The 57,671-nt window shown below is 52.7% G+C and carries 57 protein-coding genes, 1 other RNA gene and 1 other annotated feature (1 of these 59 running past the window's edge); of the genes, 34 read left to right on the top strand and 24 right to left on the bottom strand.

The window, feature by feature from the left end:
* Positions 1-982 carry the 3' portion of a GlxA family transcriptional regulator gene (locus WFN75_RS20345; protein ID WP_336996745.1) on the top strand. The gene continues 41 nt to the left of window position 1, outside the view, so 982 of the gene's 1,023 nt are visible here — the last part of the coding sequence; its start codon lies off the left edge, out of view; the stop codon is at positions 980-982.
* A gap of 23 nt (positions 983-1,005) precedes the next feature.
* On the opposite strand, the gene WFN75_RS20340 is transcribed toward WFN75_RS20345, so the two are convergent.
* Both WFN75_RS20340 and yddG read right to left on the bottom strand, forming a co-directional pair.
* On the bottom strand, positions 1,006-2,388 hold the full coding sequence (locus WFN75_RS20340) for an MFS transporter (protein WP_336996726.1): 1,383 nt from the start codon (positions 2,386-2,388) through the stop codon (positions 1,006-1,008).
* 335 nt (positions 2,389-2,723) lie between these two features.
* Entirely contained in the window at positions 2,724-3,635 is a 912-nt protein-coding gene (yddG, locus tag WFN75_RS20335; RefSeq protein ID WP_046886085.1) for an aromatic amino acid DMT transporter YddG, read from the bottom strand.
* A 392-nt stretch (positions 3,636-4,027) separates the two neighbouring features.
* Between yddG and WFN75_RS20330 the strand changes: the two genes are divergently transcribed.
* From WFN75_RS20330 to WFN75_RS20310, 5 genes are all read left to right on the top strand, one after another.
* The gene (locus WFN75_RS20330; RefSeq protein ID WP_336996725.1) at positions 4,028-4,930 is read left to right on the top strand and encodes a dihydrodipicolinate synthase family protein; all 903 of its coding nucleotides are present in this window, start codon (positions 4,028-4,030) and stop codon (positions 4,928-4,930) included.
* 9 nt (positions 4,931-4,939) lie between these two features.
* Positions 4,940-6,442, top strand: coding sequence for an aldehyde dehydrogenase (locus WFN75_RS20325; protein ID WP_336996724.1), 1,503 nt, complete (start codon positions 4,940-4,942; stop codon positions 6,440-6,442).
* A 71-nt stretch (positions 6,443-6,513) separates the two neighbouring features.
* Positions 6,514-6,819: a hypothetical protein gene (locus WFN75_RS20320; protein WP_336996723.1), complete on the top strand. Its 306-nt coding sequence runs from the start codon at positions 6,514-6,516 to the stop codon at positions 6,817-6,819.
* A 122-nt stretch (positions 6,820-6,941) separates the two neighbouring features.
* Entirely contained in the window at positions 6,942-7,640 is a 699-nt protein-coding gene (locus WFN75_RS20315) for a GntR family transcriptional regulator (protein ID WP_046886082.1), read from the top strand.
* Between the two features lie 271 nt (positions 7,641-7,911).
* The gene (locus WFN75_RS20310) at positions 7,912-9,231 is read left to right on the top strand and encodes an NAD(P)/FAD-dependent oxidoreductase (RefSeq protein ID WP_233800838.1); all 1,320 of its coding nucleotides are present in this window, start codon (positions 7,912-7,914) and stop codon (positions 9,229-9,231) included.
* Positions 9,232-9,397: 166 nt separating this feature from the next.
* Here WFN75_RS20310 and WFN75_RS20305 read toward each other — a convergent pair whose 3' ends face one another.
* Entirely contained in the window at positions 9,398-10,330 is a 933-nt protein-coding gene (locus tag WFN75_RS20305; protein ID WP_336996722.1) for a LysR family transcriptional regulator, read from the bottom strand.
* Positions 10,331-10,413: 83 nt separating this feature from the next.
* On the opposite strand from WFN75_RS20305, the gene WFN75_RS20300 reads away from it, so the two are divergent.
* Both WFN75_RS20300 and WFN75_RS20295 read left to right on the top strand, forming a co-directional pair.
* Positions 10,414-10,902: a GNAT family N-acetyltransferase gene (locus WFN75_RS20300; protein ID WP_040074363.1), complete on the top strand. Its 489-nt coding sequence runs from the start codon at positions 10,414-10,416 to the stop codon at positions 10,900-10,902.
* A 119-nt stretch (positions 10,903-11,021) separates the two neighbouring features.
* On the top strand, positions 11,022-12,470 hold the full coding sequence (locus tag WFN75_RS20295; RefSeq protein WP_336996721.1) for an amidase family protein: 1,449 nt from the start codon (positions 11,022-11,024) through the stop codon (positions 12,468-12,470).
* Positions 12,471-12,570: 100 nt separating this feature from the next.
* On the opposite strand, the gene WFN75_RS20290 is transcribed toward WFN75_RS20295, so the two are convergent.
* The 4 genes from WFN75_RS20290 to WFN75_RS20275 form a co-directional block, all read right to left on the bottom strand.
* Positions 12,571-12,780 (bottom strand): DUF1471 domain-containing protein, encoded by a 210-nt coding sequence (locus WFN75_RS20290; protein ID WP_263616753.1) that lies wholly within the window; start codon positions 12,778-12,780, stop codon positions 12,571-12,573.
* Between the two features lie 273 nt (positions 12,781-13,053).
* Positions 13,054-14,688, bottom strand: coding sequence for an MFS transporter (locus WFN75_RS20285; RefSeq protein ID WP_233800847.1), 1,635 nt, complete (start codon positions 14,686-14,688; stop codon positions 13,054-13,056).
* Entirely contained in the window at positions 14,675-15,097 is a 423-nt protein-coding gene (locus tag WFN75_RS20280; RefSeq protein ID WP_233800849.1) for a DoxX family protein, read from the bottom strand. The genes WFN75_RS20285 and WFN75_RS20280 overlap by 14 nt, the downstream gene beginning before the upstream one ends.
* Before the next feature lie 5 nt (positions 15,098-15,102).
* Positions 15,103-16,980 carry an amidohydrolase gene (locus WFN75_RS20275; RefSeq protein ID WP_040074365.1) on the bottom strand — a complete coding sequence of 626 codons (1,878 nt, stop codon included), beginning with the start codon at positions 16,978-16,980 and terminating at the stop codon, positions 15,103-15,105.
* A gap of 322 nt (positions 16,981-17,302) precedes the next feature.
* On the opposite strand from WFN75_RS20275, the gene WFN75_RS20270 reads away from it, so the two are divergent.
* The 5 genes from WFN75_RS20270 to WFN75_RS20250 are packed head-to-tail and all read left to right on the top strand — an operon-like array spanning position 17,303 to position 24,549.
* Positions 17,303-17,998 carry an isochorismatase family protein gene (locus WFN75_RS20270; protein WP_233800851.1) on the top strand — a complete coding sequence of 232 codons (696 nt, stop codon included), beginning with the start codon at positions 17,303-17,305 and terminating at the stop codon, positions 17,996-17,998.
* A gap of 50 nt (positions 17,999-18,048) precedes the next feature.
* A complete protein-coding gene (locus WFN75_RS20265) occupies positions 18,049-18,300 on the top strand; it encodes a DUF1427 family protein (protein ID WP_233800853.1) in 252 nt (83 codons plus the stop codon).
* Positions 18,301-18,302: 2 nt separating this feature from the next.
* Positions 18,303-18,557: a DUF1427 family protein gene (locus WFN75_RS20260; RefSeq protein ID WP_040074368.1), complete on the top strand. Its 255-nt coding sequence runs from the start codon at positions 18,303-18,305 to the stop codon at positions 18,555-18,557.
* A 44-nt stretch (positions 18,558-18,601) separates the two neighbouring features.
* Entirely contained in the window at positions 18,602-18,985 is a 384-nt protein-coding gene (locus tag WFN75_RS20255; RefSeq protein ID WP_040074370.1) for a response regulator, read from the top strand.
* Complete coding sequence (locus tag WFN75_RS20250) at positions 18,985-24,549, top strand: AAA family ATPase (RefSeq protein ID WP_336996720.1); 5,565 nt, start codon at positions 18,985-18,987, stop codon at positions 24,547-24,549. Before WFN75_RS20255 ends, WFN75_RS20250 begins: the two co-directional genes overlap by 1 nt.
* An 81-nt stretch (positions 24,550-24,630) precedes the next feature.
* Here WFN75_RS20250 and WFN75_RS20245 read toward each other — a convergent pair whose 3' ends face one another.
* On the bottom strand, positions 24,631-25,245 hold the full coding sequence (locus WFN75_RS20245; RefSeq protein ID WP_336996719.1) for a response regulator transcription factor: 615 nt from the start codon (positions 25,243-25,245) through the stop codon (positions 24,631-24,633).
* A gap of 587 nt (positions 25,246-25,832) precedes the next feature.
* Between WFN75_RS20245 and WFN75_RS20240 the strand changes: the two genes are divergently transcribed.
* From WFN75_RS20240 to WFN75_RS20220, 5 genes are all read left to right on the top strand, one after another.
* Positions 25,833-26,273: a helix-turn-helix domain-containing protein gene (locus tag WFN75_RS20240; RefSeq protein ID WP_336996718.1), complete on the top strand. Its 441-nt coding sequence runs from the start codon at positions 25,833-25,835 to the stop codon at positions 26,271-26,273.
* 174 nt (positions 26,274-26,447) lie between these two features.
* Complete coding sequence (gene ompC / locus WFN75_RS20235; RefSeq protein WP_336996717.1) at positions 26,448-27,569, top strand: porin OmpC; 1,122 nt, start codon at positions 26,448-26,450, stop codon at positions 27,567-27,569.
* Positions 27,570-27,601: 32 nt separating this feature from the next.
* The gene (locus WFN75_RS20230; protein ID WP_336996716.1) at positions 27,602-28,156 is read left to right on the top strand and encodes an NADPH-dependent FMN reductase; all 555 of its coding nucleotides are present in this window, start codon (positions 27,602-27,604) and stop codon (positions 28,154-28,156) included.
* Between the two features lie 45 nt (positions 28,157-28,201).
* Positions 28,202-28,777 (top strand): helix-turn-helix domain-containing protein, encoded by a 576-nt coding sequence (locus WFN75_RS20225; RefSeq protein ID WP_336996715.1) that lies wholly within the window; start codon positions 28,202-28,204, stop codon positions 28,775-28,777.
* Between the two features lie 194 nt (positions 28,778-28,971).
* A complete protein-coding gene (locus WFN75_RS20220) occupies positions 28,972-29,946 on the top strand; it encodes an alpha/beta hydrolase (protein WP_442913316.1) in 975 nt (324 codons plus the stop codon).
* Positions 29,947-30,217: 271 nt separating this feature from the next.
* Here WFN75_RS20220 and ssrA read toward each other — a convergent pair.
* Positions 30,218-30,580: a transfer-messenger RNA gene (gene ssrA / locus WFN75_RS20215) on the bottom strand.
* A gap of 89 nt (positions 30,581-30,669) precedes the next feature.
* A complete protein-coding gene (gene smpB / locus WFN75_RS20210) occupies positions 30,670-31,152 on the bottom strand; it encodes an SsrA-binding protein SmpB (protein WP_040074375.1) in 483 nt (160 codons plus the stop codon).
* Positions 31,153-31,307: 155 nt separating this feature from the next.
* Here smpB and WFN75_RS20205 point away from each other — a divergent pair, with 155 nt between their 5' ends.
* The gene (locus tag WFN75_RS20205) at positions 31,308-31,745 is read left to right on the top strand and encodes a type II toxin-antitoxin system RatA family toxin (RefSeq protein ID WP_040074376.1); all 438 of its coding nucleotides are present in this window, start codon (positions 31,308-31,310) and stop codon (positions 31,743-31,745) included.
* Entirely contained in the window at positions 31,735-32,022 is a 288-nt protein-coding gene (locus tag WFN75_RS20200) for an RnfH family protein (RefSeq protein ID WP_263617105.1), read from the top strand. Before WFN75_RS20205 ends, WFN75_RS20200 begins: the two co-directional genes overlap by 11 nt.
* Before the next feature lie 59 nt (positions 32,023-32,081).
* Here WFN75_RS20200 and bamE read toward each other — a convergent pair whose 3' ends face one another.
* The 3 genes from bamE to nadK all read right to left on the bottom strand — a co-directional run bounded on the left by bamE (position 32,082) and on the right by nadK (position 35,200).
* Entirely contained in the window at positions 32,082-32,423 is a 342-nt protein-coding gene (gene bamE / locus WFN75_RS20195) for an outer membrane protein assembly factor BamE (RefSeq protein WP_040074379.1), read from the bottom strand.
* 151 nt (positions 32,424-32,574) lie between these two features.
* On the bottom strand, positions 32,575-34,236 hold the full coding sequence (gene recN, locus WFN75_RS20190) for a DNA repair protein RecN (protein ID WP_286808203.1): 1,662 nt from the start codon (positions 34,234-34,236) through the stop codon (positions 32,575-32,577).
* An 85-nt stretch (positions 34,237-34,321) separates the two neighbouring features.
* On the bottom strand, positions 34,322-35,200 hold the full coding sequence (gene nadK / locus WFN75_RS20185; protein ID WP_040078426.1) for an NAD(+) kinase: 879 nt from the start codon (positions 35,198-35,200) through the stop codon (positions 34,322-34,324).
* A 121-nt stretch (positions 35,201-35,321) separates the two neighbouring features.
* On the opposite strand from nadK, the gene grpE reads away from it, so the two are divergent.
* Positions 35,322-35,915, top strand: coding sequence for a nucleotide exchange factor GrpE (gene grpE, locus WFN75_RS20180; RefSeq protein ID WP_040074383.1), 594 nt, complete (start codon positions 35,322-35,324; stop codon positions 35,913-35,915).
* Positions 35,916-35,963: 48 nt separating this feature from the next.
* On the opposite strand, the gene WFN75_RS20175 is transcribed toward grpE, so the two are convergent.
* On the bottom strand, positions 35,964-37,253 hold the full coding sequence (locus WFN75_RS20175) for an HlyC/CorC family transporter (RefSeq protein ID WP_207293863.1): 1,290 nt from the start codon (positions 37,251-37,253) through the stop codon (positions 35,964-35,966).
* A gap of 17 nt (positions 37,254-37,270) precedes the next feature.
* On the bottom strand, positions 37,271-38,062 hold the full coding sequence (locus WFN75_RS20170; RefSeq protein ID WP_046886254.1) for a cytochrome C assembly family protein: 792 nt from the start codon (positions 38,060-38,062) through the stop codon (positions 37,271-37,273).
* Between the two features lie 166 nt (positions 38,063-38,228).
* On the opposite strand from WFN75_RS20170, the gene ffh reads away from it, so the two are divergent.
* From ffh to WFN75_RS20135, 7 genes are all read left to right on the top strand, one after another.
* Positions 38,229-39,590 carry a signal recognition particle protein gene (gene ffh / locus WFN75_RS20165; protein WP_046886243.1) on the top strand — a complete coding sequence of 454 codons (1,362 nt, stop codon included), beginning with the start codon at positions 38,229-38,231 and terminating at the stop codon, positions 39,588-39,590.
* 271 nt (positions 39,591-39,861) lie between these two features.
* Entirely contained in the window at positions 39,862-40,110 is a 249-nt protein-coding gene (rpsP, locus tag WFN75_RS20160) for a 30S ribosomal protein S16 (RefSeq protein ID WP_003863133.1), read from the top strand.
* 15 nt (positions 40,111-40,125) lie between these two features.
* Entirely contained in the window at positions 40,126-40,665 is a 540-nt protein-coding gene (gene rimM / locus WFN75_RS20155) for a ribosome maturation factor RimM (RefSeq protein WP_263617108.1), read from the top strand.
* Positions 40,666-40,695: 30 nt separating this feature from the next.
* Positions 40,696-41,463 carry a tRNA (guanosine(37)-N1)-methyltransferase TrmD gene (trmD, locus tag WFN75_RS20150; RefSeq protein WP_040074388.1) on the top strand — a complete coding sequence of 256 codons (768 nt, stop codon included), beginning with the start codon at positions 40,696-40,698 and terminating at the stop codon, positions 41,461-41,463.
* A 43-nt stretch (positions 41,464-41,506) separates the two neighbouring features.
* Positions 41,507-41,854: a 50S ribosomal protein L19 gene (rplS, locus tag WFN75_RS20145; protein ID WP_002914145.1), complete on the top strand. Its 348-nt coding sequence runs from the start codon at positions 41,507-41,509 to the stop codon at positions 41,852-41,854.
* A 131-nt stretch (positions 41,855-41,985) separates the two neighbouring features.
* Complete coding sequence (locus WFN75_RS20140; protein ID WP_263617109.1) at positions 41,986-42,414, top strand: DUF2946 domain-containing protein; 429 nt, start codon at positions 41,986-41,988, stop codon at positions 42,412-42,414.
* Between the two features lie 38 nt (positions 42,415-42,452).
* Positions 42,453-43,820: a PepSY-associated TM helix domain-containing protein gene (locus tag WFN75_RS20135; protein WP_336996713.1), complete on the top strand. Its 1,368-nt coding sequence runs from the start codon at positions 42,453-42,455 to the stop codon at positions 43,818-43,820.
* Positions 43,821-43,824: 4 nt separating this feature from the next.
* Here WFN75_RS20135 and WFN75_RS20130 read toward each other — a convergent pair whose 3' ends face one another.
* The 4 genes from WFN75_RS20130 to WFN75_RS20115 form a co-directional block, all read right to left on the bottom strand.
* Entirely contained in the window at positions 43,825-44,307 is a 483-nt protein-coding gene (locus tag WFN75_RS20130) for an OmpA family protein (protein WP_263617111.1), read from the bottom strand.
* 13 nt (positions 44,308-44,320) lie between these two features.
* Positions 44,321-45,541, bottom strand: a complete 1,221-nt coding sequence (dgcN, locus tag WFN75_RS20125) for a diguanylate cyclase DgcN (protein WP_263617112.1) — start codon at positions 45,539-45,541, stop codon at positions 44,321-44,323.
* Positions 45,534-46,067 (bottom strand): YfiR family protein, encoded by a 534-nt coding sequence (locus WFN75_RS20120; RefSeq protein ID WP_263617113.1) that lies wholly within the window; start codon positions 46,065-46,067, stop codon positions 45,534-45,536. Before WFN75_RS20120 ends, dgcN begins: the two co-directional genes overlap by 8 nt.
* A 146-nt stretch (positions 46,068-46,213) precedes the next feature.
* On the bottom strand, positions 46,214-46,588 hold the full coding sequence (locus WFN75_RS20115) for a DUF2799 domain-containing protein (RefSeq protein ID WP_263617114.1): 375 nt from the start codon (positions 46,586-46,588) through the stop codon (positions 46,214-46,216).
* 214 nt (positions 46,589-46,802) lie between these two features.
* Between WFN75_RS20115 and aroF the strand changes: the two genes are divergently transcribed.
* Genes aroF through WFN75_RS20100 form a run of 3 tightly spaced genes read left to right on the top strand, consistent with a single transcriptional unit; the run spans position 46,803 to position 49,938 of the window.
* A complete protein-coding gene (aroF, locus tag WFN75_RS20110) occupies positions 46,803-47,873 on the top strand; it encodes a 3-deoxy-7-phosphoheptulonate synthase (protein WP_207292238.1) in 1,071 nt (356 codons plus the stop codon).
* Positions 47,874-47,883: 10 nt separating this feature from the next.
* Positions 47,884-49,005, top strand: a complete 1,122-nt coding sequence (gene tyrA / locus WFN75_RS20105; protein ID WP_263617115.1) for a bifunctional chorismate mutase/prephenate dehydrogenase — start codon at positions 47,884-47,886, stop codon at positions 49,003-49,005.
* Between the two features lie 60 nt (positions 49,006-49,065).
* Entirely contained in the window at positions 49,066-49,938 is an 873-nt protein-coding gene (locus WFN75_RS20100; protein WP_263617116.1) for an SMP-30/gluconolactonase/LRE family protein, read from the top strand.
* Here WFN75_RS20100 and pheA read toward each other — a convergent pair.
* From pheA to bamD, 4 genes are all read right to left on the bottom strand, one after another.
* Positions 49,935-51,095, bottom strand: a complete 1,161-nt coding sequence (pheA, locus tag WFN75_RS20095) for a bifunctional chorismate mutase/prephenate dehydratase (protein ID WP_263617117.1) — start codon at positions 51,093-51,095, stop codon at positions 49,935-49,937. The genes WFN75_RS20100 and pheA overlap by 4 nt on opposite strands.
* 30 nt (positions 51,096-51,125) lie before the next feature.
* Positions 51,126-51,251, bottom strand: a sequence feature (Phe leader region).
* A complete protein-coding gene (locus WFN75_RS22715) occupies positions 51,203-51,250 on the bottom strand; it encodes a hypothetical protein (protein WP_411815397.1) in 48 nt (15 codons plus the stop codon). Its footprint overlaps the feature before it by 48 nt.
* Positions 51,252-51,354: 103 nt before the next feature.
* Complete coding sequence (raiA, locus tag WFN75_RS20090) at positions 51,355-51,696, bottom strand: ribosome-associated translation inhibitor RaiA (protein WP_032613238.1); 342 nt, start codon at positions 51,694-51,696, stop codon at positions 51,355-51,357.
* A gap of 270 nt (positions 51,697-51,966) precedes the next feature.
* Positions 51,967-52,704 (bottom strand): outer membrane protein assembly factor BamD, encoded by a 738-nt coding sequence (bamD, locus tag WFN75_RS20085; protein ID WP_212476267.1) that lies wholly within the window; start codon positions 52,702-52,704, stop codon positions 51,967-51,969.
* Positions 52,705-52,834: 130 nt separating this feature from the next.
* On the opposite strand from bamD, the gene rluD reads away from it, so the two are divergent.
* From rluD to clpB, 3 genes are all read left to right on the top strand, one after another.
* Entirely contained in the window at positions 52,835-53,815 is a 981-nt protein-coding gene (gene rluD, locus WFN75_RS20080; protein WP_046886231.1) for a 23S rRNA pseudouridine(1911/1915/1917) synthase RluD, read from the top strand.
* Complete coding sequence (gene yfiH, locus WFN75_RS20075) at positions 53,812-54,543, top strand: purine nucleoside phosphorylase YfiH (protein WP_040074443.1); 732 nt, start codon at positions 53,812-53,814, stop codon at positions 54,541-54,543. The genes rluD and yfiH overlap by 4 nt, the downstream gene beginning before the upstream one ends.
* Positions 54,544-54,672: 129 nt before the next feature.
* Entirely contained in the window at positions 54,673-57,246 is a 2,574-nt protein-coding gene (clpB, locus tag WFN75_RS20070; protein ID WP_263617120.1) for an ATP-dependent chaperone ClpB, read from the top strand.
* Between the two features lie 145 nt (positions 57,247-57,391).
* Here the strand turns inward: clpB and WFN75_RS20065 are convergent.
* On the bottom strand, positions 57,392-57,671 hold a 280-nt coding region (locus WFN75_RS20065), incomplete at its 5' end, for a hypothetical protein (RefSeq protein ID WP_336996712.1).

Here is a 57,671-nt window from a genome sequence, read left to right as displayed (position 1 = left end):
ACCTGACCTCACCATTGGTTTTTTGCTGATGAAGCAATTTACTCTGGCCTCCGTGGCCGGGTTGGTTGAATCTCTGCGTTTTGCCGCTGATGAATCCTTTTCCAGTCGGCAAATCTTTTGCCGCTGGGAGTGGATGACCTGCGATAATAAGCCCGTTACCGCCAGTTGCGGGTTGCCGGTCTCACCCACCGCCGCGTTAGATTTCAGCAAACCCTGGGATTACTTCGTGGTGGCGGGCGGTCTGCTGGAGGAGACGCGCCAGCCGCCCGGCTGGTTGTTAACGGCTCTGCGGGATCTGCATGCGCGCAATATCCCTATTATCACGCTCTGTAGCGGCGCGTTTGTGGCGGGTAACGCCGGGCTGCTCGACGGGCGTCACTGCGCCATCCACTTCACCACCCGGGATGAGTTCCGCCTGCGTTTTCCGAAAGCCATCCCGGTTATTGATAAAACCTACATCAAAGATGGCGGGATCATTACGTGTCCGGGCGGTACGGCCATCGACCTGGCGGCAGATCTGATTCGTCAGCATTGCGGACTGGTACGTTCGCAAAAGGTCCTGAAATATCTGCTGGTTGAAGAGGCTCCGACACGCCAGGCGAAACGCAAAGCCTCGCTCAGCGAACCGGATGGTTACGATAACGAGCTGGTCAATAAAGTCATTGAGTTTATGCAGCATCATCTGGACTCGCCGGTGCCGCTGGCAGAGGTGGCAGACTTTGCTGGCGTCACATTCCGCCAGCTTAATCTTATCTTTACGAAGTGTACCGGCCACTCGGCGGCGGTGTACTGGCGACGCATGCGTCTGGAGCGGGCGCGTAAACTGATGGCCGACTCCAGCAACAGCATCGGCGCTATTGCTATAGCGACCGGTTTTGCCGATGCGACCCATCTCATCTCGTGGTTTCGCAAGCAGTATGGCGAAACGCCGGGCTCGTTCAGAAAACGGCGGCGGGAAGTGGAAAAGCTGGTAAAAGAGTAAGGGCTGCGATGCAGCCCTTTTTATTAGAGTGTATTGCGTCGGGTGAGCGGCGCGTTGAGGGTCACCTTTTGCCGGGGGGCATCATCCAGCGACGCGGCATCCTCCAGGCTCCGGGCGTTGGTCTCTGGTGCCAGGAACCAGGAGACAATCAGCCCGAAGAAGGTGATGGCCGCCGCAATGTACATGGTGTTGCCAATCCCCAGGGTTTGCAGGGAAACCGGCACCAGCCAGGTGCCCACCGCCGCGCCAACGCGTGACAGCGAGGTTCCCACCCCAACCGCACCTGCACGAATTTCAGTCGGGAAAATCTCGTTTGGATAGACCAGCTGCAGTACCTGCGCACCTCCGATAAAGAGCGCATACAGGCCAAACATCAGCAGAATGACAGGCGAGGGGCCATCACGCAGCAGGCCTAACAGCAGAAGCGCCAGGCCGGACCAGAGGAAGCTTTGCAGCAGCAATTTACGGCGGCCCAGAATATTCACCAGGCGGGTGGCAACGATACAGCCCACCACGAACAGCAAGGTAATGGCTACCGATCCCCAGGAGGCCCAGGCGCCGCTCAGGTGCAGGGCATCCAGTACTTTTGGCGCAAAGGCGTAGACGGCAAATACCGGGATCACCGAGCAGGTCCAGAAGATGGTCACAAACGCCATGCGTTTGCCGTAACCCGAGTGCAGCAGGCTGGCGAACGACAGGTTTTTGCTTTCGGCCTGCACTGGCAGGTTATCCAGGCTAAAGTCCGGCCCGTAAACCTGACGAATGATCGCTTCGGCTTCCGCGTGGCGTCCTTTACTCATCAGCCAGCGTGGTGATTCCGGCGTACCCAGACGCACAATGAACAGCAGGGCACCAATCACTGCGGTGCTGGCCAGCGCCAGACGCCAGGCCTCCGGGCCGCCCAGGTGCAGGATCGCTTCCCCGGCCAGGTAGGCGGTCGCCGCACCGGCAAACCAGAGAATAGTGAGGGTGGCGAGGCAGGGACCACGGTTTTTCTTCGGCAGAAACTCGACCAGGAAAGCGGTGGCAACCGGGTACTCAATGCCGACCGCCACGCCGTTCAGAAAGCGCAGGGCGAAGAGCATCTCGCCGCTCTGCACCCAATACTGTGCCAGCGAGCAGACCACAAACAGGGTCGGCCCCACAAAATAGAGCACGCGTCTGCCCAGACGGTCGGTCAGGGCGCCGCCAACAAAGCCGCCAAAAAAGATGCCTATCAGCGCCGAAGCGGCAATAAGCCCTTCCCAGAAGGCGCTCAGGCCGAGAGCAGGGGAGACCTTCATCATGGCGATGCCGATAATACTCAGCACATAGCCATCGACAAAGGAGCCGCCGCCGGAACGAACGGTCAGTAACCGATGAAAACGATTAAGCGGTACGTCTTCAACTGAAAGGATATTTGACATGATAACTCCTGTCTTTTCCCGACGTCGTTGAATAATCAGTAATAAGAGGACGAAATAAATAGCAGAGGCGATGACTATTTATTTAGACCGAGCGAAGCTCATACCGTTAATCAAACGAATACGGAATAAATGTAGGTCAGGTAAGATCGATAAAGTGTTATCCAGAGCAGATATAGCGATCTTAATAAAACAATGAATGAATTTATCGGTTATTGAGGCTGATTCATGACAGGTACTCCTCCGGTGCAGGATGGTCGGATAAGATGTTATTTATATCTATTATGGTCTTACTTCACTTTACGTCTTGCGGGAGGTGTACCCCCCGCAGACGGATATCAAGAACGCTCGTCAGATAACTTTGCCACCGGGACGGTGCGCGTCGACCACCAGCAGATAAGCGAGCCGAGACTTACCATGGCGGTACCCTGCCAGAAGGCCATCGTCAGCTGTGAACTGAGGATAAACGCGGCCAGCACGGCAGAGATAATCGGAATAAAATAGGAGGCGGCGGCCAGTATCGTCACGTTGCCATGCAGGATGCCGACGTTCCAGGCGGCATAACCGAAGCCCATAGCGATGGCCGCGAGCAATAAACTTATCCACGCTTTCCACGATAAAATAAAGTCCGGCTGAGGCGAGGTGAGAAATTTCACCCACAACGTCAGGGCCGTCAAAATAAAGAACAGGGTAATACCATTATTGCCTTTAGCGATTAATTTCGTGACCACGCAATATATTGCCCAAATCACCGCGCCGCTAAATGCCAGGCCATAACTTAGAGGATTGTCCATTACGTTGCGGGTCATTTCGTTTACGGAGAATCCCTGGTCCCCGCCCAGCACCCGGCCAATGCCAATGATGGCGATGATCACCCCGGGTATAATTAACGGGCTGGTTTTCTGGCGGGTAACGATCACCGTTAACAGAATGGTCAGACTCGGCCAGAGGTAATTGACCATACCCACTTCGATGGCCTGCCGTCCGTTATGGGTAAAGCCCAGCGATAACGACAGGCACAGCTCGTAGCAGACAAACAGAATGCTGCCGAGGATCAGATAGCTCGGTGGGAACTGGCGAATTTTCGGCAACCCAACGGTAAAGATCAGCAGTATCGCGCTGCAGGTGTAGATCAGCGCCGCGCCTCCTACCGGGCCAAACCCCTCGCTCACGCTTTTAATCAAACCCACAATCGCACTCCACAACAGGATCGCTATCAACCCGATGAGTGTCGCTTTCTTCTGGGGCATACCCTACCTCTGTTTACAATTTGGTCACAACCAGGCGCTGTGTAGTCTCTTTCTGTTAAATCCTGGTTAAATTCAGTCTTAAAATTATGCCTCTCAACTCTCACTGTAAATACGCCTTCATCCGCAATAATCCCGGAATGTGATCGTTATCGGAAATCATATAGAAAATTACTACGCTTGATATCACAATTTAACTTAATGAAAATAAAAGAGAATTATTTTTTCTTGTGTAGAAATATACGGTAATTTCGTATTTATGTTGTATTTTCTATGTATACAAAAAATATTCATTCATTGACCTTTTTTACCCCCTTGTGCAAATTTTTAACAAACGCACGCCATCACGGTTGCGTAGCTGACTGTTACGGTCATGAATTTCCCTGGAGGTTATCGTGTTTACATTTGAAGGTATCTACACCCCGGCCATTACTCCTTACGCAGCCGATGGCAGCATTGATTTCGTGCGCTTTGCCGAGGTGCTGGAGTCGCTGATCGAGGCGCGCGTCCACGGCATTATCATTGGCGGCTCTACCGGCGAGTATTACGCCCAGAGTCCGGAGGAGCGTAAAGCGCTGGTGGAGCACGCGCGCAGCGTGATAGGTACCCGTCTGCCGCTGGTCGTGGGCACCGGCGCAATCCGCACTGAAGATGCGGTGGACTACGCAAAACATGCCCGCGAAGCGAAAGCCGATGCCATCCTCGTGACCTCTCCGCCCTATGCCCTGCCGACCGAGCGGGAAAATGCCCATCATGCGTTGACGGTCGACAAAGCCGCACAGCTGCCCATCATGCTCTATAACTACCCGGGCCGCATGGGTATCACCATGGGCGAGACCTATTTCACCGAAGTGAGCCGCTCGGCGAACGTGGTGGCGATTAAAGAGAGCTCAGGCGATTTCAATAACCTGCATTTGCTGGCCTGCAAATTCCCGAACATTGCGCTCTCCTGCGGCTGGGACGATCAGGCGCTGGAATTTTTCGCCTGGGGCGCGCGCAGCTGGGTCTGTGCAGGTTCCAACTTTATCCCCCGTGAACACGTGGCGCTGTATGAAGCCTGCGTGGTGGAGAAAGATTTCGACAAGGGGCGCAAGATCATGGCTGCCATGATGCCGCTGATGAACTTCCTCGACGGCGGAAAGTTTGTGCAATCGATCCGCTACGGTTGCGAACTGAACGGCCTGACCTCGGGGGCGGTACGTGCGCCACTGCAGGGGCTGGACGAAGAAGAGAAAGCCCAGTTGAAAGCCGTCATTGCCGATGTGAAACGCAACGTGGCTGCGGCGACAGCGGCATAAGGGGGCAGAATGAGTCAGTTGCAAACAGTGGATGACGTTACTGCCATCGCCCGGGCGTTGCCCCTGGCCAATAACGCCTTTATAAACGGCCGCTTCGTGGCGGCCAGCGCCGGGAAGAGACTGCCCACCCACAACCCGGCGACCGGCGAGCACATTACTGATATTGCCGCCTGCGACGTTGACGATGTCAACGCGGCGGTGAGCGCCGCGCGCGCTGCCTTCGAGGCCGGAAGCTGGAGCAAGCGGGCACCGGGCGAGCGCAAAGCAGTGCTGCTGAAGCTGGCAGAGCTGATGGAACAGGAGGTTACGCAGCTGGCGGTGCTGGAGAGCCTCGACAGCGGCAAGCCCGTGAGTGAATGCCTGACGGTGGACGTGCCAGAAACCATTCATGTCCTCCGATGGCACGCCGAAGCCATCGATAAGCTATACGACCACACCGCCCCGGTGGGCGAAGGGGCGATGGCGTTGGTGGTGCGTGAAGCCATTGGCGTGGTGGGCTGCGTTCTGCCGTGGAACTTTCCGCTGCTGATGCTGGCCTGGAAGCTTGGCCCGGCGCTGGCGGCGGGCTGCTCGGTGATCGTCAAACCGGCGGAACAGACCTCTTTAACCGCGCTGCGGGTTGCCGAACTGGCACATCAGGCGGGCGTTCCGGCGGGGGTACTGAATATCGTGACCGGTACCGGGAAAGCGGTGGGCGAGCCGATTGGCCTGCATCCGGATATCGATATGGTGAGCTTTACCGGCTCTACCGCCACCGGACGGCGTTTCCTGCACTACGCCGCAGAGTCAAATCTGAAGAAAGTGGTGCTGGAGTGTGGTGGCAAAAATCCAGCGCTGGTGTTTGCCGATGCCGAAGATCTGGCGAGCGTGGCCGGGCACGTGCTCAACGGTGCTTTCTGGAACATGGGCGAGAACTGCTCTGCCACCTCGCGCCTGCTGGTTCAGGACGAGATAAAGGAAGCGCTGCTGGCAGAGATGGCAAAACAGATGAGCGACTGGCCGATGGGCAATCCGCTCGATCCGCAGAACCGCCTCGGCAGCCTGGTTTCAGAGGAGCATTTCAGTAAGGTCAGCGGCTATCTGGAGACGGCGCGCCAGGAGGGGCTGCGCATTATTCACGGCGGGGACACGGAGCAGGGGGTTTATGTGCAGCCCACGGTTATCGACGGCGTAACGCCGGCGAGTGCGCTGTTCCGCGAGGAGATTTTCGGCCCGGTGCTCTGCGTGACCTCCTTTAAAACCGAAGCTGAAGCCGTCGCCCTGGCAAATGACACCCCCTATGGACTGGCCGCATCGGTCTATACCGGCAAGCTCAACCGGGCGATCCGCGTTTCGCGTGCCATCCGCGCAGGCACGGTCACCGTCAACTGCTTCGGTGAAGGGGATGCCACCACCCCGTTTGGCGGCTATAAGCAGTCGGGCTTTGGCGGACGTGATAAGTCGGTCTTTGCGCTCGACCAGTACACTGAACTGAAGACCATCTGGATTGATGTTCCCACAGACGATGCCTGACACGCACAGGAGAGGGCTGCCCGCCGCCGTTATCGGCAGGCAGCCTGCGCGTTCAGCCTGAGCTGACGGAGATGAAAAACCATCTGTTTGCCGCCATGCCTGACGGCCTGGAAAAGCGAGTCCACTTCTACTTCTGTATTCTGGTCGCGATGGGTCTTTCCAGACAGCATGGGCGTATTCGGACGAACCGGCAGAAAAATGCCTTTCTGATGAAATGGTTAAAAAATGCGAGCGACGGGATGAGCTTTCGCCAGTTCGCCACCAGCGAAATTGCCTGGCTGCGTAGTGAGATCTTGCGCCATCCCCCGGATCGGGATCCTGAACCGATGTTGCAGTTGATTTGGCAAACCGCTAATGAGCTGAAAAATCATCGTTAATCGTTGAAAAACTGGGGCTATTCGCGGAATGAGAAGAGGTGATTTATTTTTGCTGTATACCGCCTTTTTCTGTAGGTTAACCGCAGACACTGGCCACTCACCCGGTTTTTCAGGAGGCGACAATGAGGACGGGAAAAGCAGCGCTGTATGAGGATCTGAAGCGTCTTATTTTAACCATGGAGCTGGATCCGGATGAACTGCTGGATGAAGCCAGCCTGACGGCGCAATACGGCTTGTCCCGCACGCCGGTCCGCGAAGTGTTTCAGCGCCTGGCGGGTGAAGGCTATCTCGAAATTGTTGAAAAACGGGGCGTACGCGTCATTCCCATGAGCCACTCGACGCTGCGTAACTTTTTCCTTGTCGCACCGATGATCTATGCAGCGACCGGGCGACTGGCGGTGCAACACTTTAAACCGGCGCAGCTTAAAGCGCTGAAAGAGACGCAAAAGCGGTTTCGCAAGGCAGCACAAACCCATGACGCTCAGGCGCTGGCGCTGGAGAACAATCGTTTTCATGAAATTATGGGCGAGATGGCGGCTAACCCCTATCTGCAGCCGAGCCTCGGAAGGCTGCTGATTGACCACTGTCGTATCGGACATACCTTTTTCCGCCCGCAAAACGACGATATGGCGCGGCGGTTGCAGCTGGCGGCAGACCATCATGACGCCTTTATTGCCGCCATCGAGGCGCGCGATGAGCAGGCGGTGGTTGACCTGGTGTTCGAGCACTGGGAGCTGTCGCGGGAAAACATGGAGATCTTTATTGCCCCCCAGGGGCTGAAGGCCGATCTAGTTTCGCCACCTGAAGGCGATAAGCGCTAACCCCACGCCTTGCGCCTGTCGGCCTCCGCTGGCAGGCCTGTCTCTCTGCATCCTCTCTATTTCACGGCTTTATTGCTGCGGCTTTCCCCTGAGCGTTGCACAACATTTTTTTAACCTGGTTACTATTTTTATACTTTATGTATACATGAGATATATATCACGTATTCATTTTAGCAACATGGCTAACATTATTTCAGCATCACCTGACCTGTGCGCCCCGCAGCGTAGGCAGGTGAATTTGAAAAGAACCCAGCGTACCGGAGTAATAAACGTGCAAAAGATCACCTCGCTGCCGGCGGATGACGCCCTGCCGGGCTGGTATCACACCAGCCAGGCGCGTACCCCTCGTCCTGCCCATGTGGGACAAAAACATGCCCGCTGGGCGATTGTCGGCGCAGGCCTTACTGGTCTGGCCGCTGCCCGACAGCTGGCGCTCAACTTTCCTGACGATGAAGTGGTGCTGATTGAGGCCCAGGAGGTGGGCTATGGTCCGTCCGGGCGCAACGCCGGATTTGCCATCGACGTGCCGCACGATATCGGGGCAAAGGATTACATTGGTGATGTGAAAACCGCTAAGCTGATCCTGAAACTTAACACCCTGGGGCAAAACATCCTGCGCGCGATTGTGAAAGAGCAGGGCATTGACTGCCAGATGTCCGACTCGGGTAAGTATCAGGCTGCTGTGGGGGAGCAGGGCGTTGCCATTCTGGAGGCGTATCGCCGTGGGCTGGAGAAGATTGGCCGTGACACCGAGATGATCGCCGGCAAGGATCTGCCGGACCACATTGGTACCTCCTATTATAAGCAGGCGCTGTTTATTCCTGGCACCATGCTGCTGCAGCCATCCGCGCTGGTGAAGGGGCTGGCAGATAGCCTGCCCGCGAACGTAACGCTGTATGAATACACCCCGATTACTGCCATCAACTATGGCGATAAGGTGACCCTGATACATGACAAGGGCTGCATCACCGCCGATAAGCTGATTCTGGCCAACAACGCTTTTGCCTCACACTTTGGCTTCCTGCGTGGCCGCCTGCTGCCTACGTTTCTCTATGGCAGCCTGACCCGTCCGCTGACGCCAGAGGAGCAGGCCGGGCTGGGCGGCAAACCGGTATGGGGCGTGATCCCGGCGCATCCGTTTGGCAGTACCGTGCGCCGGACGGTAGATAACCGCATCCTGGTGCGGAACAGTTTTAGCTTCCACCCGGATGGCCGTCCGCGTGAACAACATCTGAATAACTTTATCGCCAACCACCGTAAGTCGTTCGAGCGCCGTTTCCCGACCCTTGATAAGGTGGATTTTGAATACTCCTGGAGCGGGGCGATCTGCCTGTCGGAAAACCATGAAGGGTTCTTCGGCCAGCTGGCGCCGAATGTCTATGGCGCGCTGTGTTGCAACGGACTGGGAATTACGCGCGGCACCGCCACCGGCACGCTGCTGGCCGATATGATTGCCGGCGAGCGTAATGAGCTGATTGACTTCCTGGCGGCCTCGCCGGGGCCGAATAAAACCCCGCCGGAGCCCTTCCTGTCGATTGGGGTGAACTCGGTGCTGAAGTGGGGGCAGTTCAGAGCGGGGCTTGAGGTTTAGGGGGAGCAAAGCAGGCCCTGGTCAGGGGTCAGGCTCATCCGCCGCTGACCAGGGCAGTAATCGAAGAGGGTACCGTGGCAATAATCCTGATCGCTTTGCCCTGAGGGGGACAGATAAATTCGTGCAATCTTTAACCCTGAGCCTGACCCTGGTATTGGCCCGTCTCTCACATCCTGCCGAGTTCTGTATTGCGGATGCTTTTTAGAATGTACGCTTTAAGCCAGTCAGAGGACTTCTTTTTACCACTGCGTTTATGTGAGTATATTTTGACGGTAAAAGGCGGGGCGCTAAAAGGCAGTTTGAAGGTTTTCACCCGGGTTAAGGGCGCAAGCTGTGCCGCGACAAATGATGGAACGGCCATCAGCAATTCGCTTTCCGCAATCACATACGGTGAACTCAGCATCGAAGGGGTTTTCAGCGTTATCCGCCTTTCCAGCCCAAGACGCGCGAGATGGGTGTCGAGTAACCCTCTCTTCTCATTCCAGGGGGTGACGACCAGATGCCCGGCGGCAAGATACTCGTCGAGCGACAGGCTTTCTCGGTTGCCATTGCTTATCACCACGAATTGATCGCTGAATAAATCTATTTCATCCAGGTCAGGATGTTTCACCTCATCAGGTTCGCTAAAACTCAGCGCCAGGTCGACCTCTCCTGCCAGCAACTCGTTCAACGCCGGGTTATGCGGCAAATGACAGAGCTCAAAATTAATGCCCGGTGCCGTGTTATGGATATCTTTCATGAGAACGGGAAACACGCAAAAAGCGGTGTAATCCGTTACTGCAATGCGGAAAAACTCTGTGCTCGTCAGAGGCTCAAAGGGTTTAACAGGACTCAGGTGCTGATTCAGCGCATGTAACGCTTCGGCAATATGAGGGGCGAGCTGAAAAGCATAGACGCTGGGACACATCTTGTGACCTTCGCGGTAGAACAGAGGGTCTTTCAAAAATTCGCGTAGCCGCGTTAAGGCATGACTTAACGCTGAGGTGCTCATTGCCAGCTCCTCAGCCGCTAATCTGACGGAACGATGCCGAAAGACGGCATCAAAAATGGGGAGCAAATTAAGATCGAGACGTCTTAAAGACTGATGCACGAAATTCACCTTCTATTGATTTTATTGCACTTAATTCACTAAACAATACCGTTTATCCTTATAACTACCAAACATCATGCGGAATAATATTTATGAGTGTCACTATCAGGCAGGCAAGCCCGCAGGATGCCGATGCCATCTATAACATGATCAATGGATTATCCGTTTACCGTGAGTCTCCAAAAGAAGCGGTCCCGGACGTAGAAGATATCAGAACCTCATTGTTCTCTGCGGATACCGCAGCAGAAGCGTATATATGTGAAGTCGACGGAAACGTAGCGGGGTATTCCGTTGTATCAATGAGTTATTCGACGTGGTTAGGACGATACAGCCTGAATATGGAAGACCTGTATTTTATTCCAGACTACCGGGGATTAGGGGCAGGTAAAGCCATGCTGCAGTATATTGCTCAGCTTGCGGTTAGTCGAAAATGCAGCCGGATCGAATGGAATGTTCTGGAGTGGGATAAATCAGCGAAAGATTTTTACCTGAGCATTGATGCGCTCCCCTTGAGTGAATGGGTTCGCTATCGTCTGGATGGACCGGCGCTAGAAAGATTTGCCACGCGGGAAATAATCTAAACACTCTTAGCCATTTACTCAGTAACGTCATCTACTCGCCCAATATGCGCCAAATTGTATAAGCACGCGCAAGCTCTTCTTGTATTTTAGGATCCATTTTTCAATACGGAACCCGGAATATGATGGATATCTCCGCTCTTCTGACCACTGGCTCTGCCCGCGCTATCGGTGAAGCCATAGCCTCCGGTAAATTAACCTCTGTCGACGTGACACAATGGTATTTGGATCGCATCAAGCGTCACAATAATGGTGCGAATGGTCTTAATTGCGTCAGAAGCGTCTCCTCACTTGCTCTTGAAGAGGCGAAAGAAGCGGATGCAGAACTCACTGCAGGGCGCGTAAGAGGTCCTCTCCATGGCGTGCCTTACCTGGTTAAAGATAATGTTTTTACCACGGATGGCAGTTTTGCTTCCGCAGGCGCCGCTGCACTGGCCGAATTTGTTCCTCCCTATGAAGCAACGTTAATTACGCGTCTGCGTGAAGCCGGGGCAGTACTGCTCGGCAAAACAAACCTGACGGAATTTGCAGATTTTGTGGCAGACATCATGCCTTCTGAGTTTAGCGGGGCGGGTGGCGTGGTTCGTAATCCGTTAGGGCGACAGTATGGACGGGGGCAGGGCTCGAGCGTCGGCTCCGCCTCTGCTGTTGCCGCGGGTTTTTGTGCTTTCGCCATTGGCTCTGAAACCCAGAATTCTATTCAGGCCCCGGCAGTTCACACCTCCGTAGTGGGCTTTAAGCCTACCGTTGGGCAGGTCAGCCGCCATGGGCTCATCCCGCTTGTCCCTAGCCAGGACTCACCCGGCCCCCTGGCCCGTACGGTCGATGATGCGCTGATGATTTTTCAGGCTATTGCAGGGCCTGATATGAATGACACAGCGACACTGGCTGATTTTTCAGGTGATGCGCGCAAAGTCGAAGATTTACATGGACTGCGAATTGGCGTGCCCCGCCGCTTTATTGCCGACAATTTGGCCACCCATGAGCATCAGACGATGTTTAACGATCTTCTGAATACGCTTTCCCGGGCCGGGGCTGTAATTGTCGATCACTGTGATTTACCTGCTGCAGAGGAACTGAACGCAGTACGTTCATGCGTGTTCCGCTCTGAGTTCCATGAAAGCCTCAATGTCTTGCTCGCCCGGCTACAGCCGTGCGGTATGACTTCTATGCGTGACATTATTGAATGGAATAACGCACACCCTGAAGCGATCCCTTATGGCCAGTCGCTCCTGGAGGCAGCGGTAGAAACCCCGGGTGTCTGTTCGGCGCAATACCTCCACGACCGCAGGCATGATGTTGCGTTAAGCCTGTACAACGGTATTCTGGCCGCGCTGGAGCAGGGGAGCGCGGATATTTTGCTATCTCCGATGACCGTAGCGGCCAAATGCACTGGCAAAGCGGGCGTACCGGTCGTGGCGATACCTGCAGGTGCAGACACTGAAGGCGTGCCATTTGGGGTTACCGTTTACGGTGCGCCAGGTGATGATCTGGCTGTTCTTTATGCTGCTCAAGCCATTGAAAGGGTTATTGGTCAACGCGTTTTACCGAACGCCTGGCTGGCGGAGTGATTGCCAGAGAAAGCGCGTCATCTGTCAGTAAAACAGAAAGCATAAAAGAAAAGGGCTGCTTTTAAGCAGCCCTTTTCACTATAAATTTGTCCGGAATTGATCATTTAATCAGACGGGCAGTCATATGAACCTGATTGCCGGTATACGCTTCAGTAATGGTATACGCTGAGCCTGTGACTTTTGCCTGATTAGCAATTTTCGCTTCAGCGGCGTCCAGAGTGGCAGCCGTTGCGGTCACTGTTTGCGCATAGCTGGTGGAGGAAATCAGGGCGAAAAGGGCAACTGCGACAAAAGTTTTGATGCTGTTCATGGTCAATTCCTCAGAGTGTATTTTATAGAATGTTCAGATGTTGTCTCGATGTGTTGAATAATATAGCGGTTTATCAGGCGAGAAAATGCCATCTTATTGCTTAAGCTAATCAAATAATTTGATGTATTTCTTTTCGACCCTAAAAACGGTGGGATTGGCGGCGCATCTAAAAAAAAGACCGGCGTTTAAGCCGGTCAAGTACTGCTCTCTCAGAATGTTTTCCAAAGCTGTTATGGTTAAGCGCGCTACGGAGAAAAGCGTTAACGCACCACCTTATTCCGGGGCAACCAGATAGCGTGCAACCGGCATCTGTTCACCCTGATGGAAAGTCTGCACGCGCTGCTGAATCTTCCTGTCATTCATCGTATAGCGCTCTAGCTGCCGCAGATGCTCCATCCAGGAGCCGACAACGAAGGTCTCAACGAAAATGCCCGGCTGGAGAATATCTTCATAGACAGCCCAGTTCATACCTCCCCCCCGGCGGCGCACTCGTCGCATATCCTGCATACAGAACATGAAGTCTCGTGCCTCGTGCTGCTGAATACGATATTCATAGCTCACGCGGACCGGTCCACGGTCGTGATGAATATCGAGAGCAGGGACCGGCTCACCTATTTCACTCAGATCCAGATTGAGATCGGGATCCTTATCAAGACGCCAGCGCAGCACGGTAAGGCTGGCCAGTGCCATCCCAACTGTTGCAATACAGAGTGAAACGGCAATTCCGTAATGAGAGGCCAGTTGCCCCCAGATTGCGCTGCCAACGGTCATAGAACCAAAAAATACCGTCAGGTACACCGCGAGAGCACGGGCTTTAACCCATTTAGCTGCACTGCGTTGAGCACCAAGATTCAGCGTAGACATCACGGCTATCCAGGCGAAGCCGGTAAAGAATTCAAATGCGTTGAGCAACCAGAAGTGCCGGACAAAGGCCAGAGCAACCATTGTTATGGCAAACATCAGGCTGGCCAGCACCATTAAGCGGTCGGCACTCAAGCGCTTGCGCAAGCGTGGCAGCAATACTGCGCCGCAAATGGCTCCCACGCCAATACAGGCCAGCATGACACCATATCCCCCAGGTCCCAGACCGAGTTCGCGTCGGGCGACAAGAGGCAGCAGGGCCCAGCCGGCGCTGCCGAAAACAAAGAACGCGACAGTGCGGACTAAAACGTTACGAAGCACCGGTGCAGCATGCACGTAGCGCAGGCCGGCCCGCACGGCTGAAAAGAAATGCTCCGGCGGCAGGCGCTGCAAACTGGGAGCTTCTTTCCAGCGATAAAGTACCCAGGCTACACCCAGTACTGACAGCGCATTGAGCATAAACACCATCCAGGGGCCTGCAAACGACAGAATCAAACCACCCAGTGCCGGACCAATAGCGCGGCTAATGTTGATGCCTAATGAATTCAATGCAATCGCTGGACCGAGCTCCTCTTTTCTCACCAGGTCGGGAACGATCGCCTGGAAAGGGGGAGAACTCATGGCTGCCCCGGCGCTCATCAGGAAGGCTGCAATCAGGAGTACCGTCGGCGTGACATGCCCGGTAAAGGAGAGCAACGTTAAACCTGCAGCCGCGATAAATACCCAGAGCTGCGAAAACAGCAGATATTTACGCCGGTCAATAATATCGGCCAGAACCCCTGAAGGCAGTGCAAACAGGAACATCGGCAGGCTGCTTGCTGCCTGTACTAGCGCAACGCTCAGCGGGTCGGCGCTGAGCGTCAACATGGTCCAGTTGACCCCAACATCGTTCATCCATGTGCCAATATTAGAGACCACGGTGGCGATCCACAGCATCCGAAATACGGGCTGGCGCAGAGGTTGCCATGAGGATGTCGTTGACGCCGCAGGTGCCGGTGCGGCAACGTCGTCATGTGTGATGTCGTTGATATCGTTAACCTGCCCCATGATGCAACTCCTGACGTTTATGGACGTTAACACTCCAGCTGCCAGGGCCGGTAATAGCCAGAGTGGTAAAGATGATCAGCAGCAGCCAGCCAAACTGACCCTCTGCAACGCTCCACTCCGGATGGACAAACACCATGGCAACCAGTAACACGCCAATAATTGGCAGGCAGGCAAGGCGCGTAAACAGGCCGATCAGAATAAAAATCGGACAGACCACTTCTGCAAAAATAGCCGGAAGTAGACTCATCCATGGGCCGAGGCCGAACGGATCCTCGATTCGTGTCAGTTCTTCGCTGAAATTGAACACCTTAGGCAGGCCATGCACATGAAGCAGTAACAGGCAGCCGGTGAGACGCAGGAAGAACAGCCCCGCATTTATGCGGGGCGGCTGAGAGAATAAACTCTTCATGATTATCAGAACGCGAAGCAGCTGCAGCCGAGTGCGCCCCAGAAGGCGTTCTCCTCGGAAACGGGCAGATTGGCGCCGCGCGCAATATCATGTGAGTGGCTGTGTACACCGCATGGGCCGCTGCACTGGTGAGGCATCTGCTGCATGCCTACACGCGTTGTTGCCGTTGGAGGCGCGCTGCGGTAGTGGCCCGGTACTGTCACCACAGGTGACCACTCAGGCAGAACCGGAATGGATGGCGGCGCTTCGCTGCTGAACGAGCCGGCTGCATAAACGATTTTCCCGTCCACGACGGTCAGGACGGACTCGATGCCTTTGATCTCTTCTTCCGGAACGCTGAAATAGTCCTTGCTCAGCACGGCCATATCCGCAAGCTGGCCCACCTTGATCTGGCCCTTTTTACCCTGCTCGCTGGAGAACCATGCACTTCCCTGAGTCCACAGCATTAATGCCGTGTCACGATCCAGGCGCGCATTGACGTCATACATCTGCATCCCACCTACGGTACGACCGGACACCAGCCAGTAAAGCGCGGTCCACGGGTTATAACTTGCAACGCGGGTCGCGTCGGTACCCAGACCAACAGGCACGCCGGTTTCCAGCATGCGCGCCACTGGCGGGGTGTGGCGAGTGGCTTCAATACCATACCGCTCAGCAAAGTATTCGCCCTGGAAGGCCATACGGTGCTGGACTGCAATACCGCCACCCAGCTCTTTGATACGGTCAATGTTTCGTTGGGTGATGGTTTCCGCGTGGTCAAAGAACCAGTGCAGGCCATTAAATGGAATGTCGCGATTGACCTTCTCAAATACGTCCAGCATGCGGCTAATTGATTCGTCATAAGTGGCGTGCAGGCGGAACGGCCAGCGCCATTCAACAAGATGGCGTACTACACGCTCAAGCTCGTCTTCCATACCTGGCGCCAGATCCGGACGCGGCTCAAGGAAATCTTCAAAATCTGCAGCAGAGAAGACCAGCATTTCGCCCGCCCCGTTATGGCGGAAATAATCGCTGCCCTGTCCCGGTACCAGCATATCGGTCCATTTTTCAAAGTCTTCAAGCTCATGTCCTGGACGCTGGGTGAAAAGGTTATAGGCAATACGCACTGTCATCTGGTTTTTCTGATGAAGCTCCGCGATCACCTCGTAGTCTTCTGGATAGTTCTGGAAGCCGCCGCCGGCATCGATGGCACTGGTCAGGCCCAGACGGTTGAGTTCGCGCATGAACTGACGCGTGGAGTTGATCTGCTGTTCCAGCGGAAGTTTTGGTCCTTTTGCCAGCGTGGCATACAGAATCATGGCATTTGGACGGGCAATCAGCATACCGGTCGGATTACCGTTGGCATCGCGCTGAATTTCTCCACCCGGTGGGTTAGGCGTGTCTTTGGTATAGCCGACCACTTTTAGCGCTGCGCGGTTGAGCAGGGCGCGGTCATACAGATGAAGGACAAACACCGGCGTATCGGGGGCCGCCTCGTTAATCTCATCCAGCGTTGGCATTCGGCGCTCGGCAAACTGGAACTCATTCCAGCCGCCGACTACGCGAACCCACTGTGGGTTTGGGGTGCGAAGTGCCTGCTCCTTCAGCATACGTAACGCATCGGCTACTGAAGGTACCCCTTCCCAGCGCAGTTCGAGGTTGTAGTTCAGACCGCCGCGGATCAGGTGCAGGTGGGAGTCGTTAAGCCCGGGAACCGCGGTATGACCTTTAAGGTCGATGACTTTAGTCCCTTCACAGTGGTGTTCCATCACCTCTGCCTGTGTACCTACTTCAAGGAATTTACCGTCGCGAATGGCGACTGCCGATGCAACCGGGTTTTCACGATCGACGGTGTGAAACCGCCCATTAATAAGAATGATATCGGCTTTACCGAGGGTAACCATAAGCGCTCCTGAAATGCGATGTCCGACGTGGGAATAAGAACCGCGGACGAAGAATTGCCTGCCGTACAGACAGGATATTGGGATAGGGGATTATGTTCAGGAGCGCTGTAAAAGGTCCAGTTATACAAAGGGATAGGTATACGTTCGTATAGTATACCTATAGATAATAGTACGAAAAAAAAAAGCTTCTTAAACTGGGCCCCAGACAGTCACCAGCCGTTATAGCGGTGTAAGCATGGACGCCGGATGGCCAACATGGATGCTGTCAACCACGCCGTTATATTCGCGGAATTTCGTAACTTTTATCTATATGGACACCATCATGACCAACAGCAAACTCGAAGTATTAACGCCGCAGAACTGCCAGATCATTTTCATCGACCAGCAGCCGCAGATGGCCTTCGGCGTACAGTCAATTGACCGCCAGGTTCTGAAAAACAACGTTGTTGCACTGGCTAAAGCCGCGAAAGTATTCAACATCCCAACCGTGCTGACCACCGTTGAAACCGAAAGCTTCTCCGGTAACACCTTCCCTGAGCTGCTGGACGTTTTCCCGGGCCAGGACATCCTTGAGCGTACTTCCATGAACTCCTGGGATGACCAGAAAGTCCGTGATGCGCTGAAAGCTAACGGTAAGAAAAAAGTGGTTGTTTCTGGTCTGTGGACCGAAGTGTGTAACAACACCTTCGCCCTGTGCGCCATGCTGGAAGGTGACTACGAAATCTATATGGTTGCTGACGCCTCCGGCGGCACCACCAAAGAAGCTCACGACTACGCAATGCAGCGCATGATCCAGGCGGGCGTGATCCCGGTAACCTGGCAGCAAGTGATGCTGGAATGGCAGCGTGACTGGGCTCACCGCGACACTTACGACGCGGTAATGAACATCGCCAAAGAGCATTCCGGTGCTTACGGCATTGGTGTTGACTACGCATACACCATGGTTCACAAAGCGCCTTCTCGTCAGAAGAGCGAGCACAAAACGCTGGCTCCGGTTCCTGCTCCGGTTCGCAAGTAAGTGATCCTGGCTGGCTCTTAACGGGCCAGCCCTTACGATAAGGAGGGCCTGTGAGTCCTTTATTGATTTCTCTGGGGGCGGGTGCCTTGATCGGTGTGATGTATGCCCTGCTGAAAGTTCAGTCTCCGGCGCCGCCGGCGGTGGCGCTTGTGGGGCTGCTTGGCATGGTTATCGGCAGTGCTCTGGGTGGAAAACTGTTTCACAGCGAGGCGACGGCCTGGATGCCAGCCAGTGAACAGACGCAGGTTGCTGACCAGGCGCGTTTACCCGCACCTGCCTTCATCACTAAACAGGCGGGCTGAATATGTTTAAAACCTATTCTGTTTCGTTAGCCGTAGGCGTTCTGGCCGGGCTGGTTTATGCTGCTATCGATGTCAATTCGCCCGCACCGCCCATCATCGCGCTGGTGGGACTATTAGGCATGCAGATCGGCGAACACGCTATCCCGTTGATTAAAAAAGTTATTAAACGTGAGCCAATTAATTTTCACTGGTTCCGTCACGAGTATCACCATAAAATCGGGGACACCCCGCCGCCCTCCGGTGACAAAACCTCCTGAGTCCGCGATACCTATAAGTAGTCGAATTATTTAAGGAAAACAGCATGAAGCTGTCGCAGCGCATTGTCGTCGTCGATGATGAACGTTCTGTCCGCAACGGTCTAACCAACCTGCTCCAGTCTGAAGGTTATCAGACAGCAGCTTTCGAGTCGGCGGAATCTCTTCTTTGTGATGAAGCAGCGATGGCAAATGCCGCGCTTTTTATCATTGATGTGCAATTGAAAGGCATGAATGGTTTTGAGCTTTTCATCAATCTTACCCGGCGTCTTGAGAAACCGCCGGGTATTATCATTTCTGGCAATGGCGATGAGGGGATGTTGCAGCAGGCCCTCGATCTGGGCGCCATTGCTTTCATGCCGAAACCTATCGAAATTGACACATTATTTGAATACATTCGTTATGAGTTCTCCTCAAAGGCCACCCCTTAATGAGCACGGATCCGGAAGTTTTGAATACGGTTGAAAATGATCAGATCGTTCTGTCAGAGGAGGTGAGCTTTAACCTTCTTGCGCAGGAAGGTAGCGTTGACTGGTTTTTCTGTCGACACGGCATAACGGGTGAAACCTTTGTACTGGCTACAGCCGGAAACGAAGCGTCGGTATTTCATGTCACCCGCATGCTGAAAAATGAATTTAGTCATCGCGCTAAATTAGCAGAAAATTGGTCTCTTCAGCCCCAAAAGTATGCGTTCTATCAGGGGCGTTATGCGCTGATTTATAAGCCTTTTAGTTACCGCACTCTGGCTGATAAGCTGTGTATGCCTCCCGGCACCCTACCTGAATTTTTCAACTGTGCAGCAAAACTTTGTGCGACCTTAAGCATGATGCACCAGTCTGGGCTGGTACATGGTGATATCAAGCCTGCAAATTTCTTTTTCACCGATGAGGGTGACGTCCGCCTGGGCGGTTTCGGGCTTTCGACCATTCATAACGATCTTCTTCAACAATCCAGCCTGCCGGTTTCAGGGGGGACACTGGCTTATATGTCCCCGGAGCATACTTCTCGCTCATCCCATCCTGTCGATCAAGTCAGCGATTTGTATAGCCTTGGCATTGTTCTCTATGAACTCTTGACCGGACGATTGCCCTACGGATGTGTGGAAGGAGGCCATGCGGAATGGGTTCACCACCATATTGCTTCCGAAGCTTTACCGCCACACATGATTCGCCCGGATGTGCCGCTTGTTTTATCGTCAGTTATTCTGCGGTTGTTAGCGAAATCGCCCGAGTACCGTTACCAGAGCGTCGAAGGCTTGCTGGCCGATCTTCGTCGTTGTGCTTCAACGCTGGGGCCCGATGGCATTATTGAACCCTTTGCGCTTGGGCTTCAGGATGCGCAACCATCCAATTTTTCACACGATATCCTTTATACAGAACATCCGCAGGCAAAGGACATCCTGTCAGCATTTGGTGAGGTTAGCAAAAGCGGTAAGCACAGTCTGGTTGCTATTAGCGGTTCGCCTGGGGCGGGTAAATCAGCGCTTATTGCCTCATCCTTTAAGCTACTTCGTAGCAAAAACGCGTTAATTACGGTCGTAAAAGCGGATCAACACTCGCCGGTTCTGCCGTACGCCGTGTTTACCGCAGCGTTCAGGACGCTGACGCTACACGTTCTGGGCCTTCCCGTAGAAGAGATGACGCGCTGGAAAACGCGTATTGCGAACCTGTTAGGCGACTATGCAGGACTGGCTGTGAATCTGGTGCCGGAGCTTGGCGTGTTGCTGAATCAAAGGGCGAGGGTGCAGACTGACTCTTACTTTATGGATGCTGGCAATCGACTCCATCTTGTGGCCTGCAGCCTGGTTAAAGCCTTTACGGCGCCGGGACGCCCGCTAGTGATTTTGATTGATGATGTCCACTGGGCCGATCAGGCGACGCTACTTCTCCTGCAAAATCTGCTCACGTTGAGTGAAGATATTCCGCTGCTACTCGTTATCACGCATCGGGACAGCGTTTCGCTGCCCTGTCCGACGATTGCCTCTAACCTGAATCGTCTTCGCGCCTGCGCTGCGCGTATTACGGATATCACCCCAGAACCGCTTTCAGTGAAAAATATTGCGGACTGGCTTGCCGGGCTATTTCACAGCCGTAATCAGGAAATGTCGGAACTGGCTGAGATTATTTATGCTAAAACCGATGGCAATCCGCTGGCGACCCATGAATTCTTCCGGCAGGCTGTTCAGGATGGCCTGATTACGCACAGTGCACCTTTTAAATGTACCTATGACTCCCACGCGCTCAAACACAGCCACTACACGGCAAATGTTGCCGCGAGTGTTTTAAACCATTTAACCTCTTTGCCCCTTCCTACCCGAATCCTGTTAGGAAAATTAGCGTCGCTTGGTAGTCGGGGTGATCTGGATATCGTGGGCAAAATAGTTAATGTCCCTGCTAACGACATTGAGCTAATGCTATTACCTGCGCTATCAGCCAGAATGCTGTCGCTTAATGGTACCGAATATGCCTTTATGCACGACAGCGTGCATGAGGCTGCGCTCAGTTTACTGAGCGATGAAGACCAGGATGACCTTCACCTGGCTGCGCTAAACTATTTCCTCCATGTCTCCAGCCTTGATGTGACAAATGCGTTACTTTTCAGGGCTGCGCATCATTTGCTCTCCGTGAAAAATCTGGCACGACTGGCGCACAATGCGCACGACATGTGTCAATTGATGCTGAGAGCGGCACGACGAGCGAAGACAAGCGGTGACTACCTTTCGGCGCTGCGATATCTGCAGGTTGCACGTCTACTCAAAAGCCATGCGAATTGTGACGAATGCGTAGAGTTCATGCTGGAAGAAGCGGAGTGCGAGCTTCTTAATGGGAATTTGTCCGCCGCACTTGAGTTAAGTACCCGAATTCAATCGTTACCTGGCAGCATTACGGATAAAGCTGAAGCGGCCTGTTTAATCGCTGAAATTCATATGCGACAGTCTGATAGTCATCTGGCGCTCGAAACCGCGCTAGCCTGGCTGGCCGTATTTGGTATACAGCTTAATCGCAACCCAGAACAGACTGAATGCGATGAAGCAAGGATCGTACTCAAAGATGACGTGGGTAAAAACCCTTATACCCGCTTCCGTTCGCTTCCTCTGGTGACCTGTAAGAATACCGCGGCAATCATGAATTTGCTGGGCAGCGCCAGCACGTTCGCGGCGTTTATCAATCCGCGTCTGCATTTCATGATCCTGTGTAAACTGCTCCATCTCACTATGGCTCAGGGATTGAGTGGGGCATCAACGCTGGCCTTGTCCTGGTATGGAGTGGTCTGTGGCGATCAGTATGATGAGTACAGCCGTGGTTTCGCCAGCACGCTACTGGCGCGAGAGTTAGTGTACAAGCATGACTTTGTCAGCTTTAAAGCGCGCACGTTACTGCCACTTGATCAGGTCAGCGTCTGGACGATGCCGCTCACCTATGCGATCGAGCGTGCTAAAGCGGCGTTTGACGTCGGTGTGGAAACGGGCGACCGGACATCCGCCTGCCTTGCCCTGCGACACATCGTCATGAACTATCTGGCCAGGGGAGATCATCTCGAGGGCGTCCATACCTCCATACAGCGTGGTATTCAGTTCGTGCGCAAAGCTCAGTATCGGGACGTTGAGGTGATCCTGAGTATGCAGCAGGATTATGTATTATTTCTGCGCAAATCCCGCGGGAGCTCCTTTTCCGGCGATAATTTTCAGCCTCCGGCCATAGAGATGATTAACCCGGGAAAAATGATAGAGCCGATGTATCTGATGCAGTTCTGGACGCGGCTTTATAAAGGAATGGCTCATTTCTTTGCTAATGAATATTCTGCAGCCGAACAATGGTTCCGTGACGCTGAGCCCTTTACCCGGCTTATCCCCGGGCACGTGCATATGCTAGATTTTCATCTCTATAGTGCGCTTTCCCTCTCGGTGCCCCTTGACGCCGGCGCAATGAACGACGCACTGCGTCAGCAACTTAACCTGCATCTCGACCGGATAGTCACCTGGTCAAGCGAAAACACGAAAACCTTCTCAGATAAGGAAGCCCTGTTGCGTGCAGAGTTGCTTCGTCTGGAGGGCGAAATGGCACAAGCTTCGGAGTACTTTGAGAAAGCCATCATGCTTTCGCGTGAAGGTCAGTTCCATCACATTAACGGACTTGCGTGTGAGCTTGCTGCGCGAATGGCGACCGCCAGAAATATGCCCTTTGCTGCGGAGGGATACAGTAAAGGGGCCATTGCGGCATGGGATCGCTGGGGAGCCGGAGCCAAAGTACATCAACTTGAGACACTCTACCCGGCGCTGGCAAGCCACCACTCCCAGACAGCATTGAGCACTGTCTCCTTTGAACAGAGCGCAGTCATCAGCGATTTGCAAAGTATGGTGACGGTCATGCGCGCCCTGACTGAAGAGATAAACCTGGATCGTCTCATTCATATACTGATGATGATGTTGGTCGAGCGGGCGGGTGCACAGCACTGCATGTTAATTCGTATTGTTGATGGCAACATTCCTGAGATTCAGGCCAGGGCATCGACAACGGTTGATGGTATAAAAGTGAAAATCGTTCGCGAAACGCCTTCGGCCTCCGATCTTCCGCTTTCCGTGTTATCCGCAGTCATCAGAACCGGGCAAGAAATTCGTACCGGCAAACCCGAGGAATTTAGTCCATTTAGTCAGGATAACTATCTGGTTGCATCCGGTGCGGCGGTGATGTGTGTGCCCATGTACAGACAGGCACAGATGGTCGGCGTGCTGTATCTGGAAAACAGGCTCATGCCGGATGTCTTCACTGCCGAACATTCGAGGATCGTTTCGATGCTAGGCGCCCAGGCTGCGGTCTCACTGGATACCGCTCGTCTGTATGCCGAGCTAGTAGATGAAAACAACCAGCGGAGAAAAATTGAAAAGCAGCTTCGGGCCAGTCAAACTTCACTCATTCTGGGTGAGAAAATCAGCCATACCGGCACCTGGCACTGGCATGTCGAGCCAGATATCCAGTATATCACCGACGAATATAAACGCATTATGGGACTCCCGGCAGAGCAAAGCACAACTTCGATGGCTGAGTTCCAGAGTCGCGTACACCCGGATGATCTCCCCTCTTTACGAACGTTAATCAATACTAGCGTGAGCCAGGGGGCAGTCATGCAGGCCGAATTTCGAATTATTCGCGATGATGGTGAATGTCGTTATATTAAAGGAATCGGCGAACCGAATGAGAACTGGCCAGAGGTAGCGGAATACTTCGGCACGCTTACCGACATAACCGCACAGCGTCAGGCTGAAGATGCCGTCAGGATCGCGCAGGTGGAACTTGCGCGCGTCGCCCGTGCAACGACAGTAGGGCAACTGACCTCTTCAATCGCCCATGAAATTAATCAACCATTGATGTCGATAGTAGCGAATGCCGGCGCAAGTCAACGCTGGTTGAAACGCGATCCCGTCCATCTCGAACATGTTGTAAATAGTCTCGATGAGATCATCCGGGAAGGACAGCGGGCTGGCGAAATTATACGTGGTCTGCAGGCTCTGACGCGCAACCAGGCATCAGAACTCGCCTCTGCGAGTCTACATTTGATCACAAAGGACATTATAAATTTATCGCGTCTGGAGCTTGAGCGTCGGGCGGTTGCCCTTGAACTCGATCTCGCAGCGAATGGTGATGCGATAATGTGCCAAAGTGTGCAAATCCAGCAAGTCTTACTCAACCTGGTCATTAATGCGATTGAGGCAATGGGGGAGATTACTGGCCCGAGAACCTTAAAAATTTCATCGTATAACCCGTCACAGGATCGAATAAGAATAGAGGTCGCTGATACCGGAACGGGGCTTTCTGAAGAGGTGATAGATAAAATCTTCGACTCCTTCTATACCACCAAGCCTGAAGGTATGGGCATGGGCCTGACCATCAGCCATGCCATTATTAAACGACATGGCGGCATACTGAGTGCGGAGAATCGCCCGGAAGAGGGAAGTCTGTTTTGGTTTACGCTTCCATTGATTTCGTCGTCTTTCTAAAAGACTGAATACTCCCGCATTATGTGCGGGAGAAAGATCAACTGCACTGGCGGAAAGGACGTTTATCGTCTGGCCAGTCAGTTAATTTTCGTGAAGAATGCCCAGTTTTTCCGCCGCCCTGATAAGTTCCGGCACTGACTTAGCCATCATTTTGTCGAGCACCCGCCGCTTATGCACCTTAGCCGTGATTTCACTGATCTCCATTTCTGCAGCGATCTGCTTATTCAACAATCCACGAATAATGAGCTGCATGAGCTCCTTTTCTCGAGGGGTCAATGTGGCATAACGCGCAGTGAGAATCTGCTTTTCTTGTGACTGGAGGGCACTTTTTTCTGACAGTAACAGGGCATCAGCGACGCTGTTCATCAGTTCATCCGGGAGAACAGGCTTGGTGAGGAACTCGAAAGCACCTGCTTTCATCGCTTTCACCGAGACCGGAATCGTCCCATGGCCCGTCAGAAAAATGGTTGGAATCGAATAACCACGCTCATTTATGGCTGATGTCACCTCAAATCCGTCGAGGCCTGGCATGTTTAAGTCAACGATGAGGCAGCTGGGCGAACGATAGTTCGATAAGTTCAGAAACTCTGATGGCGAGGTGAACGCCTCTATCAGATAGCCTTCTGAGCGAAGGAGGTTTTTCAGCGCAGCAATGACGGATTCATCGTCATCCACGATGTAAACTATTTTATCCATATTGACTCATTTCGACTCTTACGAGTTCTGTTTATACAGGCACCTAAATATACCCGTTAAAATATTTTTTTGAAATAAAGTTTCATATGAAGTTTAAAAATAAATGGACGCTGCGACCTTTATATTTGCAGGTTTTCTGGGGTTCGAGGAACAATGGTTTAATAATTAACCACCTATGATATGCAGTTAACGCACTGTCTATGGGGTTAATGGTTTTTTACAGTGTAATAACGCACAGTGAGTGTGTATATACCATAATAATATTTTGCCTTATAAAGACGTTAGGTTAAATCTGAATCAGGTTTTTTCTACTGGATCAGTTTGTGGATATAAGGATAAATATCTACTGTGAGAACTTTTGTAACTAAAAAATGATGTTATCACTACCAACGCCGATGATATTTAATATGGATTGACCCCGGTTGTAAGAAAATTTCAATTATATATTAGTATAACTATCCCGAAGTATAACTATCCCTTTGTATACTACAGAGTTATTCCGTTTTGTTCGATAATTTCGGCATGCAAACCCGGCCATGTGCAATGCACATTACCGGCTAACAAATAAATACATACCGGAAATCGTTATGACCTACACGACCTCTGATCAAATGACAGAGATTGAAAACAATTCAATCAGGTCAAGCGTTATCAAAGAGATCCTGCCATGGATCGAAGAAAATCTTTTTGATGATGCTATCCAGGTAAAGGCGGTTAGCCACCGTAGTGGTTATAGTCGCTGGCATTTCCAGAGGGTTTTTCGCGAGCAGACGGGATATAACCTTGCCACGTACATTCGGGTAAGACGCGTTGCAAGAGCGGCGTATTCAGTTGCCTTTACGGACAAAGAGTTAAAAGATGTTGCCTGCGAGAACGGTTTCACGAGTCAACAAAACTTCTGTCGTATATTCAAAAAATATTTTGAAAAAACCCCATCACGCTTTCGCAAAGAGTGCTCAGGAAAAACAGATGTCTTTAATCAAATGTCTGAAAAAGTATCCAGCCAATACCGGGGTGTTTTTTTCTGAAAGGGAAAACGACGAGCAGTTTTAAAAAATCACTACGCTTTTCGCCTGAAAATAAGGCGAATGGTTGAGTATGAGTTCATATCGTTAAAGTGCAGGAAGAGACTCATTATTAAAGCCGAACGCTAATCGCCTTCTCTGCATGAGCGTTGGAAGTGCCATCTAAAAGGTTAAGAAATGAAATTATGTCAGACAATTTTAGCTACCCCGCTCATCCTGTTAACGGGAACCGTATTAGCAGCAGAAATTTATAATAAGGATGGCAACAACCTCGACTTGTACGGTCTTGTTTCAGGGTTGCATTACATCAGTGATGATAAGAGTCAGGATGGCGATCAGTCCTATATGCGTATTGGCTTCAAGGGCCAGACACAGATCTCAGACAGGCTGACAGGCTATGGCCAGTGGCAAAGTCAATTCAATGCCAACCAGCCCGAAAGCGAAGGGAACGCTATGTTTACTCGTCTGGCTTTCGCGGGCATTAAGGCAGGCAGTTTTGGCTCCATAGACTATGGGCGAAATGTCGGGATTCTTTACGATGCACTGAGCCAGACAGATATGCAGCCCGAGTTTGATGCCCAAACCTACAACACCGACCAGTTTATGTTCCGAAGAGGGAATGGTCTGGTGACCTACCGAAACACGGACTTTTTCGGCCTGATCGATGATCTGAACGTTGCCTTGCAGTATCAAGGCAAAAATGACGGGGGTGGAGAGCCTGGCGCTCGTGATGTCTTACGTCAGAATGGTGACGGTTATGGCATGTCTATTTCTTATGACTTCGGTAATGGTATGAAGGCTGTTGGTGCGTTTACAAACTCCGACAGGACAAATGAGCAAAATGAGGCTCCGGGTATTATGGGTCACGGAAATAAAGCGGAAGCTTATTCTGGCTCCCTTAAATACGATGCAAATAATGTCTATTTCGGGGTGATGTTTACTCAGGCTTATAACTCATCCCGCTTCGGTACCAGAGCTCACTCTGAGACTTATGGCTTTGCAAATGAATCACATATTTTTGAAGTCTTTGCGCAGTACACCTTCGATTCCGGATGGGTTCCATTTATTGCATACAACCAGTTACGCGCCAAAGATCTTGGACGCGCTGGAAATGGTGAAATCTATGGCAAGCAGGATTTAGTTAAGTTTGTTGATTTTGGTACTTCTTACAACTTTAACCGCAATATGCTGGCCTATGTGGATTACAAAATTAACCTGGTTGATAAAAACACCTTTACCGAGGCGGCAGGCGTATCGACCGATGACGTTGTGGCATTCGGGCTTGTTTATCAGTTCTGATAATTAATTCGACATCTTACCTGAGGTTCAAAGTGCAAGAAGATCTCAAATTTGTAGTCATTGTCGGCAGCCTGCGCCGAGGCTCTTTTAATGCGGCGATTGCTGACACGCTGCCGGAGCTTGTTTCTGAAAAAGTTATCGTTGAGCGAATGGCATCTCTCGATACGTTTCCTCACTACAGCGCTGATATCGAAGAGGAAGGAATACCTCAAGCGGTGGCAGGCATGGCGGATGCGATTATTTCTGCAGACGGGGTGATCATTATTACACCCGAGTATAACCATTCTATGCCCGGCGTCCTGAAAAACGCCCTCGACTGGCTGTCGCGTGTCGCTCCGCAGCCGCTTGCTAACAAGCCTGTACTGGTTCAATCGTCTTCAGTAGGCAAGCTCGGTGGTGTGCGGGCACAAGCGCATCTTCGGCAGGTGCTGGGTTATTTTGATGTCAGGTTACTCAATAAGCCAGAAGCCATCATCGGCGAGATAAGTGAAAAGGTGACAAACGGTATTTTGACCGATGAATCGACCCGACAGTTTCTCATCCGACAACTCGTCGCTTTTGAGAAATTCGTCAGAGCGGCGCCGTAAACCAGCGCTAACACGAAGCAGCCGAATCAATGTGAAGGTTAAACCATGTTGCAGACCGCATACTCTCCTGGCGCGGGATCTCGCTTTATTCCCGCCGGGAGTACGGCTCGCTTACCTCGACTGATAATCAAAGCAGATGATAAGCAGGTAATGCTGCAGCTGCATGTTCCTCTTCAAAAAGGGGAGGGTGGAAAGCAGGTCGTGCTCAATAATACATTTTCTGCTCAGTTGGGTGTTCGTAGCGAGAAAATGTTTGCCGTGATCCAGGAGATGATCGTCTGGATTGAAAATCATCTTTGCTCTCCCTTGAGCGTAAAGGAAATATCACGCAAAAGTGGGTACTCGGTATGGCATCTGCAACGTACATTTAGTCAGTTAACGGGGTTTAGCGTTTACGAGTTCGTACGAACGCGAAGAGTGATTAACGTTATATTTGCATTGATTTACGGGAATAAGCCTCTGCTGGATATCGCTCTGGAGAATGGGTTTAACTGTCAGGTATCATTGACGCGCACAATTAAAGAATTTACCGGTTATACGCCGGGTTATATCAGACGAAATTTTATAATGAATGAAATTTGGCTGATGGAAAATCTTGAGCGACTGATCTCCAGAAAGTGATTTATTAATAGGTGCTTTATTTTGTCGCAATGCGTTAAGCCTGGCGATGAAGTGCCCGCTGTATGAACGGAACAATATAAGTTTCTTCTACAGGAATATACACCCAATTAATGGGTGAAGATTGAATTATTATAATTTAGGGGATAGTTGTGAACTTAAAAATTAAAGCCGTAGCAGTACTGCTTACGGCTCAGATGAGTGCAGCCTTCGCAGGAACGCTGGAGAATACACCCTCACCAACAAAAGGCGTAGACGCCTTCCTACAGGTGCTGAATAGTGCAGGTGGAAAACCTATTGAGCAGCTGTCAGTGCCGGAAGCGCGAAACGTGCTTATTGGCGCGCAGAAGGGCGCAAAATTACCGCCTGCCTCGGTATCTGAAAAAGTCATTACGGTGCTGGGTAAACCTCTTACATTAACCGTAGTCAAGCCTGAGCATCAGAGCGGTACCTTGCCTGTTTTTATGTTTTTCCATGGCGGGGGCTGGGTACTGGGGGATTATCAGACGCATGAACGTCTGGTTCGCGATCTGGTAAACGAATCTGGAGCAGCCGCTGTATTCGTAAATTACACGCCGTCTCCGGAAGCCCATTTCCCGGTCGCCATCACTCAGGCCTATGAAGCCACCAGGTGGGTTGCTGAGCACGGCGCTGAAATTGGCGTTGATGGTACGCGCTTAGGTTTGGTGGGTAACAGCGTCGGGGGAAATATGGTTGCCTCTGTCGCGTTACAGGCTAAGCGTAATCATACCCCCGCTCTGCGCTATAACGTGATGCTGTGGCCGGTAACGGATGCGCACTTTTCTAATGCGTCTTACGATCAATTTGCGGAAAATCATTTCCTTACTAAAAAAATGATGAAGTGGTTCTGGGATAACTACACCACCTCTGAACAGGATCGTGACAATATTCTGGCTTCTCCATTGCGAGCCAGCACTGCTCAGTTGAAGGGATTGCCTCCTACGCTGATTCAGACTGCAGAACTGGACGTGCTTCGCGACGAAGGGGAGGCGTTTGGCCGTAAACTGGATGCCGCTGGCGTGCCTGTTACCGTCACTCGATATAATGGGATGATCCATGATTATGGTCTTCTGAACGCCTTGAGCCAGGAGCCTACCGTACGAACCGCTTTACAGCAGGCCTCGACTGAACTGAAAACACACCTGCAATAACCGCCCTGAATATTACCTTCCACTGATGTACTTGTAGCACTTGATGCCCGCGGCGCGCGGGCTTTTTTGCCGTGTTCGGGTGACTTTTCATCCAGATGTTGTTTTGTTCAACAGCCTGTTCTTCTTATTGAGGGGCTCAAATGTTCGGTCAGGACGTGTTGGCTTCAGATTGGCGGGATAAATTTTTGCCACAAAAAAGCCCGCAGGGCTTGCGCCGTGCGGGCTCTTAGGACTTCATCGGATGACTCTGGTAATCACCGATGGAGAATTTTGGTGGAGCTGGCGGGAGTTGAACCCGCGTCCGAAATTTCTACATCCTCGGTACTACATGCTTAGTTTGTCTTTACATTCGCACGCCAGCTGCGGACAGACACGCCACTAACGAACTAGCCTGATTAGTTTTAGCACTTCAACCCCAGGCAGGGCATCCGCGCGATCTCTTTTGGGTTTGACCTCTCTTGATCCCCGTCTTAAGAGCGGAAGCTAGGGAGAGAGGGCTCAGAGCAGGTTATTAAGCTGCTAAAGCGTAGTTTTCGTCGTTTGCGACTATTTTTTTGCGGCTTTTTACGAGGCAAACCGCCCCTCGGCATGCACCTTGGGTTTCGCAAATCCCGTCGAATCCAGAATCAGCCCCAATAGTGTTGAACGCAGTATACCAGATTTGTCGTCCGGGATACCAGCCCATAACCTAACTTATTGAATTGACCAATAAGTGCGCAGGATTTATCGGCCTGCGTTTTTCATGATACGTGCTTTGTCGACCTGCCACTCGCGCTCTTTCACATCAGAGCGTTTGTCGTGCTGTTTCTTACCTTTCGCCACGCCAATTTTGACTTTGCACCAGGCGTTTTTCCAGTACAGCGACAGGGCAACCACGGTATAGCCTTCGCGATTGATGCGCCCGTAAAGGGACTCCAGTTCGCGCATGTTCAGCAGCAGCTTACGGGTGCGGGTCGGGTCGCAAACATAATGCGTCGAGGCGACCGTCAGCGGCGTAAAGTTGGCGCCGAACAGAAACGCTTCGCCGTCTTTAAGAATGACATAGCTATCGCCGATGTTAGCTTTACCGGCGCGCAACGATTTTACTTCCCAGCCCTGCAGCGCAAGGCCGGCTTCGAATTCTTCTTCAATGAAGTATTCATGGCGGGCACGCTTATTGAGCGCAATGGTTGCCGAGCCGGGTTTATGTACTTTTTTCTTCGTCATAAGTGTCGTGAAGCCATAAGTAATCTGATGTCAAAAGTCACCTCATTGCGTCCTGTGAGGCCTAACGCGCTATCTTAGCACGAGATGAGGCTTAGCGTTTTTTTAACAAGCGATAAATGTTATTATTTAGTGGTTGTGTGATCATGGAAAACGCTATGCCTCAGATTAGTCGTACTGCGCTTGTTCCGTTTAGTGCGGAACAAATGTATCAGTTAGTGAACGATGTGGATGCTTATCCAGAGTTCCTTCCGGGATGTACCGGAAGCCGGGTGCTGGAATCTGGCCCGACGCAAATGACCGCCGCGGTTGATGTCTCGAAAGCGGGCATTAGCAAGACGTTCACGACCCGTAATACGTTGACCAACAATCAGAGTATTTTGATGCAGCTGGTGGATGGCCCCTTCAAGAAGTTGATGGGCGGCTGGAAATTTACTCCGCTTAGCGCTGATGCCTGTCGTATCGAGTTTCATCTCGACTTTGAATTCACCAATAAGCTGATTGAGCTGGCGTTTGGTCGCATCTTCAAAGAGCTGGCGGCGAACATGGTGCAGGCGTTTACCTCGCGCGCAAAAGAGGTTTACAGTGCCAGCTAAAATCGCTGTGGAGGTGGCCTACGCGCTGCCGGAAAAACAGTATCTCCAGCGCGTTTACCTGGAAGAGGGGGCGACGGTGGAAGAGGCTATCCGCTGCTCCGGTATTCTGGAACTGCGCAGCGACATCGATTTAGCGAAGAACAAAGTCGGTATCTACAGCCGTCCGGTCAAACTGGGCGATACGCTACACGATGGCGACCGGGTGGAGATTTACCGCCCGCTGATTGCCGACCCGAAAGAGCTGCGACGCCAGCGCGCTGAAAAATCTGCTAAATAAGGTCGTCATGCCATAAAAAAAGGTGCTCACTGAGCACCTTTTTTGCATTCCAGACAGCCTTACTCTTTGGTGAGTGCAGGCTTGTTATCGATATTGGTCAGCACACCGCTGCTGTTAAAGGTCAGCGTCAGCGTTTGCTGGGTCACGCTCTCGTGGCCAGGCTGCTGACGGAAGACGTAGAACCAGGTCTGGGTGCCGAACGGATCGGACATCATCGGCGTACCCAGGGCATAAGCAACCTGCTGCTGCGTCATACCAACACGAATTTTAGACACATCATTGGGTGCCAGGTAGTTCCCCTGGTTGATGTCTGGGCGATAAACCACACGTTCCAGGGTGGAGCAGCCAGCGGTCAACATCAGGAGAACCGCTGCGGCAGCGGTCAGCGTTTTACAGCGCATAGTGATTTGATTCCTTTTCGGGCCCGAGCAATACGCGACGGCTCATATGTAATATGCCGATGATAATAGACCTTTCACCACTTTAAAACCTTTGGTGCCAGGTCTGGCGGCGTTTTTATTGTTCTGTATGACTCTGAGATCCCGAAAAAGTTTAGGCAGCCAGCAGTTCTTTCGCGTTCGCGAGCGTATTACGTGTTACCTCGCTACCGCCCAGAAGGCGCGCCAGCTCTTGCAGGCGGGCACGTTTGTCCAGCGGCTGCATATGCGTTTCGGTCATTTCACCATCGGTCTCTTTACTGACGTAGAAATGGTGATGTCCGCATCCTGCAACCTGAGGCAGGTGGGTCACGCACATGACCTGGGTAGATTCTCCGAGTTGGCGAAGCAGCTTGCCGACCACGGCTGCCGTCGGGCCGCTGATGCCCACATCCACTTCATCAAAGATAAGCGCCGGGGTTTCCATCTTCTGCGCGGTAATGACCTGGATTGCCAGCGCAATACGCGACAGTTCACCCCCCGATGCCACTTTAGAAATGGCCTGCAGCGGCTGCCCCGGGTTGGTAGTCACACGGAACTCGATGCGGTCTGCCCCCTCTGCGGTGAGATGGTTGGCTTCGAACTTCACCTCGATGGTGAAGATACCGTGCGGCATTGAGAGGGCGTGCATACTCTCGGTAATATGCTGGCTCAGCTCCTGGGCATAGCGCTGGCGAACCTCATGCAGCTGCTGCGCCGTCTCCAGCGCCTGCTGGTGATGAACGCTTACCGCCAGGGAGAGCGTCTCCTGGGAATCGGCCTGATCGTCAAGGAGCTGCTGCTCATCAAGAAGTGACTGGTGGTAAACCGGTAACTCTTCCGGCGCCACGTGATGTTTACGGGCCAGAGAAATCTGGCGCGAAATACGCTGCTCAAGTTCAAACAGACGATTCGGGTCGAGATCCAGCCGATCGCAATAATGGCGCAGTTCATCTCCCGCTTCGGAGAGCTGAATGGCGGCCTCTTCCAGCATATCCAGCACGCCAGAGAGTTTGCTGTCCATTCCCGTCAGCTCGGTTACCAACTGACGTACCGTATAGAGCTGGCTTTGCAGGTTAACATCTTCGCCATCGGCGAGCAGACTCAATGCCTGCTGGCTGACCGAGAGCAACTGTCCGCTGTTGGCCAGACGTTTGTACTCTTCGTCGATTTGCTCGAATTCGCCCGCCTGCGGGTTAAATTCATTCAGCTCTTTCAGCTGATAGGCCAGCAGCTCAGCACGGGCTGCGCGCTCCTGGCTCTGTTGTTGATGGTGGGCCAGCTCGCGGCAGCTATGGTGCCACTGGCGATAGTGCTCAGCCATCAGCTGAGTGAGTGCATACTCACCAGCATAACCATCAAGCAGCGATTTTTGATGTTCAGGCTTCACAAGCTGTTGATGCGCATGCTGACCGTGGATCTGAATCAGTAGCTGACCCAGCTCGCGCAGCTGCGACAGGGGAACGGCTGTGCCGTTGATAAAACCACGGGAACGTCCGTCGCTGCTGATGACGCGGCGGAGTAAGCACTCACGGCCATCTTCGAGCTGGTTCTCTTCAAGCCAGCGCTGGGCGGCAGGGGTATCTTTGAGCGCGAAGCGGGCGCAGAGGTCGGCACGGCTCGCGCCTGCGCGCACCATGTCGCCTTCAGCACGACCGCCCAGGCACAAGCCGAGCGCATCAATGGCAATAGATTTACCGGCACCGGTTTCACCGGTGATGGCGGTCATGCCACTGTGAAAATCGATTTCGAGTTCACGAACGATGGCGAAGTTGCTGATGGTCAGTTGTGCCAGCATAAACGTTTTCCTGTATGAAAAACCATGACTGTTTTTTCATACAGTATAAACTGGTTTTTTATACAGTAAAGTGCTGGATGCAAAATCAGAACAATTTTTTCGACCAGCCGAGCTTAGAGCTTAATGTATTGAAATAGCTGTAATCTTTAGGGTGAATCAGATTGAGGTGGTAATCGCAGCGGCGGATTAACACATCTTCGCCTTCCTGAATCGGCAGCGCGATCTGGCTGTCACAACTGATCTCCAGGTCGCTGCGGCGGTGCGAGAAGCGCAGTCGAATAGTACTGCTGCTGTTAATCACCAGCGGGCGTGCCGAGAGGGTGTGCGGGAACATGGGGACCAGCGTAATGGCGTCCAGAGAGGGGGTCAGAATCGGGCCGCCTGCAGAGAGCGAATAGGCCGTTGACCCGGTCGGGGTTGAAATAATCAGGCCGTCGGAACGCTGCGAAAAGGCGAAGGTTTCATCGATATAGACTTCGAATTCGATCATGTGGGCAACTTTACCCGGGTGCAGTACCACTTCGTTAATGGCGGTACTGATGCGTTTCTGGCAATCCTGTGCGCAGACCTGCGCCTCCAGTAAAAAACGCTTTTCGCTGATGTAATGGCCTTCCAGCACATCGGCCAGTTGCTGCTGAGCATTGTCGGGATCGAGGTCTGTTAAAAAGCCCAGATTGCCGCGGTTAATACCAATCACTTTGATGTCGTAGCGCGCCAGCGTACGCGCTGCGCCCAGCATATTACCATCACCCCCAACCACTACCGCGAGGTCGGCCTGCTGACCAATTTCTGCCAGCGTGCCCGTTTTCACCTTGGTCAGCTGTAGCTCCTGGGCGATTTGCTGTTCTACCATCACCTCATAGCCCTTGGCGCACAGCCAGCGATACAACATTTCATGTGTCGTCAGCGCGGTGGGGTGACGTGGATGACCAACAATCCCAATACACTTGAAATGATTATTCATTTTCTGGAGGTCCTTGTGCGAATGAATGATGACAATGTGGCTTGTTCCCTTGAATCCCGGAAACTGATCCCCATAATAAGCGAAGTTAGCGAGTTGAATGCAGAAAAACGCGGAGAAATTCATGAGTAGTAAAGAACAGAAAACGCCTGAGGGGCAAGCCCCGGAAGAAATTATCATGGAACAGCACGAGGAAGTTGAGGCGGTTGAGCCGGACGCTTCTGCTGAGCAGGTGGATCCGCGCGATGAAAAAATTGCGAATCTGGAAGCTCAGTTAGCTGAAGCCCAGGGCCGTGAGCGCGACAGCGTCCTGCGCGTGAAGGCGGAGATGGACAACCTGCGCCGCCGTACCGAGCTGGACGTCGAAAAGGCGCATAAATTCGCGCTGGAGAAGTTCGTCAACGAACTGCTGCCGGTGATCGATAGCCTGGATCGCGCGCTGGAAGTGGCTGATAAAGCAAATCCGGACAACGCGGCGATGATCGAAGGTATCGAACTGACGCTGAAATCCATGCTCGATGTGGTACGTAAGTTCGGCGTGGAAGTCGTGGCCGATACCAACGTGGCGCTGGATCCGAACGTCCATCAGGCAATCGCGATGGTGGAGTCGGAAGAGGTTGCCGCAGGTAACGTGCTGGCGGTCATGCAGAAGGGTTATACCCTGAACGGCCGTACCATTCGCGCTGCGATGGTGACCGTGGCGAAAGCGAAAGCTTAATGGGTACCTGCAGGCCGGGTAGCCACTTCGCTTACCCGGCCTGTAACATCATGACTCTGCCACGCTCTCCCGCAGCGGTTTCACCGGCAACACCTTCACCTGTTTGATCATATTGTCCTGCACATCCAGGATATCAATATCGTATTGTCCGATACGCACCCGCGTACCTGCCGCCGGGATCTCTTCCAGCGCTTCCAGAATCATGCCGTTGATCGTCCGCGCTTCGTCCTCTGGCAGATGCCAGTTAAAGGCTTTATTCAGCTCGCGCACGCTGGCGCTGCCGTCTATCAGTACAGAGCCATCATTCTGCGGGGTCACCTCTTCAGCAAGAGACGGCGACATGGAGGTAGTAAAATCGCCGACGATCTCTTCAAGAATATCCTCGACCGTGACCAGCCCCTGAATGTCGCCGTATTCATCTACCACCAGACCGACTTTTTTCTTATTGCGCTGGAATTTGACCAACTGCGTACTAAGCGGCGTGCCTTCCGGAATGTAGTAGATCTCGTCTGCGGCGCGCAGCATGACCTCTTTGGTAAACTCATTTTTCTCAGTCATCAGGCGATACGCTTCACGCACGCGCAGCATGCTGATGGTATCGTCCAGTGAATCGCGATAGAGCACGATGCGACCGTGCGGGGAGTGGGTGAGCTGGCGAACAATGGCTTTCCAGTCGTCGTTGATATCGATGCCGACGATCTCGTTACGTGGCACCATGATGTCGTCGACGCTGATTTTTTCCAGGTCCAGCACCGACAGCAGCATATCCTGATTACGGCGCGAGATTTGCGAGCGGGATTCGTTAACGATAGTGCGCAACTCATCCTTGCTCAGCGCGCTGCTGATCGTGACATCGGCTTTAATACCCACCATCCGCATCAGCAGGCGCGTCACCATATTCAGCAACCACACCAGCGGCATCATCAGAATAAGCAGCGGCGCCAGCAGGAAGCTGCTGGGGTAGGCGACCTTCTCTGGATAAAGTGCAGCGACAGTTTTGGGCAGGACTTCGGCAAACACCAGCACCACAAAGGTGAGCACCCCGGTGGCGATGGCGACGCCTGCATTACCATACAGGCGCATCCCGACAATGGTGCCAAGCGCAGAGGCAAGAATATTGACCAGGTTATTGCCGATCAGCACCAGGCTAATCAGGCGGTCAGGCTTACGCAGTAGCTTTTCTACGCGGCGGGCGGCGCGGTTACCTTGTTTGGCGCGATGACGTAACCGGTAACGGTTCAGGGTCATCATGCCGGTTTCCGAGCCGGAGAAATAGGCGGAAATAACCACCATGATGATCAGCGTAACGATCAGCGCGGTGGTGGAGATGTGTTCCAGGGGGAACTCCTTGGTTGCTAACTAACAAATTGCTGTATAACGCGGCTACCGAAGTAGGCCAGCGTCAGGATGCCAGCGCCCGCTACGTTGAACCAGACCACGCGGCGGCCACGCCAGCCCTGATGATAATGGCCCCATAACAGGACAATATAGACAAACCACGCCACGATAGAGAGGACGGCTTTGTCGATATTCTCAGTGCTGAACAGATTGTTCATGTAAAACAGGCCGGTACAGAGCGTGAGTGTTAGCAGGACGACGCCAACCTGAGTGATGTGAAACATTTTACGCTCAATCACCATCAGCGGCGGCATTTCATGACTAAAGGCCAGCTTTTTGTTCTTGAGCTGATAATCGATCCATGCCAGCTGCATGGCATACAGCGCAGCAATAATCAGCGTGGCATAGGAGAAGAGCGACAGACCGATATGCACCATCATCCCGGGCGTCGTCTCCAGATGGGTGATGTATTCGTTCGGGACGAAGGTGGCAAAGGCGAGGTTGATCAGCGCAAACGCGTACACTATAGGCAGCAACAGCCAGCCGCGGTTCTTGGAGGCGACGACAGTCATCACCGTACAGATCATCAAGCTAACCAGCGAACCGACGTTCAACACGCTCAGATTTTGCACGCTGCCGTCGCCAGGAATGATGCGCGACTCCAGTGCAAAGGCGTGACTCACCAGCGCTATCACCGCCGACAAAATAGCCATGCGCCGCCAGCCGCTGTTTTTTTGCAGCAGGCCAGGAATAATCAGCGCAAGGCTGATGGAGTAGGCAACAAGGGCGATCAGTGCGAAAACAGGCATATAGGTGTCGACAGTTGTCTTAATAAGAAAGAGAAGCAGTATAACGTTACGTGACGCCTGCTCCAACCGTTGCATAACAACAAAGCCGCCTTCATGTTATACTCCGGCAAAATTCTGTGTATGTGTCGCATGAGCGACCCAACGTTTCTACCCCAGGCGAGAGACAATGTTTGATAATTTAACCGATCGTTTGTCGCGCACGCTGCGCAACATCAGCGGCCGCGGACGCCTTACCGAAGAGAATATTAAAGAGACGCTGCGCGAAGTCCGCATGGCGCTGCTCGAAGCCGACGTGGCGCTGCCGGTCGTGCGTGAATTCATCAACCGTGTGAAAGAGAAAGCGGTTGGCCATGAAGTTAACAAGAGCCTGACCCCAGGGCAGGAGTTCGTCAAAATCGTTCGTAATGAACTGGTTTCGGCGATGGGCGAAGAGAACCAGGTGCTGAACCTGGCGGCTCAGCCACCTGCGGTCGTGCTGATGGCGGGCCTGCAGGGTGCAGGTAAAACCACCAGCGTTGGTAAGCTGGGTAAATTCTTGCGCGAGAAGCACAAGAAGAAAGTGCTGGTTGTTTCTGCGGACGTCTATCGCCCGGCGGCGATCAAGCAGCTCGAAACCCTGGCCGAGCAGGTTGGCGTGGATTTCTTCCCGTCCGACGTTGCCCAGAAGCCAGTCGACATCGTTAACGCGGCGCTGAAAGAAGCGAAGCTGAAATTCTACGACGTGCTGCTGGTGGATACCGCCGGTCGTCTGCACGTTGACGAAGCGATGATGGACGAGATCAAGCAGGTGCATGCCTCTATCAATCCGGTAGAGACCCTGTTTGTTGTTGACGCCATGACCGGTCAGGATGCGGCCAATACCGCCAAAGCGTTTAACGAAGCGCTGCCGTTAACCGGCGTGGTACTGACCAAAGTGGACGGTGACGCCCGCGGTGGTGCGGCGCTCTCTATTCGTCATATCACCGGTAAGCCGATTAAGTTCCTCGGCGTGGGTGAGAAAACCGAAGCGCTGGAGCCGTTCCATCCGGATCGTATCGCCTCGCGTATCCTCGGCATGGGCGATGTCCTGTCCCTGATCGAAGATATCGAAAGCAAAGTTGACCGCGCTCAGGCTGAGAAGCTGGCGAATAAACTGAAGAAAGGCGATGGCTTCGACCTGACCGACTTCCTTGAGCAGCTGCGCCAGATGAAAAACATGGGCGGCATGGCAAGCCTGATGGGCAAACTGCCGGGCATGGGCCAGATCCCGGACAACGTTAAATCGCAGATGGATGACAAGGTGCTGGTACGTATGGAGGCGATTATCAATTCGATGACGCTGAAAGAACGTGCGAAGCCAGAAATCATCAAAGGTTCGCGTAAACGTCGTATCGCAGCCGGCTGCGGTATGCAGGTGCAGGACGTAAACCGTCTTCTGAAACAGTTCGACGACATGCAGCGCATGATGAAGAAGATGAAGAAGGGCGGTATGGCGAAGATGATGCGCGGGATGAAGGGGATGATGCCCCCAGGATTCCCAGGCCGCTAAAACAAGGGATATAAGGCTATCTTGTTTGCCATTTTAGCTCCGGGGTGTGCTCGAAATGCTCACGTACTACGTGTACGCTCCGCTTTCTGCGCGCACGCCGAAACTAAACTGGCTGCACCGATATACGCCTTATAACCCTTGTTTGGCATATGTGAAGCATATGCTGATTGCATTTTCCCCAGAAATCAGTAAAATTTTCGGGCTTTTAATATGACACCCGGGCTCCGTTCCTCGATGGGGCCCGGTTGTTTTATTCACACAAGAGGATGTTATGGTAACTATTCGTTTAGCACGTCACGGCGCTAAAAAGCGTCCGTTCTACCAGGTTGTTGTTACTGACAGCCGTAATGCACGCAACGGTCGCTTCATCGAGCGCGTTGGTTTCTTCAACCCACTGGCCGCTGGCGCAGAAGAAGAAACCCGTCTGGATCTGGATCGTATCGCTCACTGGGTTGGCCAGGGCGCTACTGTTTCCGATCGCGTTGCTACGCTGATCAAAGCAGCAAACAAAGCAGCTTAATCTGTCACGGTGGTCATGATGAGCAATAAAGCACCTGTTGAACCGATTGTATTGGGCAAAATGGGTTCTTGCTACGGTATCCGTGGTTGGCTCAGAGTGTTTTCCTCCACTGAAGACGCTGATAGCATTTTTAATTACCAGCCCTGGTTTATCCAGAAAGCCGGTAAGTGGGTCGAAGTCGAGCTGGAAAGCTGGCGTCACCACAATCAGGACATCATCATCAAGCTGAAAGGCGTAGATGATCGTGATGCCGCGAATGCACTGACTAATTGTGAAATTGTCGTGGATTCGTCGCAGTTGCCACAGCTGGAAGAGGGCGACTACTACTGGAAAGACCTTATGGGTTGCCAGGTGGTCACTACCGAAGGCTACAGCCTGGGGAAAGTCATCGATATGATGGAAACCGGGTCAAATGACGTTCTCGTTATTAAGGCAAACCTGAAAGATGCATTTGGCATCAAGGAGCGGTTGGTTCCGTTCCTCGATGGACAGGTTATCAAGAAAGTCGATCTCTCTACTCAAACGATTGAAGTAGATTGGGATCCTGGTTTTTAAATTCTCCTGAAAACGGTAAAAGACGGCGCTATGTGGATTGGCATAATCAGCCTGTTTCCTGAAATGTTCCGCGCGATTACCGATTACGGGGTAACTGGCCGGGCAGTAAAAAATGGCCTGCTGAGCATCGAAAGCTGGAGTCCTCGTGATTTCACGCATGACCGGCACCGTACCGTGGACGATCGTCCTTACGGCGGCGGACCGGGGATGCTCATGATGGTTCAACCTTTACGGGATGCCATCGCAGCAGCTAAAGCCGCGGCAGGTGAAGGCGCGAAGGTGATTTATCTGTCACCTCAGGGACGCAAGCTTGATCAAGCGGGCGTGAGCGAGCTGGCGACGAATCAAAAGCTGATTCTGGTCTGTGGGCGCTACGAAGGTGTAGATGAGCGCGTAATTCAAACCGAGATTGACGAAGAATGGTCTATCGGCGATTACGTTCTCAGCGGTGGTGAGTTACCGGCAATGACGCTGATTGACTCCGTGGCCCGGTTTGTTCCGGGTGTACTGGGACATGAAGCATCAGCAACGGAAGATTCCTTTGCTGACGGGTTGCTGGATTGCCCCCACTATACTCGTCCTGAAGTGTTAGAAGGGATGGAGGTTCCGGCAGTATTACTGTCTGGAAACCATGCCGAGATACGTCGCTGGCGCCTGAAGCAGTCGCTGGGCCGAACCTGGCTTAGAAGACCTGAACTTCTGGAAAACCTGGCTCTGACTGAAGAGCAAGCAAAGTTGCTGGCCGAGTTCAAAAGAGAACACGCGCACCAGCAGCATGAACATGATGGGAATGCGTAATACGCTCCCGAATATCAGTTTACCCAGGATAAGAGATTAAATTATGAGCAACATTATTAAGCAACTTGAACAAGAGCAGATGAAGCAGGACGTACCTTCCTTCCGTCCGGGTGATACCGTGGAAGTGAAAGTATGGGTTGTTGAAGGTTCCAAAAAACGTCTGCAGGCATTCGAGGGCGTGGTTATCGCTATTCGTAACCGCGGTCTGCACTCTGCATTCACTGTTCGCAAAATTTCCAACGGCGAAGGCGTTGAGCGTGTCTTCCAGACTCACTCTCCGGTAGTTGACAGCATTGCTGTTAAACGTCGTGGTGCTGTACGTAAAGCTAAACTGTACTACCTGCGTGAGCGTACTGGTAAGTCTGCTCGTATTAAAGAGCGTCTGAACTAAGATTCGCTTAAGCGACATCCTGTTAAAAAGGGCTGACCGAAAGGTTGGCCCTTTTTTTATCTCATCCTCTCTCTCGCGTTAACCCTTTCGACATAAATCGTTTACAATACCCGCGCTTTACTGGAGGAATAATGACGTTAAATCGGCAGCTAAAAAGATGGCAACGCGCAGCGGCATGGTCCGCGCTGTTTGCGATCCTGCTGATCGTTGTCGCGCCGTTAATTTCAGTATCGCTCAATAGAGATCCCATGAGCGCCATGCCCGGGATGCACCATGAAATGAGCATGGCAGAGCATCATGCGATGCCCCATGACATGCCTCACGACATGTCTCACAACACACCAGAAAGCTTGCCTATCGATCACGCTGAAGCCTGTGGCTACTGCGTGCTCCTGGCGCATGTTCCAGGGCTACTCCTGGCGCTGGTTGTGCTGCTTGCCGGAATGTTGTTAAGACAGCGGGTCACCCCAGCGCGGCCGGTTGTTAAACACTGGTACTTCTTCCCCTGGCTTTACCCTGATACGCGTGCACCGCCGCGCCGGTCTGCTTTTTCCCTTTAAAAATACAATCGATAACTTTTTGCCTTAAAAGGAAAAGTATGACTACCTGCACTCCGCGCGCGGCATGGGGCAACCTATTACGTCGCTTACACTTTTACGTTGGTCTGTTTGTCGGGCCCTTTATCTTTATTGCCGCGCTCTCCGGCACGCTGTATGTCGCCACCCCACAGCTGGAAGAGGCGCTTTATCATCAGGCCCTGCATACCGATTCACAGGGGCCTGCGCGGCCGCTGGCAGAGCAAATTGCTGCAGCAGACAAGGTGACGGGCGGCGAGTTGCGTCTGCATGCTGTACGTCCGGGTTTGGTTGCGGGTGAAACCACCCGGGTCATGTATGCCGACCCTGAACTGTCTGCCTCGGAAAACCGGGCGATTTTTATCGATCCCGTGAGCCTCGCTGTTCGGGGCGACATGACCGTTTACGGTACCAGTGGGATCCTGCCACTGCGCCAGAAAATTGATTACCTGCATCGCTCGCTGCTGCTGGGAGATGTTGGCCGCCTGTATAGCGAGCTGGCCGCCTCATGGATGTGGATTGCTGCCCTTGGCGGAATCGCATTGTGGTTTATCACCCGGCCGAAACGTCGCATTAATAATCGTTTCCAGAATCGTCGTCGGCTACATGTCACCCTCGGCTGGACGTTGCTGGTCGGTATGCTGCTCTTTTCTGCTACCGGACTCACCTGGTCACAGTGGGCAGGCGGCAACGTAGATAAACTGCGCGTGCAGATGGGATGGATGACGCCACAGGTGAATACGCAATTGCAGGGGCCGGCGATGGCTGCCGATCCGCATGCTGAACATCATGGGCATGGAATGAGCATGCCGATGCCTGCGGTTAAACCGGATTTGACGCTATTCGACGGTGTGCTGCATGCGGCTAAAGCGGCAGGTATTGATGCGTCTCGCCTTGAAATTCGACCGGCTAAAAGCGACACCCAGGCCTGGACGGTGACGGAAATCGATCGTGGCTGGCCTACTCAGGTGGATGCCGTGGCGGTGGATCCGCACACTCTGAGGGTACTCGACCATGCTCGTTTCGCCGATTATCCGCTAATGGCAAAGTTAACTCGCTGGGGTGTGGATCTGCATATGGGTGTGCTGTTTGGCTTGCCGAATCAGTTGCTCCTCATCGCCTTTGGCGTTGGCCTGTGCGTGATGATTGTCTGGGGTTATCGCATGTGGTGGATGCGCAGGCCAGCACATAATGTGATGAATCCGGCCCAGATGCTCTTTCAGAGCTGGAAAGATTTACCGATCTGGGGGCGGATGGTCACGCTGTTGATTAGCGTGCTGCTGGGTTTGATGATGCCAGTGATGGGATGCAGTCTGGTGCTGTTTGTCATGATTGACTGGCTGCGCTGGCGCAAAGCCACCGCGCTTTCACTGGCAGAATCGATGAAATAACGCCTCAGGGCGTGCTGATAACGACCGCGACGCGGCGGTTTTCGGCACGTCCCTGGGCAGTTTTGTTATCTACCACCGGGAATTTCTTGCCTAACCCGTTAGTGGTGAAATTGTTGCGAGAAACCTGAGCACCCTGTGCCCACGCATCCGCGACCACATTTGCCCGTTTCAACGAAAGACTTTCGTTATAACTATCCTCACCGTAGTTATCCGTATGACCATCCATGCGCGCATGGGTAAGCCCGGTTGCGGCAAGACGCGATGCCATGGTTTTGATCTGCTGCTCGCTTTCGGGGCGTAGCTGATATTCGTTTTTGCCGAACAGGATCTTTGCCGACAGCCCAAGTGACCAGTCGCCATTCTCTTCACTAAAGCCGTATGACTTCATAGCGGAAATCTGCTCCGGCGTAAATTTCCCTTGCGGTGCCTGACATCCGGTAAGCATTGCTGAAGCTAATACTAGCGGTGCGATATAACGCCTGAACATAGTGTCATCCTTTTTACGATATTGTTTTTGCGCGCCGGTGTTTTACCCGGTACATATTTCTGTCGGCCTGCTCCAGTAAATGTTCAACCGAACTATGTTCCCACGTTAGAGCAGAACCAATACTCAAAGACATTGTTATTGTGTTGCCGTTATGCAGATCAAATGGAGGAGTAAACCGTTGCGCAATGTCGGCGCAGAGATCCTGAACTTCGTATTCCGAGTGGATGTCATACAAGATCACCGCAAATTCATCCCCGCCCAGGCGGAAGGACTGATGGCGATTGCTACTAAACTCCACCAGACGGCGGGCCACTTCTATCAATACACAATCCCCGGCCGCATGCCCCCAGGTATCGTTAATCCGTTTGAAATCGTCGCCATCCAGAAAGAGCAGGGCAGAGCGGGTGCTTGCGGCGGCGTCATTCATCAGCGAATGGATGCTGGTACGAAACGCTGCGCGGTTGGCAAGCCCGGTAAGGGGATCGTGCATCGCTGTGCGAAGTAATTGCGCATTCTTAGCCTGCAACTTCAACTGCCACTCTTCCATCTCATCCAGTAGGCTATTGAAATCCTGACCGAAGCGATGAAATTCGTCGATGCGCTCCTGCTGCACGCGACGAGAGAAATTACGGTTCGAGCGCACATCATGCACCACATCGGTAATGTTCTGTAGCGCATCTACCACACCGTTATGCAGGCGGCGGGTGATGGTTAACGCGATAAACGAGGCGAAGAGAATACAGCCGGTGAGCACGGCAAAAGAGGTCCACAGGAAATGGCCGATCAGGCTATCGCGTGCGGTAAGACGTAATTCGCCAATGGTCTGGCCGTTATGCTGAACGGGCTGAGAGACCGGCAGCGGGAAGAGCCAACGGCTGACCAGGGCGCCCAGTTTGTCAGTATTATCATTTGGTCCCATTGACCAGGCAGCAAAGCGCTTGTTGTGGTGGTCTACCACCTCGGCGGCGGAAAATTGTCCCTGCTTACCCAGGGTCGCGAGTGTTTCGTTGGCGGCGGTGGCATCGTTGAATACCATCGCGGCCTCCAGGCTGCGGCTCATTGTGGCCCCGGTTAAAGCCAGATTTTTTTGTGCATACTGTTTCAGCGTGACCACAGAAGCAATGCTAAGGAGTAGCCAGACCAGGGTCATGGTAATGACGACGCTAATTAGGCTGATACGGCGTAACGTACGTTTAAACGTTGGACGCGGAGTCGAATAATTTTCCTTATTCATGCTTTGGATTCCGTGCAAGCATTAATACATCCGGATTAACTCTGACGCCGCTGCGAGAAAGTGCATCCAGATTGACGGCGAACCGCACCCGGGCGCTGTCAAATATCAAACAGAACGCACTGCCAATTTGGCATTGTGAGTTTTGTTCGGAGATTAATAATAAGGGGCGGGAATGAAAGGCGTTGATTAATTCTTGCTGGGATTCCGGTGATTCGTTGCCAAAATAGAGGGCGTTGCAGCCAGTCCCCAGTGCTTCCTGGTCGTTGTGGACAATAATCGGTATGTAAGGAAGAGGTACGTTATCACTCCCGCTCAGCACTTGCGTAAAACGAGAGGTGGAAAAGATACAGAGCGTGGGCTGGCTTTGCAGCCCAGGCCAGCGGGTATAACTGACGATGCCAGAGACAATCGCGCGGACCGACGTTTCGGTCTGAGTCCAGGTAGCACTGGCTGCAAATCCGAACGGAATAAACAGAAACAGTGCCGCTGCGACCCAGCGCCAGGAGATAGTTAATGAGTGTCTCACCAGATTCTGCTACCCCGCCCAGGGATTATATGTCCTGAAAATTCTCAGAAAGAATATCATCGTTTATCTGGGCAGTCATTACGGCCCTAAATCTCTTTAGGGACTTAAGTAAAATCTAAGCATTCTATTCTGGGCGAAAGTCATAATTAATTCAGACGACTCGATTGCGTCCCTTCATCCATACCTTGCTGCCAGGCTTGTCGAAGTTCCTTATTGTTTTCTACGGTATCACAGCTGGCCGGGAATATTTTTCCCGACATACCCCAGGCAAATAAAAGGTCTTCCCGACATATTTTCTCTTGCCCCGCTTTATAGCCCTTTAGATAGCGACTCTGATCGACTTCGGGATCGTGATAGGTATCGGCCAGCGTTTCGTTGGATTTGATCGCCGCACCGCTCAGCGCATCTTCTTTTCCGGCATCGAACCAGTCGGTGCCCGTCCAGTCAGGTTGATGGGTATAGGGGTCGACCTGACAGGCAGCCAGCAGCAGGCAAAGCAGTGAAATCGCAATCGGGCGCATCAATGTTCTCCGTTTTATTTCAGCATAGCCTGGCGAATAGGAATATGGACTGTAATTTATTCTTTACGAATTTGTGGGCTGTTTTTTCATTAAAATAGCCTTTCGTAAACTTTTATGTACGTATTTTGGATTGAAATCTTTACTTGTTATGGTATGGTTAGGTCTCCTCACTGAGGAAAACAACTATCGCAAACGAGCTTCCAGGATCGCCATCATGCAAAAAGACGCGCTGAACAACGTACATATTTCCGATGAACATGTTTTGATCACCCCGGATCAACTGAAAGCGGAATTCCCGCTGAGCATCGAGCAGGAAGCGCAAATCGCGCACTCCCGCCAGACCATCTCTAATATCATTGCTGGCCGCGATCCGCGCCTGCTGGTGGTATGCGGTCCATGCTCTATTCACGATCCTGAAACTGCCATTGAATATGCTCACCGATTTAAAGCCCTTGCCGCAGAGGTCAGCGATAGCCTCTATCTGGTGATGCGCGTCTATTTTGAAAAACCCCGTACCACCGTTGGCTGGAAGGGGCTGATTAACGATCCTCATATGGATGGCTCGTTTGATGTGGAAGCAGGCCTGAAGATTGCGCGTAATCTTCTGGTGGAGCTGGTCAGTATGGGGCTGCCACTGGCGACCGAAGCACTGGATCCGAACAGCCCGCAGTACCTTGGGGACCTGTTCAGCTGGTCAGCCATTGGCGCGCGTACCACTGAATCACAAACTCACCGTGAAATGGCCTCTGGCCTTTCAATGCCGGTTGGATTTAAAAATGGTACCGACGGAAGCCTGGCTACGGCGATTAACGCCATGCGTGCCGCCGCGATGCCTCACCGTTTTGTGGGCATCAACCAGGCCGGGCAGGTGTGCCTGCTGCAGACCCAGGGTAACCCGGACGGGCATGTGATTTTGCGCGGTGGCAAAGCCCCTAATTACAGCCCGGCGGACGTCGCGCAGTGTGAAAAAGAGATGGAACAGGCGGGACTGCGCCCGGCGCTGATGGTAGATTGCAGTCATGGTAATTCAAACAAAGATTACCGCCGTCAGCCAGCGGTGGCCGAATCGGTGGTAGCGCAGATTAAAGATGGCAACCGCTCAATCATTGGTTTGATGATCGAGAGCAATATCCATGAAGGAAATCAGTCATCTGAACAGCCTCGCAGCGCCATGAAACACGGTGTTTCCGTGACCGATGCCTGCATTAGCTGGGAAACCACCGATGCGCTGCTGCGTGAGATCCACAAAGATTTGAATGGCCAGCTGGCGAAGCGTCTGGCTTAAGAGGGTAGTTATGGTTGCTGAATTGACCGCGTTACGCGATCAAATTGATGAGGTGGACAAGGCGCTGCTGGATTTGCTGGCGCGCCGGATGTCGCTGGTTGCCGAAGTGGGCGAGGTTAAAAGTCATTACGGCCTGCCAATTTATGTACCTGAACGTGAAGCCTCCATGCTGGCATCCCGTCGAAAAGAGGCTGAGGCGCTGGGCGTCTCACCGGACTTAATTGAAGATGTCTTACGCCGTGTAATGCGTGAATCTTACTCCAGCGAAAACGATAAGGGTTTTAAAACCCTGTGTCCTTCGCTGCGCCCGGTAGTCATTGTTGGCGGTGGCGGCCAGATGGGGCGTCTGTTTGAAAAGATGCTTACCCTTTCTGGCTACCAGGTGCGTATTCTGGAAAAAGAGGACTGGGCACAGGCCGAAGCAATGGTATCGGACGCCGGTATGGTTATTGTCAGCGTGCCAATTCACGTGACGGAAGAGATCATTGCTAAACTGCCTCCATTACCCAAAGACTGTATTCTGATCGATCTGGCGTCCGTGAAAAATGGTCCGCTGCAGGCGATGCTGGCTGCCCATCAGGGGCCGGTGCTAGGTCTGCACCCGATGTTCGGCCCGGACAGCGGCAGTCTGGCGAAGCAGGTGGTGGTCTATTGTGATGGCCGCCAGCCGGAGGCGTATCAGTGGTTCCTGGAGCAAATTCAGGTCTGGGGCGCGCGTTTGCACCGCATCAGCGCAGTTGAGCATGACCAGAATATGGCATTCATTCAGGCGCTGCGCCACTTTGCCACCTTTGCCTATGGCCTGCACCTGGCGGAAGAGAACGTACAGCTTGAGCAACTGCTGTCGTTGTCTTCACCTATCTATCGTCTGGAACTGGCTATGGTCGGACGTCTGTTCGCCCAGGATCCGCAGCTTTATGCCGACATTATTATGTCGTCAATGAACAACCTGGCGCTGATCAAACGTTATTACCAACGCTTTGGCGAGGCCATAACGCTGCTTGAGCAGGGTGATAAACAGGCCTTTATCGACAGTTTCCGCAAGGTTGAACACTGGTTTGGCGATTACGCTCAGCGCTTCCAGAGTGAGAGCCGAATACTGTTACGACAGGCAAATGACAGTCGTCAGTAATCCAGCGATGTATATACTAAAAGCCAGCAATGCTGGCTTTTTTCATTATGGGGAACGGTTATGGCTGAATTACAGCGCCTGTTTAACTACACCGGGCACTTACCGGAATGTCCAACCTGGAGCGAGGAAGAACAGGCTCTCTACTGGGCAGATATTCTTGAGGGCGAGATCCACCGTTATCATCCGGTCAACGGTGAACATTCTGTACTGGCTTTTCACGAAGAGGTGGGCTGTTTCGCGCTGCGTGAGCGGGGCGGATTTATTGTCGCCATGCGTAATGCCATCTGGCTAACGGATAAAAACGGCACCCTGCAGCGTAAAGTCTGTGATAACCCCTCTAACCCGCAGCTTGCCCGTTTCAACGATGGCGGAACTGACCCTCTCGGACGTTTCTACGCGGGTACGTTCTGGGCGCCGGGGGATTATAACGGGGCTATGCTGATGCGTATTGATAACGATCTTACGCCCAGGGTTATCCAGTGTGATATCCAGGGACATAATGGGGTGGCTTTCAGCCCGGATAGCAAGTGGATGTATACCTCAGATACGCCAAGTGCGGTGATTTATCGCACTCCGCTCGATGAACAGGCCGAGCCCGGCCAACGTGAAGTGTTCTGTCAATTCGTAGAGGGCGAAGGCATTCCGGATGGCGCGGCCATGGATGTGGAAGGGTGTTACTGGAGCGCCATGTATGATGGCTGGCGTATCGCCCGGTTTTCACCCATGGGCGAGCAGCTCGAGGAATATAAACTGCCGGTACGTTGCCCCACCATGGTCTGCTTTGGCGGTGCGGATATGAAAACGCTCTTTATTACCACCACGCGTGAAAACATGAGCGCGGAAGAAGTGAAGCAATACCCTTTATCCGGCGCAATCTTCACCCTGCCAGTGAATGTGGCAGGGGTGAAGAAAAGCCTCTTTATCGAGCGTTAAGCAGGATCGACGGGCACGATATTTTCGCCAGGATAGCAGCCCAGCACTTTCATTGAGCGGGTGATGTCACTTAGCTCACGCAGGGCACTCTGCATGGATGCAGATTCAAGGTTGGCCTGGATATCCAGGTAAAACATCTCTTCCCACGGGTTGCCATTAATGGGACGGGACTCCAGTTTGGTCATGATCAGGTTGTGGTTGCGTAATACCAACAGCGCTTCAACCAGCGCGCCCGCCTGCTGTCCTGTCGCCATCAACAGCGTGGTTTTGGCTGGAACCTGGTCAGAGACATTAATTGCTTTACGTGCCAGCACAATAAAACGGGTGATATTTTGCGTCTGGTTTGCCAGGTTACGTTCCAGCACCTGTAAATGATAGAGCGCACCACCGGCTTCGCTGCCCAGTGCCGCCACGGTAGGGGAGTTAGCCTGCGCAACTTTCTCCATCGCAGCGGAGGTGCTCTCGGTGTACTCAATTTTCCAGTCCGGATAGCGATTCAAAAACTGGCTGCATTGCTGGAAAGGTTGTGGGTGGCTGTAAACGGTCTTAATTTGGCTCAGGTCCGTCGAGCCGGAGACCAGCACGCAGTGGTCAATGGGGATGGTCAGTTCGCCAACCAGCGACAGGCTGGTGTGTTGCAGCAGGTCATAAACGTCGTTGATTGCCCCGGAACTGGTGTTCTCGATTGGCACCACAGCGTAATCGGCCTGGCCGGTCTCTACCTGGTTAAAGATATCGGCAAACTTCGCGCATCCGCTCTCAATAAACTCGTCGAAATGACGAGCAGCATACTGGCGTGCCGCCAGGTGCGAGTAAGATCCTTTCGGGCCAAGGAAAGCAATACGGGCAGAGTGGGGATTGGTTTTATTCAGATGTTGCTGGAGCAGAGCTTGTTGGGTAAGCACCGAGTCTTCGATGATCAGCTGGAACAGGCGGGTAATATAATGCGCATCCAGATGATGAGCTTTACCCAGCTGAATTAACCGCTCCATCAGGTCGCGTTCGCGGTCAATGTCACGTACCGGACGATGAGTGGCGAGCTTGGCTTTACCCACTTCAACCGCCAGGGTACGGCGTTCAGCCAGCAGTGAAAGCAATCTCTCATCCAGTGCGCTGATCTTATCGCGCAGTTCCAGTAACGGGTTTTCCTGTGTCATCGCTTTGCCTTAATCATATTATCGTTATCAATAAAAAAGGCCCCCCGGTGTGGGAGGCCTTGTTGTTCGTCTTCGCATTCTTTATCACACGACGAAACGCCTCCCAATCAGGGGAAGGTAAAAAAGAATGCGAAGAAAAACGGTTTAAGCATCAGGGAAGATTCCTTGTAAAGACAGACTTAAAGTACCTGTACTGTTTTCACCCTGTCAATAAAAAACGCGCCCGAAGGCGCGTTGGCGATAGACTCAATGTAAAGGATTACTCATCTTCAACTTCTTCAGCGAAGCTGGCGTCTTTCACCGATGTTGTGGCGCGACGGGCTTCACCTTTGTGTTGCACTTTATTGAGCTGCCGTTCCAGCTTGTTGATCAAATCGTTAATAGCGGTGTACATATCCTCGTGTTTTGCGCTGGCGACCAGATGGCCGTTAGGAGTATTGATAGTTGCATCAGCGATGAAGCCCTGCGGCTCCTTGGACAGAATGATATGTGGATTAATCAGGTGTGTTTGCCATTTATCCAGTTTGGCGAGACGGTCTGCGACGTGCTGGCGGATTGCCGGAGTAATTTCCATTTGTTTACTGGTAATGTTCATTGTCATAAATTTTACCTCTTGTCTTTCCGTCTTGGTGATTCCAGCATACCGTCTCTAATGTCAAAATATGTGATGTAAATCACGTTATTTTGTCACTTTTTGTCAGTTCATTCTTTTTGTGAGCCAGGACAGGAAGACGTAAGTTTAACCTTGTCGAAGAGCTGATTAGGGGTCATAGTTGACTAGATTGGTAGCGGCTAAACCGCTTCAGCGAAATCACTAAACGCATAAAAAAACGGCAGCCCGAGGGCTGCCGTTTCTCTTGAAAGCGATAAATCAGGTGTTGCTGCTGTTGGCAGCAATGATTTTTGCCACTTTCTCAGCCTGGGCATTCATCTGCAGCTGGCGATAGGCGTTTTCCATCAGCTTCAGGCCATTACGCGTAGCCTGCGTATCCGGATAATCACGCAACATTCCTTCAACGCGGTTCACCACGGCGACCCATGCGCCACGACGCGTATAGTATTCGGCAACGGAGTATTCGTATTTAGCCAGACGATCTTTCAGGAATACCAGACGTTTTCCGGCATCGGTCACGTACTGGCTGTTCGGATAACCACGAACCAGCTTGGAGAAATCGTTGAACGCATCGCGAGCGTGCTGCGGGTCGCGGTCAGAGCGATCCACGCCGAAGAAGCCTTGCAGCGCACTGTCATCCAGCGCCATGTTAGTCAGGCCGCGCATATACATCACGTAATCGATGTTAGGATGAGTCGGGTTCAGACGGATGAAACGATCGATAGTCGCCTGAGCCAGCGGGAGATCGGCGTTTTTATAGTAGGCGTAGATGAGATCCAGCTGCACTTGCTGCGAATACGGACCAAATGGATAGCGATTATCCAACGCTTCCAGTTGCGTTATCGCCTGTTTCCAGTTACCGTCCTGCAGCTTTTGCTGAGCAGTCGCATAGATTTCATTCGGCGGATTGTCAGGGACCTGTTCATTTGAACCGGAGCAGCCCACCAAAGCCAGGCTCAACGTGGCCGCTGCCACCAGATATTTCATGCGCGTCATGACGTTTTGACTTTCCTCAAATGTTTGTCCGGGAGAATCTCTTTCCTGCTCCCGATTAAGACCAGCTACAATAGCACACTATATTAAACGGCAAAGCCGTAAAACCCAACGTTAAACGAAGAAGCAGTCCATGGCACAACGAGTAGAACTCACCGCAACAGTCTCCGAAAATCAGCTCGGTCAACGCTTAGATCAAGCTTTGGCCGAAATGTTCCCTGATTATTCGCGTTCACGCATAAAAGAATGGATCCTTGACCAGCGCGTGCTGGTAAATGGCAAAGTCTGGGACAAGCCGAAAGAGAAAGTGTTAGGCGGGGAGGTTGTCGCCATTGATGTTGAGATCGAAGAAGAAGTTCGCTTTGAGCCTCAAGATATCCCGCTGAATATCGTCTACGAAGATGATGACATCCTCGTTATTAATAAGCCGCGCGACCTGGTTGTCCACCCAGGAGCAGGTAATCCTGACGGGACGGTGCTGAATGCACTCCTGCACTATTATCCGCCCATTGCTGATGTGCCGCGTGCGGGCATTGTTCACCGTCTGGATAAAGACACCACCGGCCTGATGGTGGTAGCGAAAACTATTCCGGCGCAGACGCGCCTGGTAGAGTCCCTGCAGCTGCGTGAAATCACCCGTGAATATGAAGCCGTTGCAATCGGGCATATGACCGCCGGGGGCACGGTGGAGCAGCCGATCAGCCGCCACCCGACCAAACGAACGCATATGTCAGTGCATCCGATGGGTAAACCTGCGGTGACGCACTATCGCATCATGGAGCACTTCCGTATCCACACGCGCTTGCGCCTGCGTCTGGAAACCGGGCGTACGCACCAGATCCGTGTGCATATGTCGCATATCACTCACCCGCTGGTGGGCGATCAGCTGTACGGTGGCCGTCCGCGTCCGCCGAAAGGTGCGTCGGAGGCGTTCATCGCCGAACTGCGTAAATTTGACCGCCAGGCGCTGCATGCGACCATGCTGCGTCTGTACCACCCGATCTCCGGTATTGAGATGGAGTGGCATGCGCCTATTCCGCAGGATATGGTGGACCTTATCGACGCCATGCGCGCCGATTTCGAAGAACATAAGGACGATGTGGACTGGTTATGACTAAAGTGATTATCCCGCAATGGCCACTGCCTGAAGGTGTGGCCGCCTGTAGTTCTACGCGTATTGGCGGCGTCAGCGAAGGGGATTGGCACTCACTGAACCTCGGGGCGCACTGCGGTGATAATCCAGAACATGTCGAAGAGAACCGCCGCCGTATGTTTACGGCTGGCCGGTTGCCGTCCAAACCGGTCTGGCTTGAACAGGTTCATGGCACTCAGGTGCTCAAACTCACCGGCGAACCTTACGTTTCAAAACGTGCTGACGCTTCCTGGAGCAATACGCCGGGTACCGTTTGTGCCGTGATGACCGCCGACTGTTTACCTGTGCTTTTCTGTAATCGCGCGGGTACGGAAGTGGGGGCTGCCCATGCAGGCTGGCGAGGCCTGTGTGCCGGCGTGCTGGAAGAGACCATCGCCTGTTTTAACGATACACCAGATAACATCCTCGCCTGGCTTGGGCCCGCAATCGGCCCTCAGGCCTTTGAAGTAGGCCCCGAAGTACGAGAGGCCTTTATGCACGCCGACCCGCAGGCGGCCAGCGCATTCACGCCAGTCGGTGAGAAGTATATGGCCGATATTTACCAGCTTGCGCGTCAGCGCTTAGCCGCGCTGGGTGTGACGCAAATTTACGGCGGCGATCGGTGCACCTTCACAGAACGGGACGAATTCTTCTCATATCGTCGCGACAAGACCACCGGTCGTATGGCAAGTTTCATTTGGCTGATATAACCTATAGAATCAAGACGATCCGGTACGTGTAGTTTTCTTTTCGCATAATTCAGGTCATTCACCTTGAATAATTGAGGGATGACCTCATTTAATCTCCAGTAGCAAATTTGACCTGTTATGGGAGGAGTTATGCGTCTGGATCGTCTTACTAATAAATTCCAGCTTGCTCTCGCTGATGCCCAGTCACTCGCACTGGGGCACGACAACCAATTTATTGAACCTCTTCATTTAATGAGCGCCTTGCTGAATCAGGAAGGGGGATCAGTACGTCCTTTATTAACCTCTGCTGGCGTCAACGTCGGGCAGCTTCGTACGGCCATCGATCAGGCATTAAGCCGTCTACCGCAGGTAGAAGGTACCGGCGGCGATGTGCAGCCATCTCAGGATCTGGTGCGGGCGCTAAACCTGTGCGACAAACTGGCGCAGAAGCGTGGGGATAATTTTATTTCGTCGGAACTCTTTGTTCTGGCAGTGCTTGATTCACGTGGCACGCTGACCGACCTGCTGAAATCTGCCGGAGCGACAACTGCTAATGTGACTCAGGCGATCGATCAAATGCGTGGAGGTGAAGGCGTGAACGATCAGGGAGCCGAAGACCAACGTCAGGCGTTGAAAAAATTTACTGTCGATCTGACCGAGCGTGCCGAGCAGGGCAAACTGGACCCGGTGATTGGCCGTGACGAAGAGATACGTCGTACTATCCAGGTACTGCAACGCCGTACTAAAAATAACCCGGTACTCATCGGTGAACCCGGGGTCGGTAAAACGGCCATCGTTGAGGGGCTGGCTCAGCGTATCGTCAATGGCGAAGTACCGGAAGGGCTGAAAGGCCGCCGCGTACTGGCGCTGGACATGGGTGCGCTGGTGGCCGGGGCGAAATACCGCGGTGAGTTCGAAGAGCGTCTGAAAGGGGTGCTGAACGATCTGGCTAAACAGGAGGGTAATGTCATCCTGTTTATTGACGAATTGCACACTATGGTGGGCGCGGGTAAAGCCGATGGGGCGATGGACGCCGGCAACATGCTGAAACCTGCGCTGGCGCGTGGTGAACTGCACTGCGTAGGGGCCACTACACTCGATGAATATCGTCAATACATAGAAAAAGATGCCGCGCTGGAACGTCGATTCCAGAAGGTGTTTGTTGCAGAACCGACGGTCGAAGACACCATTGCCATTCTGCGTGGTTTAAAAGAACGTTATGAACTGCACCACCATGTGCAGATCACTGACCCGGCGATTGTGGCTGCGGCAACCTTATCGCATCGCTACATTTCCGATCGTCAGCTGCCAGACAAAGCCATCGACCTTATCGATGAAGCCGCCTCCAGCATTCGTATGCAGATTGACTCGAAGCCGGAAGAGCTCGACAGGCTCGATCGCCGCATCATCCAGCTCAAGCTGGAACAGCAGGCATTGATGAAAGAGTCAGACGACGCCAGTAAGAGACGTCTCGACATGCTCAATGAAGAGCTGGACGACAAAGAGCGTCAGTATTCGGTATTAGAAGAAGAGTGGAAAGCAGAAAAAGCCTCTCTTTCCGGTACTCAGACTATTAAAGCCGAGCTCGAGCAGGCAAAAATTGCGATTGAGCAGGCGCGTCGTGTGGGTGATTTAGCGCGCATGTCTGAACTGCAGTACGGCAAAATTCCGGAGCTCGAAAAACAGCTGGAAGCTGCAACCCAGTCTGAAGGCAAAACAATGCGCTTGCTGCGTAACAAAGTGACGGATGCAGAGATTGCGGAAGTGCTGGCGCGTTGGACCGGCATCCCCGTGGCGCGCATGATGGAGAGCGAACGCGAAAAACTGCTGCGCATGGAGCAGGATTTGCACCATCGGGTTATCGGCCAGGATGAAGCGGTTGAGGCGGTGTCGAATGCCATCCGCCGTAGTCGTGCAGGGTTATCCGATCCTAATCGTCCCATCGGTTCGTTCTTATTCCTGGGGCCAACAGGGGTCGGTAAGACGGAACTTTGTAAAGCGTTGGCGAACTTCATGTTCGATAGTGATGACGCGATGATTCGTATCGACATGTCTGAGTTTATGGAAAAACACTCGGTGTCTCGTCTGGTCGGGGCGCCTCCGGGATATGTCGGCTACGAAGAGGGCGGTTATCTGACCGAAGCGGTACGTCGTCGTCCTTATTCTGTCATCCTGTTGGATGAAGTAGAGAAAGCGCACCCGGATGTGTTTAACATTCTTCTGCAGGTACTGGATGATGGCCGTCTGACCGACGGGCAGGGGCGAACGGTTGATTTCCGTAACACCGTGGTCATTATGACCTCTAACCTGGGTTCCGATTTGATTCAGGAACGTTTTGGTGAACTGGACTATAGCCATATGAAAGATCTGGTTCTGGGTGTCGTCAGCCAAAACTTCCGTCCGGAATTCATTAACCGTATCGACGAAGTCGTAGTATTCCACCCGCTGGGTGAGAAACACATCGCGTCGATTGCCCAGATCCAGTTGCAGCGTCTGTATAAACGACTGGAAGAGCGCGGTTATGAAATTCATATTTCCGACGAAGCGCTGAAGCTGCTGAGTGCAAATGGTTATGATCCTGTTTATGGTGCTCGTCCATTGAAACGAGCAATCCAGCAACAGATAGAAAACCCGCTGGCACAGCAGATTCTTTCCGGGGAGTTGATCCCGGGCAAGGTTATCCGTCTGGAAGCCAACAACGATCGCATTGTGGCAGTGCAGTAAGTCACAAAACAGTAAAAACGAGCCGCTTGCGGCTCGTTTTTGTTTAAAAACCAGGCAATAATGCGTCTCTGATGTATAAATCGACCAAATAGTGAGCGGTTGGTAAATATTTTTAACTTTGTACTTGCGGGTTCGGAATAACTCCCTATAATGCGCCACCACTGACACGGAACAACGGCAAGCAAGCCGCCGGGTCAGAAGGGTTCTCCCGGTGAGGCGGTTGAAGAATCCCGGAGAAAAGCAAAAATAATTGCTTGACTCTGAAGCGGGAAAGCGTAATATGCACACCCCGCGCCGCAGCGAAAAACGAAGCGGCACTGCTCTTTAACAATTTATCAGACAATCTGTGTGGGCACTCAAAGTGACATGGATTCTTAATGTCTTCGGACAATAAATGAATACCAAGTCTCTGAGTGAACACGTAA

Origin of the sequence: Leclercia sp. UBA7405 (assembly GCF_037152215.1) — a bacterium.
Taxonomy (GTDB): Bacteria; Pseudomonadota; Gammaproteobacteria; order Enterobacterales; family Enterobacteriaceae; genus Enterobacter; species Enterobacter pneumoniae.
This window is presented reverse-complemented; position numbering and strand designations above follow the sequence as displayed.

Bases quoted from the DNA above. Each gene is read 5' to 3' on its own strand.
- yddG (WP_046886085.1), bottom strand. From the start codon at position 3,635: ATGCCCCAGAAGAAAGCGACACTCATCGGGTTGATAGCGATCCTGTTG.
- WFN75_RS20270 (WP_233800851.1), top strand. From the start codon at position 17,303: ATGACCAACAGCAAACTCGAAGTATTAACGCCGCAGAACTGCCAGATC.
- rluD (WP_046886231.1), top strand. From the start codon at position 52,835: ATGGCACAACGAGTAGAACTCACCGCAACAGTCTCCGAAAATCAGCTC.
- WFN75_RS20275 (WP_040074365.1), bottom strand. From the start codon at position 16,980: ATGGTTACCCTCGGTAAAGCCGATATCATTCTTATTAATGGGCGGTTT.
- WFN75_RS20250 (WP_336996720.1), top strand. From the start codon at position 18,985: ATGAGCACGGATCCGGAAGTTTTGAATACGGTTGAAAATGATCAGATC.
- WFN75_RS20300 (WP_040074363.1), top strand. From the start codon at position 10,414: ATGAGTGTCACTATCAGGCAGGCAAGCCCGCAGGATGCCGATGCCATC.
- trmD (WP_040074388.1), top strand. From the start codon at position 40,696: ATGTGGATTGGCATAATCAGCCTGTTTCCTGAAATGTTCCGCGCGATT.
- WFN75_RS20295 (WP_336996721.1), top strand. From the start codon at position 11,022: ATGATGGATATCTCCGCTCTTCTGACCACTGGCTCTGCCCGCGCTATC.
- yfiH (WP_040074443.1), top strand. From the start codon at position 53,812: ATGACTAAAGTGATTATCCCGCAATGGCCACTGCCTGAAGGTGTGGCC.
- raiA (WP_032613238.1), bottom strand. From the start codon at position 51,696: ATGACAATGAACATTACCAGTAAACAAATGGAAATTACTCCGGCAATC.
- WFN75_RS20170 (WP_046886254.1), bottom strand. From the start codon at position 38,062: ATGCCTGTTTTCGCACTGATCGCCCTTGTTGCCTACTCCATCAGCCTT.
- WFN75_RS20255 (WP_040074370.1), top strand. From the start codon at position 18,602: ATGAAGCTGTCGCAGCGCATTGTCGTCGTCGATGATGAACGTTCTGTC.
- WFN75_RS20290 (WP_263616753.1), bottom strand. From the start codon at position 12,780: ATGAACAGCATCAAAACTTTTGTCGCAGTTGCCCTTTTCGCCCTGATT.
- pheA (WP_263617117.1), bottom strand. From the start codon at position 51,095: ATGACACAGGAAAACCCGTTACTGGAACTGCGCGATAAGATCAGCGCA.
- clpB (WP_263617120.1), top strand. From the start codon at position 54,673: ATGCGTCTGGATCGTCTTACTAATAAATTCCAGCTTGCTCTCGCTGAT.
- WFN75_RS20245 (WP_336996719.1), bottom strand. From the start codon at position 25,245: ATGGATAAAATAGTTTACATCGTGGATGACGATGAATCCGTCATTGCT.
- rplS (WP_002914145.1), top strand. From the start codon at position 41,507: ATGAGCAACATTATTAAGCAACTTGAACAAGAGCAGATGAAGCAGGAC.
- bamD (WP_212476267.1), bottom strand. From the start codon at position 52,704: ATGACGCGCATGAAATATCTGGTGGCAGCGGCCACGTTGAGCCTGGCT.
- WFN75_RS20315 (WP_046886082.1), top strand. From the start codon at position 6,942: ATGAGGACGGGAAAAGCAGCGCTGTATGAGGATCTGAAGCGTCTTATT.
- WFN75_RS20135 (WP_336996713.1), top strand. From the start codon at position 42,453: ATGACTACCTGCACTCCGCGCGCGGCATGGGGCAACCTATTACGTCGC.
- WFN75_RS20130 (WP_263617111.1), bottom strand. From the start codon at position 44,307: ATGTTCAGGCGTTATATCGCACCGCTAGTATTAGCTTCAGCAATGCTT.
- WFN75_RS20100 (WP_263617116.1), top strand. From the start codon at position 49,066: ATGGCTGAATTACAGCGCCTGTTTAACTACACCGGGCACTTACCGGAA.
- WFN75_RS20260 (WP_040074368.1), top strand. From the start codon at position 18,303: ATGTTTAAAACCTATTCTGTTTCGTTAGCCGTAGGCGTTCTGGCCGGG.
- WFN75_RS20225 (WP_336996715.1), top strand. From the start codon at position 28,202: ATGTTGCAGACCGCATACTCTCCTGGCGCGGGATCTCGCTTTATTCCC.
- WFN75_RS20320 (WP_336996723.1), top strand. From the start codon at position 6,514: ATGAAAAACCATCTGTTTGCCGCCATGCCTGACGGCCTGGAAAAGCGA.
- WFN75_RS20240 (WP_336996718.1), top strand. From the start codon at position 25,833: ATGACCTACACGACCTCTGATCAAATGACAGAGATTGAAAACAATTCA.
- aroF (WP_207292238.1), top strand. From the start codon at position 46,803: ATGCAAAAAGACGCGCTGAACAACGTACATATTTCCGATGAACATGTT.
- WFN75_RS20285 (WP_233800847.1), bottom strand. From the start codon at position 14,688: ATGGGGCAGGTTAACGATATCAACGACATCACACATGACGACGTTGCC.
- WFN75_RS20220 (WP_442913316.1), top strand. From the start codon at position 28,972: ATGAGTGCAGCCTTCGCAGGAACGCTGGAGAATACACCCTCACCAACA.
- dgcN (WP_263617112.1), bottom strand. From the start codon at position 45,541: ATGAATAAGGAAAATTATTCGACTCCGCGTCCAACGTTTAAACGTACG.
- recN (WP_286808203.1), bottom strand. From the start codon at position 34,236: ATGCTGGCACAACTGACCATCAGCAACTTCGCCATCGTTCGTGAACTC.
- rimM (WP_263617108.1), top strand. From the start codon at position 40,126: ATGATGAGCAATAAAGCACCTGTTGAACCGATTGTATTGGGCAAAATG.
- WFN75_RS20205 (WP_040074376.1), top strand. From the start codon at position 31,308: ATGCCTCAGATTAGTCGTACTGCGCTTGTTCCGTTTAGTGCGGAACAA.
- grpE (WP_040074383.1), top strand. From the start codon at position 35,322: ATGAGTAGTAAAGAACAGAAAACGCCTGAGGGGCAAGCCCCGGAAGAA.
- WFN75_RS20325 (WP_336996724.1), top strand. From the start codon at position 4,940: ATGAGTCAGTTGCAAACAGTGGATGACGTTACTGCCATCGCCCGGGCG.
- rpsP (WP_003863133.1), top strand. From the start codon at position 39,862: ATGGTAACTATTCGTTTAGCACGTCACGGCGCTAAAAAGCGTCCGTTC.
- WFN75_RS20115 (WP_263617114.1), bottom strand. From the start codon at position 46,588: ATGCGCCCGATTGCGATTTCACTGCTTTGCCTGCTGCTGGCTGCCTGT.
- ffh (WP_046886243.1), top strand. From the start codon at position 38,229: ATGTTTGATAATTTAACCGATCGTTTGTCGCGCACGCTGCGCAACATC.
- smpB (WP_040074375.1), bottom strand. From the start codon at position 31,152: ATGACGAAGAAAAAAGTACATAAACCCGGCTCGGCAACCATTGCGCTC.
- ompC (WP_336996717.1), top strand. From the start codon at position 26,448: ATGAAATTATGTCAGACAATTTTAGCTACCCCGCTCATCCTGTTAACG.
- WFN75_RS20340 (WP_336996726.1), bottom strand. From the start codon at position 2,388: ATGTCAAATATCCTTTCAGTTGAAGACGTACCGCTTAATCGTTTTCAT.
- nadK (WP_040078426.1), bottom strand. From the start codon at position 35,200: ATGAATAATCATTTCAAGTGTATTGGGATTGTTGGTCATCCACGTCAC.
- WFN75_RS20140 (WP_263617109.1), top strand. From the start codon at position 41,986: ATGACGTTAAATCGGCAGCTAAAAAGATGGCAACGCGCAGCGGCATGG.
- bamE (WP_040074379.1), bottom strand. From the start codon at position 32,423: ATGCGCTGTAAAACGCTGACCGCTGCCGCAGCGGTTCTCCTGATGTTG.
- WFN75_RS20280 (WP_233800849.1), bottom strand. From the start codon at position 15,097: ATGAAGAGTTTATTCTCTCAGCCGCCCCGCATAAATGCGGGGCTGTTC.
- tyrA (WP_263617115.1), top strand. From the start codon at position 47,884: ATGGTTGCTGAATTGACCGCGTTACGCGATCAAATTGATGAGGTGGAC.